Origin of the sequence: Actinacidiphila glaucinigra, from assembly GCF_035918135.1 — a bacterium.
Lineage (GTDB): Bacteria > Actinomycetota > Actinomycetes > Streptomycetales > Streptomycetaceae > Actinacidiphila > Actinacidiphila glaucinigra.
This window is the reverse complement of the sequence record NZ_CP109144.1, coordinates 9,362,197-9,418,224: the sequence shown is the minus strand read 5'-3', so window position 1 is coordinate 9,418,224 and position 56,028 is coordinate 9,362,197. Positions and strand designations below refer to the sequence as shown.

55 protein-coding genes and 6 pseudogenes are annotated in these 56,028 nt (G+C 67.8%); 27 read left to right on the top strand and 34 right to left on the bottom strand.

Annotated elements, in window-relative coordinates:
• Positions 1 to 351 precede the first annotated feature (351 nt).
• Positions 352 to 543 (bottom strand): helix-turn-helix domain-containing protein, encoded by a 192-nt coding sequence (locus OIE69_RS42800; protein WP_326580871.1) that lies wholly within the window; start codon positions 541 to 543, stop codon positions 352 to 354.
• Between the two features lie 342 nt (positions 544 to 885).
• Between OIE69_RS42800 and OIE69_RS42795 the strand changes: the two genes are divergently transcribed.
• Together OIE69_RS42795 and OIE69_RS42790 are read left to right on the top strand one after the other, a co-directional pair.
• On the top strand, positions 886 to 1,443 hold the full coding sequence (locus OIE69_RS42795) for a helix-turn-helix domain-containing protein (protein ID WP_326580869.1): 558 nt from the start codon (positions 886 to 888) through the stop codon (positions 1,441 to 1,443).
• Entirely contained in the window at positions 1,340 to 2,026 is a 687-nt protein-coding gene (locus OIE69_RS42790; protein ID WP_326580982.1) for an IS630 family transposase, read from the top strand. Before OIE69_RS42795 ends, OIE69_RS42790 begins: the two co-directional genes overlap by 104 nt.
• 479 nt (positions 2,027 to 2,505) lie before the next feature.
• Here the strand turns inward: OIE69_RS42790 and OIE69_RS42785 are convergent, their stop codons facing one another.
• Complete coding sequence (locus OIE69_RS42785; protein ID WP_326569940.1) at positions 2,506 to 3,990, bottom strand: replication-relaxation family protein; 1,485 nt, start codon at positions 3,988 to 3,990, stop codon at positions 2,506 to 2,508.
• A 512-nt stretch (positions 3,991 to 4,502) separates the two neighbouring features.
• Positions 4,503 to 5,063, bottom strand: a complete 561-nt coding sequence (locus tag OIE69_RS42780; RefSeq protein WP_326569941.1) for a Uma2 family endonuclease — start codon at positions 5,061 to 5,063, stop codon at positions 4,503 to 4,505.
• A 490-nt stretch (positions 5,064 to 5,553) separates the two neighbouring features.
• Between OIE69_RS42780 and OIE69_RS42775 the strand changes: the two genes are divergently transcribed.
• The 4 genes from OIE69_RS42775 to OIE69_RS42760 all read left to right on the top strand — a co-directional run bounded on the left by OIE69_RS42775 (position 5,554) and on the right by OIE69_RS42760 (position 9,214).
• The gene (locus OIE69_RS42775) at positions 5,554 to 5,808 is read left to right on the top strand and encodes a winged helix-turn-helix domain-containing protein (RefSeq protein ID WP_326569942.1); all 255 of its coding nucleotides are present in this window, start codon (positions 5,554 to 5,556) and stop codon (positions 5,806 to 5,808) included.
• A 274-nt stretch (positions 5,809 to 6,082) separates the two neighbouring features.
• Positions 6,083 to 6,433 carry a Pepco domain-containing protein gene (locus OIE69_RS42770; RefSeq protein ID WP_326569943.1) on the top strand — a complete coding sequence of 117 codons (351 nt, stop codon included), beginning with the start codon at positions 6,083 to 6,085 and terminating at the stop codon, positions 6,431 to 6,433.
• Between the two features lie 10 nt (positions 6,434 to 6,443).
• Positions 6,444 to 7,973, top strand: coding sequence for a caspase family protein (locus OIE69_RS42765; protein ID WP_326569944.1), 1,530 nt, complete (start codon positions 6,444 to 6,446; stop codon positions 7,971 to 7,973).
• A gap of 98 nt (positions 7,974 to 8,071) precedes the next feature.
• Entirely contained in the window at positions 8,072 to 9,214 is a 1,143-nt protein-coding gene (locus tag OIE69_RS42760) for a Fic family protein (protein WP_326569945.1), read from the top strand.
• A gap of 119 nt (positions 9,215 to 9,333) precedes the next feature.
• Here the strand turns inward: OIE69_RS42760 and OIE69_RS42755 are convergent, their stop codons facing one another.
• Entirely contained in the window at positions 9,334 to 9,465 is a 132-nt protein-coding gene (locus OIE69_RS42755) for a hypothetical protein (protein WP_326581578.1), read from the bottom strand.
• Positions 9,466 to 9,484: 19 nt separating this feature from the next.
• Positions 9,485 to 9,631: pseudogene (locus OIE69_RS42750) on the bottom strand (DUF6193 family natural product biosynthesis protein); the annotation flags it as partial.
• Between the two features lie 1,399 nt (positions 9,632 to 11,030).
• On the opposite strand from OIE69_RS42750, the gene OIE69_RS42745 reads away from it, so the two are divergent.
• The gene (locus tag OIE69_RS42745; RefSeq protein ID WP_326569946.1) at positions 11,031 to 12,332 is read left to right on the top strand and encodes a hypothetical protein; all 1,302 of its coding nucleotides are present in this window, start codon (positions 11,031 to 11,033) and stop codon (positions 12,330 to 12,332) included.
• A gap of 618 nt (positions 12,333 to 12,950) precedes the next feature.
• Here OIE69_RS42745 and OIE69_RS42740 read toward each other — a convergent pair.
• Positions 12,951 to 13,196 carry a hypothetical protein gene (locus OIE69_RS42740; RefSeq protein ID WP_326580868.1) on the bottom strand — a complete coding sequence of 82 codons (246 nt, stop codon included), beginning with the start codon at positions 13,194 to 13,196 and terminating at the stop codon, positions 12,951 to 12,953.
• 242 nt (positions 13,197 to 13,438) lie between these two features.
• On the opposite strand from OIE69_RS42740, the gene OIE69_RS42735 reads away from it, so the two are divergent.
• Both OIE69_RS42735 and OIE69_RS42730 read left to right on the top strand, forming a co-directional pair.
• Positions 13,439 to 17,740 (top strand): hypothetical protein, encoded by a 4,302-nt coding sequence (locus OIE69_RS42735; RefSeq protein WP_326580867.1) that lies wholly within the window; start codon positions 13,439 to 13,441, stop codon positions 17,738 to 17,740.
• A 295-nt stretch (positions 17,741 to 18,035) separates the two neighbouring features.
• Positions 18,036 to 18,746, top strand: a complete 711-nt coding sequence (locus OIE69_RS42730; RefSeq protein ID WP_326580866.1) for a hypothetical protein — start codon at positions 18,036 to 18,038, stop codon at positions 18,744 to 18,746.
• A gap of 429 nt (positions 18,747 to 19,175) precedes the next feature.
• Here OIE69_RS42730 and OIE69_RS42725 read toward each other — a convergent pair whose 3' ends face one another.
• Positions 19,176 to 19,565, bottom strand: a complete 390-nt coding sequence (locus OIE69_RS42725; RefSeq protein WP_326580865.1) for a hypothetical protein — start codon at positions 19,563 to 19,565, stop codon at positions 19,176 to 19,178.
• Between the two features lie 434 nt (positions 19,566 to 19,999).
• Here OIE69_RS42725 and OIE69_RS42720 point away from each other — a divergent pair, with 434 nt between their 5' ends.
• A complete protein-coding gene (locus OIE69_RS42720; protein WP_326580864.1) occupies positions 20,000 to 20,251 on the top strand; it encodes a winged helix-turn-helix domain-containing protein in 252 nt (83 codons plus the stop codon).
• A 175-nt stretch (positions 20,252 to 20,426) separates the two neighbouring features.
• On the opposite strand, the gene OIE69_RS42715 is transcribed toward OIE69_RS42720, so the two are convergent.
• Both OIE69_RS42715 and OIE69_RS42710 read right to left on the bottom strand, forming a co-directional pair.
• Positions 20,427 to 20,678 (bottom strand): hypothetical protein, encoded by a 252-nt coding sequence (locus OIE69_RS42715; RefSeq protein ID WP_326580863.1) that lies wholly within the window; start codon positions 20,676 to 20,678, stop codon positions 20,427 to 20,429.
• Positions 20,679 to 20,699: 21 nt separating this feature from the next.
• Positions 20,700 to 20,927, bottom strand: coding sequence for an NUDIX domain-containing protein (locus OIE69_RS42710; protein WP_326580862.1), 228 nt, complete (start codon positions 20,925 to 20,927; stop codon positions 20,700 to 20,702).
• Positions 20,928 to 21,015: 88 nt separating this feature from the next.
• Between OIE69_RS42710 and OIE69_RS42705 the strand changes: the two are divergent.
• Positions 21,016 to 21,390: pseudogene (locus OIE69_RS42705) on the top strand (IS630 family transposase); the annotation flags it as partial.
• A gap of 217 nt (positions 21,391 to 21,607) precedes the next feature.
• Here the strand turns inward: OIE69_RS42705 and OIE69_RS42700 are convergent.
• The 3 genes from OIE69_RS42700 to OIE69_RS42690 form a co-directional block, all read right to left on the bottom strand.
• Positions 21,608 to 22,792, bottom strand: a complete 1,185-nt coding sequence (locus tag OIE69_RS42700) for a hypothetical protein (protein WP_326580861.1) — start codon at positions 22,790 to 22,792, stop codon at positions 21,608 to 21,610.
• 162 nt (positions 22,793 to 22,954) lie between these two features.
• Positions 22,955 to 24,595: an ATP-dependent helicase gene (locus OIE69_RS42695; RefSeq protein WP_326580860.1), complete on the bottom strand. Its 1,641-nt coding sequence runs from the start codon at positions 24,593 to 24,595 to the stop codon at positions 22,955 to 22,957.
• A complete protein-coding gene (locus tag OIE69_RS42690; protein WP_326580859.1) occupies positions 24,577 to 26,601 on the bottom strand; it encodes an AAA family ATPase in 2,025 nt (674 codons plus the stop codon). Before OIE69_RS42690 ends, OIE69_RS42695 begins: the two co-directional genes overlap by 19 nt.
• A 290-nt stretch (positions 26,602 to 26,891) precedes the next feature.
• On the opposite strand from OIE69_RS42690, the gene OIE69_RS42685 reads away from it, so the two are divergent.
• The 4 genes from OIE69_RS42685 (at position 26,892) to OIE69_RS42670 (ending at position 30,526) form a co-directional block, all read left to right on the top strand.
• Positions 26,892 to 27,254 carry an effector-associated constant component EACC1 gene (locus OIE69_RS42685; RefSeq protein WP_326580858.1) on the top strand — a complete coding sequence of 121 codons (363 nt, stop codon included), beginning with the start codon at positions 26,892 to 26,894 and terminating at the stop codon, positions 27,252 to 27,254.
• An 8-nt stretch (positions 27,255 to 27,262) separates the two neighbouring features.
• Complete coding sequence (locus tag OIE69_RS42680; RefSeq protein WP_326580857.1) at positions 27,263 to 28,375, top strand: caspase family protein; 1,113 nt, start codon at positions 27,263 to 27,265, stop codon at positions 28,373 to 28,375.
• Between the two features lie 1,520 nt (positions 28,376 to 29,895).
• Entirely contained in the window at positions 29,896 to 30,180 is a 285-nt protein-coding gene (locus tag OIE69_RS42675; protein ID WP_326580856.1) for a hypothetical protein, read from the top strand.
• Positions 30,181 to 30,280: 100 nt separating this feature from the next.
• Entirely contained in the window at positions 30,281 to 30,526 is a 246-nt protein-coding gene (locus OIE69_RS42670; RefSeq protein ID WP_326580855.1) for a hypothetical protein, read from the top strand.
• Between the two features lie 376 nt (positions 30,527 to 30,902).
• Here the strand turns inward: OIE69_RS42670 and OIE69_RS42665 are convergent, their stop codons facing one another.
• From OIE69_RS42665 to OIE69_RS42635, 7 genes are all read right to left on the bottom strand, one after another.
• Positions 30,903 to 31,187 (bottom strand): hypothetical protein, encoded by a 285-nt coding sequence (locus OIE69_RS42665; protein ID WP_326580854.1) that lies wholly within the window; start codon positions 31,185 to 31,187, stop codon positions 30,903 to 30,905.
• 193 nt (positions 31,188 to 31,380) lie between these two features.
• A complete protein-coding gene (locus tag OIE69_RS42660) occupies positions 31,381 to 31,734 on the bottom strand; it encodes a glutamate ligase domain-containing protein (RefSeq protein WP_326580853.1) in 354 nt (117 codons plus the stop codon).
• Positions 31,731 to 32,264 carry a C39 family peptidase gene (locus OIE69_RS42655; protein ID WP_326581573.1) on the bottom strand — a complete coding sequence of 178 codons (534 nt, stop codon included), beginning with the start codon at positions 32,262 to 32,264 and terminating at the stop codon, positions 31,731 to 31,733. Before OIE69_RS42655 ends, OIE69_RS42660 begins: the two co-directional genes overlap by 4 nt.
• Before the next feature lie 43 nt (positions 32,265 to 32,307).
• Positions 32,308 to 33,393 (bottom strand): D-alanine--D-alanine ligase family protein, encoded by a 1,086-nt coding sequence (locus OIE69_RS42650; protein WP_326580852.1) that lies wholly within the window; start codon positions 33,391 to 33,393, stop codon positions 32,308 to 32,310.
• Entirely contained in the window at positions 33,390 to 34,190 is an 801-nt protein-coding gene (dapF, locus tag OIE69_RS42645; protein WP_326580851.1) for a diaminopimelate epimerase, read from the bottom strand. Before dapF ends, OIE69_RS42650 begins: the two co-directional genes overlap by 4 nt.
• 205 nt (positions 34,191 to 34,395) lie before the next feature.
• On the bottom strand, positions 34,396 to 34,869 hold the full coding sequence (locus OIE69_RS42640; RefSeq protein ID WP_326580850.1) for a hypothetical protein: 474 nt from the start codon (positions 34,867 to 34,869) through the stop codon (positions 34,396 to 34,398).
• Between the two features lie 5 nt (positions 34,870 to 34,874).
• Positions 34,875 to 35,378: a hypothetical protein gene (locus OIE69_RS42635; protein ID WP_326580849.1), complete on the bottom strand. Its 504-nt coding sequence runs from the start codon at positions 35,376 to 35,378 to the stop codon at positions 34,875 to 34,877.
• 133 nt (positions 35,379 to 35,511) lie between these two features.
• Between OIE69_RS42635 and OIE69_RS42630 the strand changes: the two genes are divergently transcribed.
• From OIE69_RS42630 to OIE69_RS42620, 3 genes are all read left to right on the top strand, one after another.
• Positions 35,512 to 36,861: a hypothetical protein gene (locus OIE69_RS42630; protein ID WP_326581572.1), complete on the top strand. Its 1,350-nt coding sequence runs from the start codon at positions 35,512 to 35,514 to the stop codon at positions 36,859 to 36,861.
• 361 nt (positions 36,862 to 37,222) lie between these two features.
• A complete protein-coding gene (locus OIE69_RS42625; RefSeq protein WP_326580848.1) occupies positions 37,223 to 37,774 on the top strand; it encodes an N-acetyltransferase in 552 nt (183 codons plus the stop codon).
• A gap of 136 nt (positions 37,775 to 37,910) precedes the next feature.
• Positions 37,911 to 38,591 (top strand): glycosyltransferase, encoded by a 681-nt coding sequence (locus OIE69_RS42620; RefSeq protein ID WP_326580847.1) that lies wholly within the window; start codon positions 37,911 to 37,913, stop codon positions 38,589 to 38,591.
• Between the two features lie 78 nt (positions 38,592 to 38,669).
• On the opposite strand, the gene OIE69_RS42615 is transcribed toward OIE69_RS42620, so the two are convergent.
• The 5 genes from OIE69_RS42615 to OIE69_RS42595 form a co-directional block, all read right to left on the bottom strand.
• Positions 38,670 to 39,386, bottom strand: a complete 717-nt coding sequence (locus OIE69_RS42615) for a hypothetical protein (RefSeq protein ID WP_326580846.1) — start codon at positions 39,384 to 39,386, stop codon at positions 38,670 to 38,672.
• Between the two features lie 357 nt (positions 39,387 to 39,743).
• A complete protein-coding gene (locus OIE69_RS42610; protein WP_326580845.1) occupies positions 39,744 to 39,935 on the bottom strand; it encodes a hypothetical protein in 192 nt (63 codons plus the stop codon).
• Between the two features lie 4 nt (positions 39,936 to 39,939).
• The gene (locus OIE69_RS42605) at positions 39,940 to 40,470 is read right to left on the bottom strand and encodes a hypothetical protein (RefSeq protein WP_326580844.1); all 531 of its coding nucleotides are present in this window, start codon (positions 40,468 to 40,470) and stop codon (positions 39,940 to 39,942) included.
• A 106-nt stretch (positions 40,471 to 40,576) separates the two neighbouring features.
• Positions 40,577 to 41,488, bottom strand: a complete 912-nt coding sequence (locus OIE69_RS42600) for an IS3 family transposase (protein ID WP_326580843.1) — start codon at positions 41,486 to 41,488, stop codon at positions 40,577 to 40,579.
• On the bottom strand, positions 41,485 to 41,817 hold the full coding sequence (locus OIE69_RS42595) for a transposase (protein ID WP_326580842.1): 333 nt from the start codon (positions 41,815 to 41,817) through the stop codon (positions 41,485 to 41,487). Before OIE69_RS42595 ends, OIE69_RS42600 begins: the two co-directional genes overlap by 4 nt.
• A gap of 302 nt (positions 41,818 to 42,119) precedes the next feature.
• On the opposite strand from OIE69_RS42595, the pseudogene OIE69_RS44890 reads away from it, so the two are divergent.
• From OIE69_RS44890 to OIE69_RS42585, 3 genes and pseudogenes are all read left to right on the top strand, one after another.
• Positions 42,120 to 42,329: pseudogene (locus tag OIE69_RS44890) on the top strand (transposase); the annotation flags it as partial.
• A gap of 76 nt (positions 42,330 to 42,405) precedes the next feature.
• Positions 42,406 to 42,711 (top strand): annotated as a pseudogene (locus OIE69_RS42590) (integrase core domain-containing protein); the annotation flags it as partial.
• A 90-nt stretch (positions 42,712 to 42,801) separates the two neighbouring features.
• Entirely contained in the window at positions 42,802 to 43,380 is a 579-nt protein-coding gene (locus tag OIE69_RS42585) for a GNAT family N-acetyltransferase (protein ID WP_326580841.1), read from the top strand.
• A 237-nt stretch (positions 43,381 to 43,617) separates the two neighbouring features.
• Here the strand turns inward: OIE69_RS42585 and OIE69_RS42580 are convergent, their stop codons facing one another.
• The 3 genes from OIE69_RS42580 to OIE69_RS42570 are packed head-to-tail and all read right to left on the bottom strand — an operon-like array spanning position 43,618 to position 44,789.
• On the bottom strand, positions 43,618 to 43,977 hold the full coding sequence (locus tag OIE69_RS42580) for a WhiB family transcriptional regulator (protein ID WP_326580840.1): 360 nt from the start codon (positions 43,975 to 43,977) through the stop codon (positions 43,618 to 43,620).
• 48 nt (positions 43,978 to 44,025) lie between these two features.
• Positions 44,026 to 44,556 carry a nucleotidyl cyclase domain-containing protein gene (locus OIE69_RS42575; RefSeq protein ID WP_326580839.1) on the bottom strand — a complete coding sequence of 177 codons (531 nt, stop codon included), beginning with the start codon at positions 44,554 to 44,556 and terminating at the stop codon, positions 44,026 to 44,028.
• Positions 44,553 to 44,789, bottom strand: a complete 237-nt coding sequence (locus tag OIE69_RS42570) for a diguanylate cyclase domain-containing protein (RefSeq protein WP_326580838.1) — start codon at positions 44,787 to 44,789, stop codon at positions 44,553 to 44,555. Before OIE69_RS42570 ends, OIE69_RS42575 begins: the two co-directional genes overlap by 4 nt.
• A gap of 52 nt (positions 44,790 to 44,841) precedes the next feature.
• Here OIE69_RS42570 and OIE69_RS42565 point away from each other — a divergent pair, with 52 nt between their 5' ends.
• Positions 44,842 to 45,108 carry a type II toxin-antitoxin system Phd/YefM family antitoxin gene (locus OIE69_RS42565; RefSeq protein WP_326580837.1) on the top strand — a complete coding sequence of 89 codons (267 nt, stop codon included), beginning with the start codon at positions 44,842 to 44,844 and terminating at the stop codon, positions 45,106 to 45,108.
• Positions 45,105 to 45,353 (top strand): type II toxin-antitoxin system RelE family toxin, encoded by a 249-nt coding sequence (locus OIE69_RS42560; protein ID WP_326580836.1) that lies wholly within the window; start codon positions 45,105 to 45,107, stop codon positions 45,351 to 45,353. Before OIE69_RS42565 ends, OIE69_RS42560 begins: the two co-directional genes overlap by 4 nt.
• Before the next feature lie 109 nt (positions 45,354 to 45,462).
• On the opposite strand, the gene OIE69_RS42555 is transcribed toward OIE69_RS42560, so the two are convergent.
• The gene (locus OIE69_RS42555; protein ID WP_326580835.1) at positions 45,463 to 48,108 is read right to left on the bottom strand and encodes a TOTE conflict system archaeo-eukaryotic primase domain-containing protein; all 2,646 of its coding nucleotides are present in this window, start codon (positions 48,106 to 48,108) and stop codon (positions 45,463 to 45,465) included.
• A 257-nt stretch (positions 48,109 to 48,365) separates the two neighbouring features.
• On the opposite strand from OIE69_RS42555, the gene OIE69_RS42550 reads away from it, so the two are divergent.
• The gene (locus tag OIE69_RS42550; protein WP_392567641.1) at positions 48,366 to 48,827 is read left to right on the top strand and encodes a helicase associated domain-containing protein; all 462 of its coding nucleotides are present in this window, start codon (positions 48,366 to 48,368) and stop codon (positions 48,825 to 48,827) included.
• Positions 48,828 to 49,002: 175 nt separating this feature from the next.
• Here the strand turns inward: OIE69_RS42550 and OIE69_RS42545 are convergent, their stop codons facing one another.
• The 3 genes from OIE69_RS42545 to OIE69_RS42535 all read right to left on the bottom strand — a co-directional run bounded on the left by OIE69_RS42545 (position 49,003) and on the right by OIE69_RS42535 (position 51,832).
• Positions 49,003 to 49,665, bottom strand: a complete 663-nt coding sequence (locus OIE69_RS42545; RefSeq protein ID WP_326580834.1) for a hypothetical protein — start codon at positions 49,663 to 49,665, stop codon at positions 49,003 to 49,005.
• Entirely contained in the window at positions 49,596 to 51,401 is a 1,806-nt protein-coding gene (locus tag OIE69_RS42540; protein WP_326580833.1) for a 2OG-Fe(II) oxygenase, read from the bottom strand. The genes OIE69_RS42545 and OIE69_RS42540 overlap by 70 nt, the downstream gene beginning before the upstream one ends.
• A 251-nt stretch (positions 51,402 to 51,652) precedes the next feature.
• Positions 51,653 to 51,832, bottom strand: coding sequence for a hypothetical protein (locus OIE69_RS42535; protein ID WP_326581571.1), 180 nt, complete (start codon positions 51,830 to 51,832; stop codon positions 51,653 to 51,655).
• A 144-nt stretch (positions 51,833 to 51,976) separates the two neighbouring features.
• Here OIE69_RS42535 and OIE69_RS42530 point away from each other — a divergent pair.
• From OIE69_RS42530 to OIE69_RS42520, 3 genes and pseudogenes are all read left to right on the top strand, one after another.
• A pseudogene (locus OIE69_RS42530) lies at positions 51,977 to 52,171 on the top strand (transposase); the annotation flags it as partial.
• A pseudogene (locus OIE69_RS42525) lies at positions 52,168 to 52,320 on the top strand (IS630 family transposase); the annotation flags it as partial. The pseudogenes OIE69_RS42530 and OIE69_RS42525, both read left to right, overlap by 4 nt.
• Positions 52,321 to 52,495: 175 nt before the next feature.
• Positions 52,496 to 53,305, top strand: a complete 810-nt coding sequence (locus OIE69_RS42520) for a transposase family protein (RefSeq protein WP_326569999.1) — start codon at positions 52,496 to 52,498, stop codon at positions 53,303 to 53,305.
• A 93-nt stretch (positions 53,306 to 53,398) separates the two neighbouring features.
• Here OIE69_RS42520 and OIE69_RS42515 read toward each other — a convergent pair whose 3' ends face one another.
• From OIE69_RS42515 to OIE69_RS42505, 3 genes are read right to left on the bottom strand one after another with little or no spacing between them, the layout of a single operon-like run.
• Positions 53,399 to 54,196 (bottom strand): ABC transporter permease, encoded by a 798-nt coding sequence (locus OIE69_RS42515; RefSeq protein ID WP_326580832.1) that lies wholly within the window; start codon positions 54,194 to 54,196, stop codon positions 53,399 to 53,401.
• Between the two features lie 14 nt (positions 54,197 to 54,210).
• Entirely contained in the window at positions 54,211 to 54,996 is a 786-nt protein-coding gene (locus OIE69_RS42510) for an ABC transporter permease (protein WP_326580831.1), read from the bottom strand.
• The gene (locus OIE69_RS42505; RefSeq protein ID WP_326580830.1) at positions 54,993 to 56,000 is read right to left on the bottom strand and encodes an ABC transporter ATP-binding protein; all 1,008 of its coding nucleotides are present in this window, start codon (positions 55,998 to 56,000) and stop codon (positions 54,993 to 54,995) included. The genes OIE69_RS42510 and OIE69_RS42505 overlap by 4 nt, the downstream gene beginning before the upstream one ends.
• Between the last annotated feature and the right edge of the window lie 28 nt (positions 56,001 to 56,028).

Below are 56,028 nucleotides of genomic sequence, written 5' to 3'. Positions count from 1 at the left end.
GCAGGGGCGGGGGCGGCGTCCAGGTTCGTCCCTCTTGCTCTATGTGACGCAGTATCCACGCCTGCCCCTTCGGACCAGCGGTGCTCCAGACCCCAGTCATCGGTCGTGCGGTCGTCGCCTGCTCCCATCTCCCAGAGCCCACGCCCAGGCGGGACGGCATGGCGGGGCGCGGACGCGCGACACCCGGCAGATCGTGGCCCAGGTTGGCCAGGAACCTGATTCGTTCCAGTGTCTCTTCGGGGCTGTCCCCCGACTCGAGCCGTGCGCTCCCGGCCAGATGACGGATCTCGATGAAGGCCCTGGCCGCCAGGAGCGCGGCTACGTCGCGGTCGACTTCGGACTCGCGGCGTCTCATGCCGCTCCTCCCGTACCGTGGCTGGCGCGTTCGAGGACGCGGTAGACGGTAGCGCGACCCACGGAGAACACCTCCATCAGTTCGGCGATGGTGTACTCGCCGGTGGCGTGCATGCGGACGAGTTCGGCCTGCTGGCGTGCTGACAGCTTGGGCTGGCGGCCCTTTGAGTTTGCCGCGGGTGCGGGCAACGGCCATGCCCTCGCGGGTGCGCATCCTCAGCAGGTCAGCCTCGAACTCGGCGAAGACGGCCAGCATGTTGAAGAATATCTTGGACATCGGGTCGGCCGGGTCGTAGACGCTGCCACCCGGGGGGAGCGGACGCCGCGGGCGACGAGGGTGTCGCCGATGCCACGGGCATCGGGGACGGAGCGCGCGAGCCGGTCGAGCTTGGGCCACAGGCGTGATCCGCCAGGCCGATCCCTGACCAGCACAAACCTAGTAGCGTGTCGTTGCTTAATCCTGGGTTATTTGGTTGGGATGGTGGTGTCCGGCAGATGTTCCTTCCCTTCTGCCGGACGGGAGTTGGTGTGATGGGTTCGCAGAAGAAGAGGCCGGTGGTGCTGACCGCGGCCGATCGTGAAGTGCTGGGTCGGGTGACCACGACGGGGGTCCATCCGGCCTCGGTGATCAGGCGGGCGCGGGTGCTGCTCGCGCTGGACACCTCTGCTGGTGAGATCGACTCCCAGGATGCGATCGCTGCCCGGGTCGGGGTCTCGGTCGAGACGCTGCGGCTGGTGGCCAAGCGGTTCGCCGAGAGCGGTGGTGACGTCGAGGCGACGATCCAGCGGAAACCGCGGGATCTCCCGCCGGTGCCCTCGCCGGTGACTGGTGAAGTCGAGGCCCGGCTGATCGCCCTGGCGTGCTCCCAGCCTCCTGCAGGCCGTGCCCGGTGGTCGCTGCGGCTGCTGGAGAAGCACGTCGCCCTGGTCGAGGGCATCCCCGATCTGGACCACTCAACCATCGGGCGGATCTTAAAAAACGAGGCTGCGTCCTCATCTGAGGAAGTGCTGGACCATCCCACCACGAGCAAACCCGCAGTTCGCGGCCCGGATGGAAGACGTGCTGGCCGTCTATGCCCGACCTTATGACCCGGCCCGCCCAGTGGTGTGCATGGACGAGAAGCCCTACCAACTCCTCGCCCATGCCCGCGACCCGCTCCCGGCCCGCCCCGGCCGCGACGCCCGCCAGGACAGCGAGTACATCCGCTGCGGCACGTGCTCGATCTTTGTGTGGGTTGAACCCCTGCGCGGGTGGCGCCGAGTAGACGCCCAGCCTCGTCGCACCCGGATCGACTGGGCCGGCCAGGTCAAGCGATTACTGACCGAGGACTACCCCGACGCCGAGACCGTGGTCCTGGTCATGGACAACCTCAACACCCACGACATCGCCTCACTGTACGAAGCATTCGAACCAGCCGAGGCCTTCGCCCTGGCCCAACGCCTCGAGATCCACCACACCCCCAAACACGGGTCATGGCTCAACATCGCCGAGATCGAACTCTCCGCACTGACCCGGCAATGCCTCGACCACCGCATCGCGGACCTCGACACCCTCAACACCGAACTCTCAGCCTGGCAGAACACCACCAACACCGACCAACGTCAGGTCAACTGGCAGTTCACCACCCACGACGCACGCACCAAACTCCGCCACCTATACCCCACACATTAGCTGCGACAGTCTACTAGCTACCTGGACCACGCAGCGATATCAAAATCCTGCGCCGGTCACTACATTCCGAGACGATCACTAAACCTGCAGCTCAGAGCCTCTCCAAATCCCAAAGCTCCCCGGAGACCCCAGCTCAGAGCCGCACCACACCACAGCAAAAGATCCTGAAACGATCACTAGATCCCCAGGCCATCGCATCATCCACCCGGTGATCGTTAGCAGATTTGTCAGACTTCGGCACCATCACCATCCCCAAGCCCGACCCCGACCTCGCAGCCAAACTCGTGGACCGTGCGGCTTCATCATGAGCGCCTGCGCCTTCAGAGCAGTGGCAGGAGGCCGCTCGCCTCCGGAGCCCGCCTGTGGTGAGCGGCGGGCCGGGCTCGCGGATCACCCGGGACGCCTTCCACCGCCGGGAGGCCTGCAAGGAAGCGGCCGAAGACGGGCGTTGGGCAAAGCGCATGGTCTGTCCGGCGGGTTCAGCCGCGAAGCCAGCCGAACAGTCCGTTGCCACGCCGCTCTCGTTCCCACTGCGCTTCCGCCTCGGCCCGTTCCCGGTCAAGGCGCTCACGCTGGCTGCGGCAGGACGGGCACTCGGCTCCGGGCGCCAAGGCGTCGCCCTGCCCGTCGTCGTAGTCGTCCGGATGGACGTCGGTGCCGCAGGACGGGCATGGCCACATTTCTGCCCGGCGGCGGCGCTGTTCTTCCTTGCGTCGCTGCCTGCGGGCCTCCTTGGCTGCGGCGCGGGCTTGTTCGGCAGCCTGCCGGGCGGCACGCCGCTGCTCGTCACGCTGCCGGTAGGCGCGGTGGTCGTCGGGGTTGGCCAGGGCGGCGATCAGCGCCTCGCGGATGTCGTGGCCAAAGCGCCGCCACACCGGGCCGTGCGGGCCGCCGGCGGCCAACTGGTCCAAGGTGGTAGTAAGCACGGGCACCGTGAAGTCGTAGGTGCGCCAGCCGTCTGGCGTGCCCGAAGCGTCGGTGTAGGGGCCGGTGTACCAGGTGCCCTGCCAGTACGGGGCCGAGAGGCGGGCCACTTCGCTGATGCGGTGCTGCAGCACCTGGGGGCTGACCCGTCTGGTGAAGACGATCGCCACCGGCGGGTAGCCCCCACGGCCGGAGTCGTCCCATCGTGTCGACCACAGCGGGACGTCGTCCCCTACGCGGTGGCCGTTCAGGCTGCGCTGGAAGAAGCGGTGATAGCGGGCGATCTTCCCCGCCAGCACAGCTGCCGGTTCGGTGTGATTGTCGACCTCCACGAACAGCACCGGCAGCTGGTCCTGCGGTGCAGTCAGCACCGCATCGGCCCGCAGACTGCCCCTGCCGGGCGTGGTGAAGGTTCCGGTGACCGGGAGGATCACTTCCGTCGTCCAGCCGCGCAGGGTGCCCAGGCCGCGAGGCCGGGCGGATACCGGCCGTGGCCCCGGCTGGACTGCAGGGGCGGGCTGGGTGCCGGCGGCAGGCCCGGCGCTTTGGGCGGGGGTTTCCGTTGGGGCGGGCCCGGGGCTTACGGGCCTGGCTTCGTCAGCACGGCGAGGGCTGCGGCGGGGGATGGGGTGGGTGGGTTGCGGCGGTGACTGACAGAACGCGTCGATGGTGTCGGTCACCTTCAGCGCGTGCGCGGCACCGGCCTTCGCCGCCTCCCGCGCCGTGCCGCCCATCTCCTTCGGCAGGCGGCCGAGTTCGCTGGCGGCCGCCGCCAGCCCCGCCGTAGTCAGGTTCCACACCTGCTCCGCCACCGGCCTGCCCGACCGGCCGGGCCGGTTGGCCGAGCCCACCGACTCCACCAGCCCTGCCGCCTTCAGGTCCTTGCATGCATTGCGGACCGTCTGCACATCCGCCGTCCCCGGCAGCACCAGCTGTCGCAGCTGCCCGGCCGTGGCGACCTTCACCACGCCCAGCGCCAGCAGCACCAAGCCCCGCACCCGGGCCGTCGACCCGTACGGCCACCGCCTGCTCCCCGTCACCCCACACCCGCCTCCCCCGCCGCCGCTCCATATCCCAACCGGCCCCCCGGGGGGCCGCACCGGCTCCCCGGCTGCGGGGCGCGGCCGGCGGCCGCGCACGCACACCCCCGGGGGCTGGGCGGGCACCCCGGGCCCCACCGCAAGCCCGACCACGACCACTCCACCACCCACCACTGACACACAAGCGCGGGAGTAAAGGGCTGTCGGCACCACCGCCACCCACGCACATGCCCGCTGAACTGCACGAATGCAATACCGGGCACGGGAGGTCACCGTAGGGGACCGCATAGGGGACACCGTAGGGAGCGCTACAGGGGCCACAGAGCTCCGGCACACCGCCCGGACACCACCCGGGCTCCCTCAACCGCGGCAAGCCCACGGGGCGGCGACACAGCAACGCCGGCCTTGAGGGTGCCGGCCCTGCTGTCGCGCGGGCGTGTGTCGGGCGTTCCTGCCGTGCGCGTGCGCCGATAGCGGCATGCCCTGCTCTACGGTCGGCCAGTGCTGGTTGCTTACCGCTTCACCAGATGGGCGGGGTCGATGTCCAGGGGGAACGGCTCTGTCACTGCCGTGGTCTGGCCGGCCTGGACCAGCCGGTCGCTGTAGGCGCCGTGCTCCAGGTGCCCGAGGTACAGCCGCGGAGCGGGCTCCAGTTCCAGGCGCCAGTAGTGCTCGATACCCGCTGCCGCATACAGAGCGGGCTTCATCTTCCGGTCCGCGACGCGGGTGGAGGGAGAGGCGATCTCCACGACGGCGATGACGTCCTGGGCATGCACGGTCACACCGGACAGGTCCACGCCCTCGTCCACGACGGCCAGGTCCGGGATCATCAGGCCGTCCGGTACGAGAACGTTGATGGCGTCGAAGACCAGCACCGGCGCTTTCGCGGTCTCAGCGGCCTGTTCCAGCAGCACGTGAAGGCGGTGGGAGGCCCACTGATGCGCAAGGCCTGGCGCGGGGCTCATCATCAGCGCGCCCCCGACCAGCTCGATCCGGTTCCGCGGGTCCTCGGGCAGGGCCAGGACATCGTCCACGGTCCACGGCCCGTAATGGTCAGCGGCGGCAACGCTCACGCTCCCCTTCACCTCCTCGGCTTGCTGTGCCCCCAGTGTGGCCCAGCACGAAGGCAGCGGTCGAGCCGCACGCGCGCAGGGAGCCCGGGCGGCTGAGCCGGGCAGGAGGCTCATGGGGCCGCCTGGCGAGCCGCTTGGTAGGCGTCCCACAACGGCCGCACGACCGTGCACTCGCGGGCGCCCCCATCCCGGCAGGTGGGGCATGAGGTGGCATGGTCCAGCCACGACCGGTACGCCGCCTGGACCGCCTGGTTCACCCGGGTCACACGGACCCGGACCACAGCACCGGGCCCCGAGCCGGTGTCCAGCCAGCGCTCGGTGAAGCCGGGCTCCCCCATGACCAGCCCCCTCCACCTCGCCGGGCCCCGCAGCCGGGCTGCCACAACGACAGACCATCGTTTGTTCAATCAACTGTAGCACTCTGGTATCGATACGTCTCGCAACGTATCTCAAACTGCCGCGTCATCTGGACATCTCTAGCGTCTTGACCATGGAGTTTGGTCCTGACGATGAGATCGACGCCGACGGCCCGGTAACCCCCTACCGGCAACTGGCCGGGATCCTCACGGCCCGCATCGCCCGCGGCGACTGGGAACCCAACCGCGCCATCCCCTCCGAGCAACGCCTGGTACAGGAGTACGGACTCGCCCGCTCCACCGTGCGCCGCGCCATCGCCGTCCTGGCAGCCGACGGACTGGTCTTCACCGTGCCCCAACGCGGCACCTTCGTCACCCCACCGCAATAACCACAGCGAAAAGCCCCCGGCCGGCTCTACGCCCTCACCGAGCCGATGCCCGCAAGCCCATGGCTCCGTCATGAGGTGGCGGACCCCAACGTGAGGCGCCCGAAGAACTGCAGCCATGAGCCACACCCACCCGGTCGCAAGGCGCGGTCTCGCTCCATGGTGAGCCGGGGCGGTCGGCGGCCCACCGGGCACTGGTTTGCGCACTGTGGACGCGAAGGACCCTCTGGCTACGTACAGTTGCTGTTGCTCTTCTGGCATTGACTGAGGGGGACCCGTGAGCTCTTCAACCGCAGAACCGCCGCACGTACCGGCGCTGCCGTTCTGGGTGTCGCAGGACGATCGGGACGGGGAGCTCGAGGACGAGGGCGACTCCATGGGGCTGTTCGGCGACGGGGATGCCCAGGTGCGGCTGAGGAGTGTACCTCTGGGGCCCCTGCGCAAGAATCTTGCAGAGGCCGTAGACGCGTTGCAGCAGGTGTTCAGCGAGGCCGCCGCGCGAGGTGGGCCACTGCCGTTGCGGGAGGCGCACCTGTCCTTTCAGGTGACCGCGAGCGGTGGTGTGCAGTTCATCGGCAGCGCACAGATCCAGCGCGGCCATGGCATCACGCTGGTGTTCAAGCAGTGACCGGTGTGTGATGGCACGTCATAGAGCTCTGCTCATCGGAGCGAGCGCCTACGAGATGCGCGGTGTCCCACCGCTGCCCTTCGTCCCTGGTGACCTCGCCCGCCTTGGTTCGGTGCTCGAGGACCGTGGCTTTGACGTTCTGGTCGTGGCCGGGCGTGAAGACGGCAAGCAAGTGTCACGGAACTTCGTGGACGGCCAGGTGGCGGGCTTCCTCAGACGCGCCGGCAGGGACGACACGCTGCTCATCCTGCTCAGTGGGCACGGCGTGCACGCCGCCGGGCGTGACTTCCTCGTCCCAGAAGACATTCACGAGGACACACATCCCTTCGAATCCGGGTGCGTGGCGATCGACTGGCGCGCACACCTCGACCAGACGCCCGCGGGTCGCATTGTCTTTCTGATCGACGCCTGCCGGGAGGGGATCGAGCAGGAGTCGATGGGCGTCGCGAGCGTCCGGCAGTGGGGCCGTCAGAAAGTCAGCGCGGCGCTGCGCCGCAAGGTGGCATACGTCTACGCATGCTCGGCAGGGCAGTTTGCGCTGTTCGTGCGCTCGCGGGACAAGCTCGTCGACGCTGTGGCCGATGTGCGCTCTGGCGAGTCGTTCAGCATCTTCTCGCGGTCGGTGTCGGACGTGATCGCCGCTCACACTGGTGCCGTCTCGCTCGGCATTGAGGAATTCCAACGCTCCGTCCAGGACCGGATCACGGAACTGCACCGGGCATACCGGAAAGCCGGGCAGCCCCAGGCCCTGCGGATCGTGACCGACATCCCGACCGACGACTTCTCCTTCCTGCCGCCACCAAGAGCGGCGACCATGCGGTCGGGCCGTTCCCCGGAACCGTCCGCTGTCGATTCGGACGCCGATGCGACGCCCGACATGAGCACCGCGATGGCCGCCCTGTCAGGCACGCCCCGATCCGCGCCTATTGCCCGCCGGTTCCGGCCGACAGGGCGGGCGCTGTCCGCGCTGGCCACCCTCGGCGTCCTCGGCGTCACGGCCTGGGCAATCGCCACCCACCACGGCAACACCGACGATCGTGGCGGGGCACCAGACAAGACGGGATCGAGCACCTCAGCCACTCCTGGCTCCTCCAGCCCAAAGACCTCGCGTGCGACCGGCAAGGGAAGCGATAGTGGTAAGGGACTGCCCCTCGGAACGTCTCTTCCCGCCTGCACTGCGAATGCTGTGGAGCTGACTGTACGCAGCCCCCACGACGCCTACACGCGCACCGAGCGCCCCACCGTGGAGATAACAGCGAAGAACTCCTCGGACAGTTCCTGCAAGGTCGACTTTGCACCGCAAACGGCGGTAGTGACCATCACGCCGGCCGACCGCGGCGTCCCCTACTGGTCTTCGGCCGACTGCCCCAAGACCGCCGGAAGTTATTTGCTCCAAGTTCCCGCCCACGGCATCACTACCTACACCGTGCATTGGAACCGCAAACCGAGCTCTCCCACGTGCACGACGCCTCCCGTGGGCACGGCGGAGCCGGGAACCTACCTGGTCGAACTGACGGCATCTCGATTCGGGAAAGCATAGACGTCATTTGTCCTGACGGCGGACTGAGGCCTCCCGGCGCGTTTCGAACAGACGAGCGCAGCGTTGACGTAATGATTACGTCACGGCATCTTCCTTTCATGCTGTACCCCACGCCTTCCCTCAGCCGTGACGACGAGCGTGTACTCGCCTCCATCGACGAGATGTACTCGGCCCTGCGTGACCAGGTGCGTGCCATGCCGTCCCGGCAGGTCCAGCGCCTGTGTACGTTTCTGACCGCCGACGCTGTGGCGGCGTCCACGTCCATCGAGGGTTTCAAGGTCGCCACCGTGGACGTGGAAGACCTGATAGAGGGCGAGCAGGACGTGGAGGTCTCCGAGGAGAACCGAGAGGAGACCCTCGCTCTGCACCGGATGATGACCTACATCCACACGCTGCACGACTCGGCCGACTTCACCTACAGCAAGAGCTTTCTCAACGCCCTGCACTGGATGCTCCAAGGGCACCGCCACCACCCGCGCAAACCTGCCGGACAGTGGCGTCGCGGTCCCGTCTACGTCACCGACGCCCGCGACCCGAGTATCGCCGCCTACACCGCCCCCGACGCCGAAGCAGTCCCCGCGCTCATGCACGAACTGGTCGACTGGCTGGGCACCGACGACCACGCCCACCCCCTGGTCCGGGCCGCCATGGCGCACCTGCATCTGGTGTCCATTCACCCGTGGGCCGACGGCAACGGCCGGATGTCCCGCTCGCTGCAAACCTTGTTGATCGCGCGGGAAGGGGTCCTGGCTCCGGAGTTCTCCTCCATCGAGGCATGGCTCGGACGGCCGGGCAATACCTGGGAGTACTACCGGGAACTCGCCCGCCGCGGCCCCCAGTACCTGCCCGACCAGGACGTCGCCGGCTGGATCCGCTTCAACCTGACCGCCTATCACCAGCAGGCCCAGACCGTACAGGGCCGGCTGACCCGGGCCGGAAAAGTCTGGGAAGCACTCGCCGACTTCGCCCAGCACGCCGGCCTCGACGAACGCACCATCACCGCCCTCCACGACGTCGCCATGGCGGGACGAGTACGCCGCTCCCGCTACGAAAGCGCCGAGGGCCTCAGCCTGCAGCAGGCCCAGCGCGACCTGCGCGACCTGGTCACCGCCCATGTCCTCACCCCCGTCGGCCGCACCCGGGCCCGCTACTACACCGCCGGCGACCGCTTCCCGCAACAGGCGCTGGACATCTCCGCCACCCCCATGACCCTCACCGACCCCTACACCCCCACCGGCTGAACCGCCGGTAACCCGCCCCACCGCTCACTTCCCTGCGTGTCGATGCGTGGAGGCTCTCGGCGACGCCTGCTGCGCAGTGGCTGCTCAGCAGGGGCGCACGGCTCAGGCGCTGGGCGGGTTCATCCGCCAAGGGCGACGGGAGCCAGACCGGGAGGCAGGTGGTGCACGTCCAGCGCCACAGCCTCCGCGGCGGTGGTGAAGACGCCCAGACCCTGGCTGATGATGCCCCCTGCCCACTCCGTACGTGCCATCGCCGTTCGCGCCCAGGCACGGTCCGACAACCGTCAGGTCCGGGCGGGTTGCGGTCGAAAAGCGCAGCGCCCAGTGGCTGGTGAAAGGGTAGAAGGCGCGCAGGGCCGGCTCGGCGTACGCCGCCTCGATCAGGGCCTGGTACCTCTGCTGCCAGTCGTACTCCATTTCGGCCGTCTGCTGGCCGCAGGCCCTGCCACTCGGATTCCGTCAACCGCGCGGGATCGTGGTCGGGCACCTCGAGCCGCCCGGTCACGTGCACAAAGGGTGCCGCCCGGCGGATGTCGTCCAGGGCCGCCCCCTCGTGCCATGCCCGGGCGGCACGGGCGATCTCCGCCAGGTCGTCCGTCGTGCCGTCGATGAGGGGCAGGCTCCGGAACGGTTCCGTGCCCTGGATCGACCACCGGCGCTCCCAGAACCAAGCGCTGATCGCCAGCGGTCCGCGGTGCGGCACGGTGCTCGGCACCACCGCATGGACCAGGTCCGAGGACCGGGCGGGAACAGCGTCGAGACAGCCTCCCGCCACGGCCCGGAGCGCTGCGGCAAGGCTGCCACAGACCGCAACGTCCGCGTACAGGACAGCGGGATCAGGAGGAGTCGGCACAGCCCTGATTGCCCCTGAGCCCCTGATTCCCTGGGCAAATGCACTGATGCATCCCTGGAGAGACGATCGCGCCGGCGGCGCGCGGCCGGATTCACAGCTGAAGACGAGCAGTCTGCGAAAAGACCGCACCCGTCACCTCGCCACGCTGGCTCGATGCCTCGGACCGGTGACGGCCAGTAGTCCAATCGGCCATCGGCAGCCGCGGCCCACCATGTCACGGCATCCGACTCAAGGTCAGAGGCAGCCTGTGGAGCGGTGACGTCGCACGGCCCAGTGACCTGCGGTGGTGAGCAGACCCGGGCTCCTCACCGGTGACATGCCGTCACTCACCAACTGCAGTCGTCACTCACCGGCTACAGGTGATGCCGGATTGTGATCTTTCAACCCCCTTTTCGGTGAGCAAATCGGTGAGTGCCACCGGGCTTCATGGATGACATCACCCACGTCCACCCATCCGGGAGCCCACATGACCACCGCTGCGCATCCGCCTATCACCGTCACCGAAGCCGGCACCACTGGGCCGGGCATGCCCGGCCCGTACCGAAGGCAGCCGGACCACGCCCTGCAGCCCGCGTTCAGCCCGGACGCCGGCCCCAGCCCCACCCGCGCCCCACGCCTCGGGCCACCGCGGGACAGACGCCCGTCGGCCGGCGGCTCGTGGGAGCCTGGCCCGTCCCCACTGCCGGACAGGCCCAAGCCGACTGGCGATGCCCGGCCGCAGGCCCCCACCGCCCGGCATACCGCGGCTCCCACCCGTCTCGAGCAGCGCGAGTGGACAGGCCCCGCAGCCACCACGGGTCACCACGTCGCAGGCATAGCCGCACCGGCACCAGACGCCGGCACAGCCGGCCGGACGGCCACACACCACCGCGCCCCTGGGCGTGCAGCACAGACGCTGCCCCCACCGGGTGCGAACGCCGCTGATACCGGCCCGGCCACACCCGCAAGGGCAGGTGACGGCCAGTGAGGAAGCTACCCACCCAGCCTCCACGGTTCGTCGCCGTGGACAACCGCGCCGTCGACGACCAGCGCCTGAGCGTCCTGGACATCGGACTGCTCACCATGGCGCTGCGCCTGCCCGACGGCGCGGACTTCACCATCGCCGCCCTCGCCCAGACCCGCAAACCCGGCCGCGAAGCTCTCACCAAAGCCATGCGGAACCTCGTCGCATACGGCTACATCGTCAAACTCAAAATCCAGGACGCCGCCGACGGCACCTGGCGCACCGAATTCTCCGTCGCCGGCCTGCCCCACCGCCAAGAAGACATCCACCACCTCCTGGCCCAAGTGACCGGGACACGCGCCGTCCGCATCGAGCCGGCCTGGCTCGACCCCCGCAACCACCACACCCCGGCCCCCACTTCACCCGAGCCGATCCCGCCAGAGGCGGCCGCCACAGACTCCCCGGCCGCGCAGTCCGCCCTCCGCCCGGTCACGACGGGCCTCCTGACCCGCGTGCCACCAGTGACAACTCCGAAGACGTGCGCCGGACCGAGTGACGGGTTCCCGGCAGTCGGCGACCCGGCGGTCGGCGACCCGGCGGTCGGTGAACCGGCCGCCGGTCAGCCGACCGCCGGAGACCCGTCGGCTAAAGAACTAAGACTGAACAAGCAAGACGGAAAGAACTCCTCTCTCTCCTCCCCGCCCACCACACCCCAACGTCCGACCGTCCCGGCATCGAAGAGAGAGACCACCACCCCATCCGGACAAACGCCCCCTCCCCACCCACCGCCCGCCACGCCATCGCCTTTGGGCCCCACCGGCGACGACCCAGGCAATGCCGGCACCAGTGCGCCCGCACCAGCACGATCGGCACCCGGCGTCCCGCAAGCAGCCGCACCCGCCCCACACGGTCACACCCCCGGCACCGCCGACCCCGGCGCGCCCGCACCAGCAGGACCAGCACCGGCCGGCCCGCGAGCAGTCGCTGCAGCCCGGATCGCCGACGCCTGGACCACCGCCCGCCACCACCACGGCCACCCCGTCCCCGCCCTGGCACCAGGCCGCATCGCCCACACCGCCGAAGCCCTCCTGGCCACCGGCATCCAAGAACAGCACCTGACCCAGGCAGCCACCGCCATGGCCCGCAAACCCACCTGGTACGACCTCAAACGCCACCTCGAACACTGGACACCCCCCACCACCCCACAACCCGCCACACGGCCCACACAGGCCGCCTACTGCGGACAATGCGACCACGGCTGGACCACCGACCCCGACGGCCGCGCCCGCAAATGCCCCTGCCGCACCCAACAACACCCATGACCCACCAACCCCCACACACCCCCGCCACCAGAAATCCCCCGCCAGCGCCGAACCCCACCCCTCACCACAGACCACCAACCGCCGCCCGGACACCCCCGGGTCCAGGCGCAGCACCCCGACCCCGAACCCCCACAACGCCCACAACGCCCACAACGCCCACAACCTGCCGACGCCGCCAAACCCCCGCCCATGCGCAATCAAGCCCAATGCGCAACAAGCCCAGCGCCCCCCTTTGCGCAGCAGGGCCCATGCACAGCGATCCCAACGCTCCCCTTGCGCACCCCCGACGGCCCCGCCCCATTGCGCATCGCAGGACCCGCCCCTACACCCCAATGCGCAACCCCAGCCCCACCCGCCCCCCGTGCGCAACCAAGCCCACCCTCACGGGACCAGACCACCCACACCCAGGCGGCCCTCCGCGGCACCACCCACCCATGACACCCGACCCCACGAGAGAACCCACCACCCCGCACTCCCCCCGTCGCCACGCCCCACGACACAAGGGCCGCCCACCGCTCCACTCACCGGAGAAGACCACTTGGCCTGTGCGGGCCCGGGCCGGGGAGTCCCCCGCCCCGGCCCGCACAGGCCCAAGAGGCAGTGCGTGCATCCGCTACATCAGCGACGCCGGTACCGGGTCAGTGCGGCAAGCAGCCGTACAAAACCAACCCGAACAACGCAGCGGACCCAAAGCCGAACCCCCTCATCGCCGACAAGATCAACAACAACGCGGATAGCGAGAGCCACCTCCGGTGAGGGGCTCGACGAGCAGAACTCCACAGCGAACCGCGCAGCGCCCATCAAGTCGAGGCTGTGCACGGCGATGGGATCGTGATGGACAAGGGACGAGAGGAACTGTTCCATGCGGACCTCACCAACGGTTGGTGAGGTGCGGGCCCGCACCCCGGGCTGTGCCGGCGTGAGACTCCAAGGTGCGTGACGGCCGCAAGGGGTCAGAACTATCCCGAGGTCGCGGCCTGCACTGGGAAAGAAACCGCAGATAGTCGAGACGATCAGGAAACTCGCGTGAGGTCTCGTTCAACCGCGGTCGCAGCGCACAGCGGTCCCCTACGCTGGTTCACCATCGCCGGAGCAGGAGTTGCAGGGTGACGGATCGGCAGAACCAGCGTGCCGCAGGACGCGGCGCCGACCAGCCAGGAACAGATACAAGTCCAGCTGAGCTGCTCTGCCGCTCGCTGGCACGCCTGTATGACGAGTTGAATGGCTCGTCTGCAACCGCACGGATGATGACCAAGCTTGCCGATCGAACGGACCGGCAGGTGTGGGAGCAGCTTCGCGTCGAAATCGCGATGCGCATGGAACACGATCGGGAACACGGGCACAGTGCCGCGCCGGACCGCATTCCTGTACTGACGGCGCAGACCTTCCGTACTCTGCGGTGGGACCTGGACGCCGATCGGCCGCTGACCCGGGATCGGCTGCGGGTTCTGCAAGCGGTGCTGGCGATTGGAAAACCCGGCAACCGGCTCCCCAGTCCCTGGATCGAACAGGCGCGCAAGCTCCTGGCGGCTGACCCGCCTGCGACCCGGCGGGCGGGCGACGGCGGGAAGAGGCACCACGAGTACCTGGAGTCCGTGAGCGACGACGCCCTCGATCATGTACGCCGTCTAACAGGCCCGGACGGTGTGTCACTGACCGACGTGTACGTGGTTCGCGGCCAGGAAGAGTTGCTGGCCCGGCTGCTGGAGGAGCAGGCCGCAACGGGCGCGCCTGGACAGCCGGTCCAGGTCGTCCTCGGCGAGCCGGGCACCGGCAAGACCAGCATGCTGTGGTACCTGGCAACGATCCTTCGGGGCCGTCGAGCGGCGACGGCACCCGTTGGCGAACGCACCGAGCCGCCGTCGGCCGAACGACGCGGCGGGGCGGTGCTCAGTCCCCGTTTCCTTCGGGGCGAGGACCTCCTGGACCCACTTGAGGGTCCGCGGCTACTCGAGGCGCTCGACGGCGACACCAGCAAGGCGCAGGTGCGGCGCGGACGTATCGTGCTGCTGGACAGTGCCGATCTGCTGCTGCATGCCGGGGACGGACGCAGCCGGCTGCAGCAGGTGGTCGTGCTCTGCCAGAACCGGGCAATACCGCTGGCCATGACATGCCGCACCCGCGACCGCTCGCAGCTGGAGGATGCGCTCGGTGCCGCACCGCTGGCGGTGTCCACGTACGTAGAGGACTTCCGTTTCGGCGGTGAGGTCGAGCGTGCCGTCACCACGTACTGCCGCTACTACTTGCCAGAAGAGATCCAGCGCTCCACCGCCGATGCCCTGCTGCAGGCAGCGGTGCGGGGCCTGCCCGTGCGGGAGGTCGTCGCACGTCCCCTGACACTGCGGATGCTGCTGCAGGTCTACGACAAGGGGATGGACACCAGGGAACTCGACGCTGGTCTGGTCTATGACACCTACTGGCAGCGCCGAGTGGTCCAGGACACGCGTCATGGAGCACGGGTGCTGGCCGACGTCACAGACATGTCGTGGCCGGCCCAGGCCACCGCACGGCTGATGCTCCACGACGGTGCGGTGGCCTTGCCCGTCGCCGAGCTGACGAGGGACCTGCCCGCCGCCGATGCCGGGCCGAAGCACGGCGACCCGGCCGAACAGGTGGCGATCCTGGAAGGGCGTGGCGTTTTCACTCGCACGTCGACCAGCCCCCTTGCAGCCGCAGAAGACCCGGGCGGTTCCGTGCAGTTCTTCCACCAGACGCTGTACGAGTACGCAGCCGGGCGCTGCATGGTCCGCCTGGCCGACGAGGCGGGCCTGTCGTACTACCGGCCGCTGGAACAGCACCTGTCGGACCATCCGGATGACTTCCTGCGCGCCTCGGTCGCGGAGCAGTCGATCGTGCAAGGCGTCCGCTCGAACAGCGCGGCACGCGAGGAAGCCCTCGGCTTGTTTCTTCGGCTGCTGCGCAGCACGGAGGTGGATCTGCAGGTCATCGCGGTGCGCTGCTACGCGCTCCTACCGGGCCTGTATCCCCACGAACGCAGGCAGGTCCAGGACTATCTGCGAGATGAGGCGCCGCAGGCCATGGCCGAGGAACTGCTGGCGATCCTGCCCACCCGCTGCCATCCAAAGCCGGAGACGGTCACTGCCGACCTGGCCATCATCCTTGTCCGCCACCCTCGGCTGCGCCAACGGGTGCTGGAGCTGCTCTGCCGCTTCAGCGGCGTTGGCCATGAAGCCTCCGGGGCTGTGTGGTCGCTGCTGCACGAGCTATGCCAGGACCACCGCGGATGCCTGATGCGGCCTGTCAGCGACAGCAGTTCTGCCCCGGCCGGGTGTGGTGGCGACCTATGCCTGTGGTCGTGGCTGGTCAGGCTGGACAGCAACGCGGCGACCAGTCACGGCAACCTCGCCGCGCGCCTGGTCGACGCCCTCACCGATCACCACGGCGCCTGGGCCCACGCACGGATGCGGGAACTGCTCGCCCTTGCCGAACGCGACCGGTCACGCGCGCAGGTGCTGCAGTGCGTCTCGCCGATTCACCGCCGGCGCCACATGGCCGGCTGGCCGGACCTTATGCGTATCGCGGCCGAGACCGCAGTGCGGCTCGGGCCCGGAAAAGACGGTGCCACGGGCCCGCAGGCCGACGAAGCCGACACCGCAAATGGACAGCAGATCCTGGAGGCCTACTGGTACGCAGCGGCCACCACCGACCGAAGTCCCCTCGACCTGCTGCGCTCCCTGGCCGGCGAAGGCAGCACGCCTTTCGACACCCCAGCGCCACACCTGCGCGGCGTGCTCACCCGGCTCGGCGAACAACTGCGCAGCACAAGTCCACACGTAGTACACCGCCTCCTCAACGAAGCCGTCACGCTGTGCAGGGGCTCCGACCGCATCGACCAAGTCGCCAGGGCCCTGCTGCCAGCCCTCCTGTCCGATCCCACTCGCCCACAGCCACGCCAGGGCACCCTCGCCGCCGAACAGTGGTGCCACGACCACCTCGCCGAATTCGAACAGACCGCCCGCCAGCGGCCACCCGACCCCGCCGTACGGTTCATTGCCGCCGGCCTGGCCCGGCTCGCACCCGACCACGCGGCACGCCTCATGCCATGGTCGCCCGCAGCAAGGCCATCGGGACATTCAGGCGGCAGGCCGTGGGGCCATGCCCGCTGCGATGCCATCTGGCTCGCCCCCAACGCAGCCACCCGCCTCCTCGTGCCACTCGCCGCAGCCCACGACCATCAGGCCGTGGCCGGACTCGACCGGTGGCGGAACCTGGAACAGGCGCGCCACGACCAACTCGTCCACGGCCGCAACACCTGGCCCATCTACCACGGCGACAACTCCTGGCACGGCCCGGCGCGAAACACCGCAAACAAGATCATCCAGCCCGTCCTCGCCGACCTCGCCCCAAGCAACCCCACTCTGATCACCCAAGCACTGCGTCACCGCATCCCGCCGGCTGACCTGCCCTGGCTGGCCGCTCTCGCCAAATCCACCGCCGACCAGCCCACCAGCGCCTCCGCTACCCACGCCAAAGCGGCCCTCACCCGCTACGGCGCCGACCTCGCCGCCTGGTGCTCCGACTTGTGGGACAAAACCCTCCCCTGCCCCGACGCCAACGCCAAGACCGCAGCGCTACGGCTATGGGGCGACCTGGTACGCCTCGGCGCAGCCGAACGACCCACCCTGAAACAGCAGACGGAACTCGCCAAGGCCCTGGGCGACAAGGGATGGGCCGGCGCAGTCGTGGTATTCCGGCACTGGAACCGCCCCGAGGCCATCGCCACCGTCGACAAGGACGGCGACCCCGGGTGGCCCGGCCTGGACACCGCCCTGGCGACGGCAGCCACCGCATTCCCCAGCCGCACAGCGACCATCACCGCACTGCGGTCCTATCTCCACTGCCGCTTCGCGCCACTGACCAGCACCGAGGCAATCACCGCGGCAGTGACCGCCGCACAAACCGAAGTACAACAAACCCGTACCACTGGCGACATCCATGACTCCGGCGCCGGATTCCTCGCCGAACGCCTATGCGCCGTCGATCCAGCCGCCGCAGTCTCCGTGACCGTCATGGTCGCCAAACGCGCAGCCGGCGCCTCGAACACGGCCCCCGACCCGCACCACGTCACACGCCTCGGCTGGATGTGGCAAAAGCCGCTCACCCGCCTCGCGGCCACCGCCAACCCGACGCAATGGCAGACCCTCCTGACCGGACTCGCCAACGGCCCCCTCGCCGTACTCCAAAAAGCCCTCGACCTCGCCGCCGCCCACCGTCGCCACGAGAACCTCCGCGCCACCGCCGAAACCGCGCTGGCCACCAGCCCCTACCGCGACGAAGCACTCGCAGGCCTACGCGACGCAGCAATCCGCCACCGCCACACCCCACCCGCCCAACGCCAATGGACCGCAATCCTCAACCCAGACAGCGCAGATCCCGTCCTGGTCTAACCACCCCGCCACCCGGCAGCGCGAGACCGCGCAATAGCACTGGGCCGGTCGCGGCCGCGGAGTTGACGCCCCACACCAAACAGAGCATCATTACACACGTAGATTGCTCGAGCCGCAGACACAATGATGGCCGGCGAGAACACCCCAAGAGGTGTCGGCCCGGGGCGGCAACCCCGACCGAACGTCCCACCGGCCACCGGTACTCCAACCCACCAAAGGAGGGAGTGCCGCCAGTCTACGGTCGCCGCGCGTATGCCGGCAGCCCGTCCCACCACACTCCGCGGAGGCACCCGGCATGGCCAAGCAGCCCACCCCCGAAATCCGCGTCTTCAACGGCCGTCCCGTGGTCAACCGCGACTGGATCGTCGAGCGGACCGGCGCCAGCCGCGCCACGATCACCCTCTGGTACACCAAACGCGCCGACCAGCCCGAGGACACCCGGCACCCCGAAAAGGCCGTGACGATCGAGCGCATCGACTTCTACGACCAGGAGGAGTTCGAGCGCTTCTACGCCGCCCACCAGGAACGCAAGAAGAAGAAGGTCCTCACCACCGACCCGGCCCTCTACGAAGGCCACATCGACGACGTCCTGTCCATCAACCAAGCCGCCGAGCTCCTCGGCTTCGCCGACGCCGGCGCCATCCGCAAATACCTCAGCATGAACACCGGCTACTTCCCCGAAGCCGTCGGCACGGTTGCCGGCCCCACCGGACGGCAAATCCCCGGCTTCCGCCGCGGCGACCTGCAGAACTTCGACCGCCGACGCACCGGCGACGGCACCGGACTCGCCGGCCGCCCCGCAGGCACACCACAGGAGAAGGGCCCCCGGCCCGAAACCGAGCAGCGCATCCAAACCGCCATCACCTACCTGCGCGAACACGGCCACCACCACGGCACCGGCGCGAAACTCGCCATCATCCACGACGAACCCGCCTTGAAATGGGAACGCATCGTCAAACGAGCACGCGAGCGCATGGAAGAACAGGACACCGCCCAGGAGTCGTGACAGACAGGCCCATCCTCCCCACAGCTTTGAAGACCATCCTCACGCTGCCGGCATGGCTGCAGCAGTCCCCGCACCCCTGGTCAGCACGGTCCCGCAGCGGACGGTCAGCGCGGCGCGGGACTGATACAGCCCGCGTCGAGCGAATGAGCCCCGCACGGGCAAGCCAGCGTGGCTGGCCGATGCGAGGCTCGTTGCGTTCAGCCCGCCTGCCGCCATCGGTTCCCAGGCACACACTCGACGCACGCGCACGGAGGCCACAACTGCGAGGCCATCGGCGGCAGGTGATCGTGGCGCGTCGTCTCCACCGCGCGGCCCCACGTCCGCCCGCCGTCGTACGAAACCCGCAGCGTCATCAACGGACGGGGGCCGGCCATCTCAACCAGCAGCGACGCAACGACTTCGGGCCACGGCGCATGCGTCCACGCGTCGTCACCCACTGCCGGACTCCGCAGGGCCGTCTCCCGAGGGCGACGAGCGGGGAGGCCATGTCCACTCGCTCTCCGGAATCTCGTCACGGTCATACCCCGGCAGCCGCATCCCGCGGGACACAGCGACGCGCAGCACATTCGCCAGCGCCTCGCACGCTGCGGTGAGCACAATGCGGGAGGGTTCGTTGATCAGGCGCGGCGCATCCTTGGTCGTGCGCAGCAGTTCGACCACGTCAGACAGCACAGCCGACGCGCGCGTGATCTGCTGGCGCTCCACGTCGTCGGCCATCTGCGCGATGAGGCCGGCCGGATTGCCGTCGGGGGTGTACGCGGGCTTGCCTGCGGGGTCCGTCCACGGAAGAAGTCGCAGCCCGGCGATCCCTTCACTCATGCCACACGCTCCGGCATGTCCTGGCCCAAAGCCGCCAACGCGAGAGCACGCCGCCGATCCCGCTGCCGCCGCACTTCCTCCGCGCGCTCATGGTGCACGAGATAGCGGGGCACCAACGGCAAGCTGTCCGCATCGAACACCTCCGCCACACGCCGGGAACGACAGACCGGCAACGCGCCCCGCCCGCCCCAGGCCTGCTCCGCCGACGGCGCGGGCGCCGCGCGACGACGACCACGAGCCGGCAGGAAGCGCGCACATACCGCGGCGAAAACGTCCGCCATAGCCGAAGCTCCAATCTCCGGTCAGCCCCCCAGGACGCAGCCCTCACCCGGCCACCCAGAGGGCGATTCACACCTGCCACACTCCACAGTACTCGCAGTTATCCACGGTTATCTACGGATGCACGGAAGACCGCAGGTACCCACGCTGAGATCATGGAGCTTGACCGCACACGCCCGCTGTGGCGACAGATCGCAGCGGAGATCATCCAGCGAATCCAGGACGGCACCTACCCGCCCGGCAGCCGCGTACCCTCCACCCTCGAAATCGCACAAGAGTTCGACGTAGTGAACGCGACCGCAGCCAAAGCCATGAAACACGTACGCGAACAAGGATGGACCCGCGGAGAAGTCGGACTCGGAACCTTCGTCACCGACACACCACCGCCAGCCAACCCGTCCGCGTAACCCCAGACCAGACCCCGACCTCGACGCAGAGGGTCGACCCAGTTACTCGGCCCGCTCACGTCGGGACGGGGCGCATCCCCGCAGGTACGGAGAGCTCAACGTGGCTGGGGGACCATGCCTACGATTTACGGAAGACAGATCGACGTTGGTCCGGTCGACGGGAACCCGGCGTCACTCAGCCGGGGCCAACCGCTCGACCCGCCGCCAGTCGTCCGGCGTGTGCGCGGATCCGGTCGCGGTCCTCGGGAAACACGCTCTCCCACTCTTGGTCCAGACGGAACCATGCAGCCGGCTGCCCCAACTCCCCGCCGAGCGGCACCTCGCGGCCGACAATCGCCGCATAGGACAGACCCAACGTCGGTGACCAACCGGACCGGTATGACCGCACCGCGACCGCCGCCGGCTCGGGCAACAGCTCGGCACGCAATCCGGTCTCCTCCAGCGACTCTCACACCGCAGCCGCACGCGGCGTCTCGCCCGGCTCCACCTTGCCACCAGGCGGCACCCATCCACGCACATGATGCTCAACCAGCAAGACGTACTCAAAGCCGGGATCGGTAAGCCACACCTCGGCCGCCAGCGGCTCCGTCAAATGCGAGCGCGCCTCATCCAGCCAGGCCAGAGCCCCGTCGAACTCCCACACCGCAAGACGCGCATCCGCAACAGCCTCGACCATGACAACTTGACTCACCCACCCCCCATAGGCAGAGCGACCCACCCTGCGATACGCAAACCCTGGAGCCCACAGACGAATTCACCCCCGAGAGCGGCTCACTAAGCGAACACTCCGGCATGCGCACCAGCAGACCTCCCGCTTCCCGGACCGCTGTTTCGCCTTCGATCAGTTCGGCCCGCTGTCGATCCGGCCCTGCCACGGCACCGGCTGGGCGCCAGAGAAGAAGCCGGACCGGTTGCCGACCACCTACCACCGCACCCACGGAATCCGGCACTTCCACGGCTGTTACTCCCCCGGCGACTACCATCTGTGGGGCGTGACCCGCCGCCGCAAGGGCGGCGACCACAGCCTGGCGGCGCTGAAGTCGATCCGTGCGGCCCGCCGCGACGGCGCCCCCATCTACGTGATCATGGGCAGCCTCTCGGCGAACAAGACCCCGGCAATCCGGGCCTGGGCGAAGAAGTCGTGGTCGACGGTGAAGCAGAGCCGGTGGCGGTCCGGCTCGGAGCGTGGATCTCCAACACCAAGCAGACGCGGCAAGCTCACACCCGACCTACGCACCGCACTGGTCGAACTCGGTGTGGAATGGGCGTAACGGCCCCCATCAGCCGCCCTGCTCCCGCCCGGGACGGCGGAGACCCTGGACCACGGCCGGGTCCGAGCCGCCTGGCACTGCAGCCCTATCGAGGGATAATCAAATCGGTGAGTTGCCCCGCAGTCGGTATCCGACCGCGGTTGAAAACGACCGCAACGCACAGCACCACTACTGGGAGCAAGGGGACGAGTGCAGCATCCGGCAGTCCGAGGACGGCCGCACCAGTCATGGCCAGCACGACCACGGCCCCTAGCCCCACCACGCGCAATCGCTCCCTCGGCGCGGCCGGAGTCACCTCAGCGAGTTGATCTACGTCGAGAAGGTCGTCGATACGGCCCTCGGCGTAACGTTCGGCAATTGTCAGCAGCATCACGATGAGGTCTTCAAGGGCGCGGCCCGGCTCGGAGTCCTGCCGTGCCTCGGCTTTTCGTAGCGCACCCACCACCAATGCTGCATGGGCCTTGAACTGCCGTTCGTTGTGTCGTCGCGCTCTGGCGCGGCGGGTACGGTGGGCCCGCCAGATGGCGCGTTCAACCGGTTGCATGGAGACGCGGGGGATCTGGCAGTCCGGCTGGGTTTCTTCCCAGCGACGGAGAACCGTGGCGCACTGAGCCGCAACCGTCAGCAGTGCAACAACTGGCCAGCAGCGCCGGTCCTCCATTCGCGCACTCTTCTTCTCTGGGTACCCGTCGAGGGCCTCCAGGTCAAAGGCCGCAAGCGCCGCGCCGTTGCCAGAACTGGTCAGGTGCATGCGTTTGAGGAGCCGTACTTCAGCGATCAGGATCAGGGCCCAGACGAGAAGCGCCGTTACCTTGCTGAACGTGGAAAAGCCCCAATGGCGCACCGACATGGGCACCGAAACGATGCTGCTGAGCAGTGCTTGCACAACGCCAGGCTGCGGTCCAGGATCCGCGCTCAGCCGCAGCTGCTCCCAGTCCGCTATGTCGTCAACGTGCCCCAAGATGAAGAGCAGCAGGAAGAACCGGAGTGTCTTGATTGGCGCGGCCAGGGGTCGAGCACGCCGCCACCGCACAACATACTGCGCGGCCAGTCCATGGCCGTCGACCCGATCGTGTATTCGAGGCGGCAACAGCAGCATCTGCATGAGAAGCGGAGCGGCACGACGCAATCCCGAGGCGGCGCGCAGTCGCTCGAAGCGCTCCAACGACCCCGACCACCAACGCTGAACCGGTCCAGGAATGAGGAGCAGAGCTATGCCAATCAAGATCAACCACGGGGAAACCGCGACGAGAAGACCGATCGTGGACACCTCGACAGTCTCACGCATCACGCGAAAGCCCCCGCACGGTCTCCGACGCAAAGTGCACGAGACGCACCAAGGCTTCAGCGCTGACTAGCGACGCGCCCCAAGGCACCCGCGGCCGCCAATCCGCACCGAACCTGACCTCCGGTTCCAGGCACTGTGGCAGCGTCATGGGTGTACGGTCCCCGCGGCGAACCAGTCACGAGCCACGGGTAGAGCCTCGTCGGGTAGGTCGGTGAGGAAGACGACGGCGAGGCCACGGCGGGCTCGGGAGCAGGAGACGTAGAACAGGTTCCGCGAGCGTTCGAGACGCTTTTCGATGTCCTGTCCGGTGAGCATCTTGCCCATGTTGTACATGGTCCACGAGGCGTCGTCGATGATCACGATGACGTTGTCGAACTCGTCGCCCTTGACTCCGTGCTGGGTGTGGAAGGGGGTGCGCTGATCCCGGTACTCGACGAAGCGCGCGACTTCCAAGTAGGAAATCTCGCGAAGAGCGTTCGAGAAGTCTGCGAGCTTCTGGTCGTAGCCTTCGAGGCCTTCTGCGTTGCGCCGGCGTTCGAGGTCTTTGAGCTGTCGGGGTACGGAGAGGAGATGACCGCGGGCCATGTGGTCGAGGACGTCGCCGATGGTGCCGGTCTCTCGTATGCCTACGAGTTCTTTGATGTCGGCCGCGATCCGCTGTTTGTGGCTGTGGCGTGTGATGGTGGTACGGCCCGCCCCTAGTAGGCCTGTGACTTCTGCGTAGTCGGGGGCTTGGTAGGCGTCGCAGAGGGCTTCGATGCGGCTGAGATATTGGATGTAAGGCTCGTCGTTTTCCAAGAGTCTGTCGCGGCCTCGGGTCCCGAGGATTTGGTACTGCTGCAGAAGTCCTTCGTAGGCGAGGGTGCCAGCGATGCCCCGGTGGGTGAGCATCAGGTAGTTGGTGGTGTCCTCGGACCAGCCCAGTCCGTGAAGGTGGTCGCGGGCCGCTTCAAAGCGCGCCTGACCTGCAGGAAGAGCGGCGTTGAGGAAGAGATGCACTTCTCCCTCTTTGTGATCGCTTACGGCCTCTTGCTGCAGTGCGGGGCGGATCTTATTCAGAACGGCGACGACCGGAGGCGAGCAGCGGTAATTCTCGTGCTTGGTGATGGGGGTCAGCTTGGGGTGGGCGACAGCGCCCTGGCCGGAGTTGTAGATCTTCTGCATCGAGTCGCCGAAGAGTCCTACGACGCAGGTGTGGCAGCCTGATCCTGCGAGGTGGTCGAGCAGCAGTTTGATTGTTTTGGGTGACGTGTCCTGATATTCGTCGACGAAGATGATCGGATAGCGGTCGGCGATGAGCCGCGTGAGTTTTGGGTGCTCGGTGGCCAGGCGCAGCGCCAGGTCGATGACCTCGTCGTGGGAGATCTCGCCTCGGTGCAGGCGTCGGCGGTCGAGGTACTGGATGGGCAGGGGCGGGACGCTGATCTCGCTGAGGTCTTCGGGTTTGGACAGGGTGCTGTTGTACTCGATGATCTGCTGCCACAGCTCGGGCCCGAAGCCCTTGATGATTTCCCAGAGGAAGTCGTGGATGGTCGCGACGGTCACGATGGAGTCGTCGTTGATCCGCTCGGTGATCTTCCGCTTGGCGACGTTGGTGAAGGTGATGCAGGCGATCCGCTGGCCTTTGTGTGCCAGCTCCGCCCCCTGGTCCGCGAGGACGTGCTGGAGGGCTTCCACCAGTGTCGTCGTCTTGCCCGCACCTGCGCCGGCTTCGACCAGGAAGCTGCGCCTCTCCTTGAGTGCGTCGACCACTTGCTCGATGGTTTTCACGGACGTGTCAGCCACTGCAGGCCTTCGTCGATGTAGCGGGGCACCTGCCAGTCGCTGAGCAGCATCGCGTCGAAGGCGAAGTCCGTCTTGTGGTCACTGAGATTCTTTGCGATGTCGTAGGCGCTGGCTTCGATGATGGGCCCGCTCGGGTTCTCGCCGACAGTGCGGACGAAGTGTCCCTTCAGCGCGAGGCTGCTGAGATTGCTGGCGAGAGTCGCAGCATTGGCGATGATGAAGGCGTCCTCGAAGCTGCGGCCGCAGGGGCCGTCCGGCTGTTCGGGAACCTGGTAGGCGACACGGACGCTGTTGCTGATCTTGTCGTCGGTCACCGTCTCAAGGAGCGAGGTGATGGTGTCCTTCCCCGGAAGCCACTTCTTCAACGTCGCGTTGGAGGTGAGCGCGTTTGGGGTGTCGGTCGGGCAGCCGGGGCGCTTCGGTTTAGCTGGGTCGACGGAGTCGATGTCCGTGATGATGAGGCACTTGACGTTCAGGAACTCAAGCAGTTTGCGGAAGCGGACCGCGTAGGCGTCGCCCACCTCGATGACCGACACGTACTGGCGCTGCAGTTCTTCGGCACAGCGGGCGATCATCTTGGGCAACAGGAGCCGCTCGGCGGTTCCCTCGATGAGGATGATCTTGTCGGCGAAGAACATGTCGCAGCGGTGCAGCTCCATGTACTGCTCGAGGAAGCGCAGGGTCTCCCTCCCGTCGCCTGTCTTCTTGACGTCGGCCTGGAAGGTAGACAGGTCCTTGATGGTGATGCCAGGACCCGTGGCGTCAAAGTAGCGGATCTTCGCGAAACCGCTCCTGGCAACCATGTGGGAAGAGTGGGTGGTGATGACCACCTGGACGTTCCGGGTGGTCTTGCTCTTGATGTAGTCCTCGATGTTCTTGATGAACGTCTCTTGCATCTGCGGATGCAGGTGAGCTTCGGGCTCCTCGATGAACAGGATCTGCAGTGCGGGCTGCGGGCTGGCCTGGTCGCAGCTCTCGAGGAAGCCACGTATCTGCAGGATGGTGAAGATGAGCTTGCTGTATCCGAGGCCGTTGTGCCCTTCGGGCAGCGGGTACTGGTCGTCGCCCGACGGGTACTGGATGCGTGTACTGCCCCGCAGGACAGCGGACCCCTCGATCAGCGAGACGATCCGGGGTGCGTGCAGCGGGGTGACCAGGCCCAGGCCGAATCTGTTCAGGTCATCAAGAAACGGCTCGAAGATCTCGTCGTAGTTGGCATCCAGCTCTCTCGACGCGGAAGCAAGGGCCTCTTCGATCTGGTCGACGTTCCTTCCACGCCTGTCGTCCGTGCTCGAGGCTCGGTAGTAGGCCTCGAACGTCTTCGACAGGGTGCGCGTCTTGTCCGCGGGTGTGTCGTCGAACTTGTTCTGTGCGTAGATGAACCGCACGGCAAGGATGGCCCTGGCGGCGCTCGGTTTGAGCTCGCGTGTGACCGAGTCGTCGACGGGGCTGACTGCCCGGTACGTCGCGGTGAAGTAGTCGCTGAACTTCCTGCGGAGCCATTTGTAGCTGTCGAAGCGTTCACCAGCGCGCTTGCCGGCCTCCCAGAAGTCCGTGAGAAACTTCGCGGGATCGGCAGCGGCGAGGGTAGCGACGATGCGTACCGTGTGGCAGTTCTCATCGAGGTCGAGGATGACTGCGCTGATGGGCGCGAGATCGTCGTCCTCGTCGTAGTCGATCGTGAGTGCGAGGCGGATAGCAGGCACCGATTCAACGGCCTTGCTCCGAAGGACCTCACTCGCTCCCTCGTCGCCGGCAGCTGCCTGCTGCTCGGCCTCGCCAGTGAGCCCGCGAGCGTGTACCAGGTCGGCGATACGGCTGGTCGTGAGGTCCTCGAGTACGAACTTCACGTCGTCGCCGGAGCCGAAGAATTTATCGAACAAATTAACGAACGAGGTCTTCGCGCTGTTGTTCCTGCCCACGATCAACGTCGTGGACGGGTCGATGTGGATGTCTGCCTGCTGCAAGGCGCGGAAATTGCTCACTTCGGCATGAACGACGTGCATGGTGCTCCTGGGATTAGCCTGCCAAGTCCGCGCCAGCACCAGCGGCTCACAGGTGCCGCGAGAGTGACGCTAAGAAGTATGTGACACAAATGGTGATGCAGAGTCACTTTTGCTCAAAGTGACAGCCCTGTGCGCGTGCTGTGCGACGGGGCGATCCAGGAGGGAGTCTGCCGAACCGCGTGCGCCGACATGCTCCGCGTGGTCTGGCGGAGGGTGCCCCAGAAACGGCACGATGCGGCAGGGCATCGTGGCCGGCTTGCCGGCCGCACAGGGCGGGAGGGGACTGTCTGATGCTGGTACAGGTACGAGTGCACGGGGACCAGCCGGAGCCGGAACTACGCGGACTACACGGATGGCTGGCGCAAGAGCCGGCGGTGCGGAGTACCGCGTCGGTGTCGCTGGTGGAGAGGCCCGCACGGCCGGGTGAGATGGGCGGGTGGCTGGACGCAGTCCAGCTGGTGACGGACAACGGGTGGAGTGCCGCGTCCTTCGTGCTGTCGGTGGTCACCTGGCGGCAAACGCGGCCACGGCCCCCGCGTGTCGTCATCCGCCGCGGCGACCTGGAGATCAGCCTGGCCGACGGGTCGGACGATGAGATCAGGCGTGTGACTGCGCTGCTGGAGGACCGTGGCGAGGCCGGGGGCGAGGCCTAGTGAGCGGTATGCCGGACCCCCAGGGGTCGCGGGCGGTGCTGGTCGGGGTCAGCCGCTATACGACGCTGGAGTCCCTGCCCGGCGTGACCAACAATCTCCCGGCACTGGCGACTGCCTTGAGCAGCGGTTCGTCCTGGGCACTGCCTCCTGGTCATTGCACGGTGGTGGCGGAGCCGTCGACCGCGGTGGAGATGCTCGACCCGATTGCCGAGGCTGCGGAGGCGGCGCGGGACACGCTGCTGGTGTATTTCTGCGGGCACGGCCTGACCGACAGCCGGGGCGAGTTGCTCTTCGGGCTGCCCGGCGCGCGGCCCGGATGGAGCCATACCGGTGTGGCGTACCAGGCGTTGCGGGATGTCATCGCCACCGGCAGGGCCCGCCGCTATGTGATCATCCTGGACTGCTGTCTGAGCGGTCGCGCCCTGGGGCTGATGAACAGTCCGGCGGATCTGCTGGCGGACCAGGCCGTCATCGAGGGCAGCTACCTGCTGGCGGCTGCGCCGGAGAACGGGGCTGCCCTGGCGCCGCCCGGCGAGACGTACACCGCTTTCACCGGGGAATTGCTGCACGTCCTTGAGAACGGCATCGACGGCGAGCCCGCGGAGCTGGATCTGGAGACCGTTTACCGGCACCTGCGCACCACGTTGCGGGCCAAAGGACGGCCCGAACCGCAAAAACGCGATCGCAACACCGCCGGTCGGCTTATGCTCGCCCGCAACCGGTCCCCCCGCCCCGGCCCCGGGGCCCACAGCAAGGGAGACGATGCCCGCTGGCCCAACCCGGAGACCTTCCTCACCCCGAGGATGTTCCTGGACGGTCTCACCCAGGCCCGGATCTTGAGCGGCAGAAAGTTCCGCGACCTCAGCGCCCGGTCCCAACCACACCTGGAACCAGGCGCCTTTAGCCGTCTGGTCAACCTCAACGAGCTGCCGAAGACCTGGAGGACCACCGGCATCTTCCTCGCCGCCTGCGGCCTGACCGAACAGCAGTGCGCGGCATGGAAGGCCTCCTGGACCCGGCTGAAGACCGAGGCCGCCGCACACCCCCAACCCGAACCCGGACCGCCTGCGGCACCCGCCCAAGCCCCGCGGCCACGCCGCAGATGGCGCCGCCCGACCTGACAGCCCGGCTCCGAACGATGCGTACACGGCGGCCCGCCTGCCTGGCCCCTGCTGTCAGCCCGGGTAGCCACCGTGCGACAACGTCACCGGTCCTGCGGGGCAGAATGCGACGGAGTGGGCTGGTGCGTCGGCGCATCGGCACCGGAAGAATCCGTGTCGAACAGGCCCAGCCACGCACCCAGCACCAGCAAGGCCACCACCACCGCCCCGGTCATCCCCGAGTTCTTCACCGCCGGCCGCGACCCCGACGAACCCCGCTTCACCCAGTGACCCATCCGGTAGTACTCGCCAGGACGACCCGACATCCCACACCCCCGATCACCAACGCGAACGGACCACCCGCCGCCGGTCACTCAGTGTCGCATCCCCGACCTAAACTATCCCTGTCATATGACGACTTGGCTAAGTATGCCCGTTACGTCGCGCGACAGATCCGGTACTCCCGCGCCAGCCGCCCAGGTCACAACCTGTAAAGACCCCAGGTCATGTGACACCCCTCACCACCCACCCACCCGACCGGACAGATCCCAGCGCGCAAAACCAGCCGCAAAGCCGACCACCCTCACCCGCACCGGCGGATCGCACTCGTTTCGCCCCTACCGCCGGCCACGGACGGCTTGACTGACTTGATGACCAACGCCACCGCACTCCCCCGTCCGCCGGCCACACCCGGGGAAGGCGACGGCCGGACCGTGCCCCGCCCACACGGAAGCGGGCTGGTGGCTGCTCAGTCGTAGGAGGGCCGCGCAAGGTAATGGCCTTCGGCGTCCCTCCCGCCACTGGACCAGTAGCTGCAGTCACCTGAGCGATACACCTCGTGCAGGTGCGGGGCTGTGTGGGACGTCACGAGACGGCCGTGCGCCGGGCCGCCCCACAGGCGGTACTTGTAGAGGAACGGGGACTGGCTATCGGTATCACTGCTACTCATGCGGCGCACCGTAGGAGGGCCGGTCCGCTTGTGTCGCGTCCTACTCTTCGCGGCTGGCGGCGTGCAGGTGCTGCCCTCTGTCGGCCAAGGACCTCCGCCCGTGTCCGCTACCGGCAGGTCCTCTTGGTCGATGACCACCAGCTGGCCATCCGCCGCCTCAAAGCAGCGAGCAACCTCGCTGGAAATCCACCTCCCGGCCGTCAGCCGAGCACACCCTGCGGTGCCACAGCCTCGCCCCGTCTGCGGCATGAACCTGATGCACCTCGACCGAGCCTCACGGGTTGCCGAGAACAACTGCACGGGCACGCTGGCCAGGCCGAACGACACAAACCCCGAGCACACAACGCGCAGCACTCAAGTCTCTGGAGCCTGGGCAGTGACGCCCGGCAGGCTAGGCCAGGGGGCGGCCAGTACGCCAAGGCGACGCCAACACGGATGGCCTAACCAGGCTAAGCATCCCCGCTAACCAGGCTGACGGTGAAGCCGCCGTACACCCGTAAAAATTAACCGCACTCAATGTCTCGCTGCGGTTAGCGCGATACGCTCATTAGCGCGTGGTATCACCGTGGTACTACGACGGGAGGCTGGCACAGTGAGCGAGCAGCAGTGGACGATCCAGTCCATCAGCGACGCCCTTGGAGACCCTGAGCTGTCGCAACGCTTCCTGTCTCAGATCAACCGAGCCCCCGCCCACGAGCTCCTTGACGTTTTTGCTCGCTGGGAGCGCATCGCCAAGAACACACTCGCCGCCGTCGAACGGGCGCGCGTCCTGGCGGCAGCTGAGGAGCGCGGCGAGGAGCCGCCCGGCGAGTGGATCGACGTCACGGACAAGATCCTCGCTGAGGCCGAGCGCATCCGCTCGCGCGGCGCCGCCTGATCTTCCCGAATCCAGTCACGCACCGTCCTCCGATCGCTACGCTGTATGCAAAGTGTTTCCGGGGGACGGACGGCAGGCTTTCGGAGAAGAAGGGTGAAAATTGAGCTACCGGCTCAAGTACGACCCGGGGGTCGAGGCCGTACACGACTCCTTGCCGCCGGACGTCTCCGATCAGGTGACCGAAGCTCTGGCCGACACGTGCGATGACCCGATTGCCAACTCGCATCCCTACGGGTTCGAAGACCACATCATGCGGAAGATCAACACCGCGGGCGTGAGCATCAGCGTCTTCGTCTCTCACCGAGACAAGACCGTCAGCGTTCTCGACATCAGCCGCCTCCCGTAGACGCCGAAGCGCCCGGCCAGAGTTGGGGGTGGGCCCTTCAACCTGCCCGGGCTACGCCACCAGCGCCAGTCGTTGTCCGGATCCGAGAAGTCGCCGGGGGTGCGGACGCGCCGAGGCTACGTTCATGCGCTGTCGGTGCCTGGGCGCTATTCCGTCTCTGCTCGCAGCCCCAACTGCCGCAGCATGTCGGTGGAGGACTCGTCGGTGCGGCCGGTGTTGTGATAGTGCGCCAGCTCGATGAAGGCGAGGCTGAAGGCGCCAACCACTTGGACGACTGCGTCTGCGATCTCGCGGCCTCCTACACGGCGAGCGTCAGTGCCATGCGCGCCAGTGTGGCGGGCTACTTAGACAGGGCGCTGCGGAACGCGGCATTTCGTCATCCTGTGGGCGGCTGCTGCTGCTCGCCTTGCTGGGGTTGTGGGTACCCGTAGGCGGGCGGCGGCCCGTACTGGCCCCGAGGCGGGTAGGAGGTCGGGGGGATTTGCGGTGACGCATAGGGCTGCGGCCCGCCCCCATAAGTGGTGACGGTCTTCTTGCGTCCCACCATGGCAGCGATCGCCCAGATCGGCAGCCACAGGCCACACGTGAAGATCGACAGAATGATGTGCAGCGTGTGGTTCGCGCCCTGCTCGATGACCTGACGCTGCGGCTGCTGGTACATGCGTCCCCCGGTGGGATGGTGCGGGTGAGTTGCCTTAGAGTGCCGGGGTACGGAATAGCTCGTGGGCGTTGTGACGGATTCGTGACGTGGTGTGCGAAGAGGGTGCGGCAGCCGGAATTCCAGGCTGAGACACATCAAGGAATCGGCTGTGCTGCGCGTGGCGATGCCCACCGTCTGGTAGCCCCGGGGCTGTTCAGTGCAGGATGCCGGTGATTTCCTGGCCGGTGAGGGCTTGAGCGATCTGCCAGCGCATGCCGCCCCGGGACCCTTTTGTCAGGACGATGTCGCCTGGCTGCAGGATCTTTTTCACGAGTTCTGTGGCGGTCTCGTTGTCCGCGACGATCGCAGCGTCTACGCCGGCGTTGGCCGCGCCCAACGCGATCTGCTTGGCGTCTTCTCCGCCCACGGCGATCACAAAGTCGATGCCCTCTTCGCCGGCCATGGCTCCCACCTGGAAGTGCGCGTTTGCCGACTGGTCGCCGAGCTCGTACATCTCGCCGAGCACGGCGATGGTACGGCGGGGCTTGGGCGTCTCTTGGTCGGTCATTGCCGTCCTTGGGTGGTGAGCGGGGGGAAGGTGATGGCGCGACCGGCGTAGGAGGAGGACAGGCGGCTGAGGGGGGCGTGGTCGTTGTGCTGGCCCCAGGACGACGGGTCGCGGATGAGGATGAGCGGATCGTCTTCGGTGGTGTCGGCGTCGTAGCCGCGGGCCACGATCAGGTGCCCGCCGGTGCGGCCGTCGGTGGGGAGCTGCTCCGTGACGGAGATGATGAGCGGCGCGTCGGCCAGGCGGCTGATGAGGTCAACGGCGTCGACGGGTTCGGCGTGGCCGGGGACCCCGAGCTCTGCGGCCATGTCGGCGATGCCCGCGTGGAGGGCTCCCTGTGGGGTCATGATCTCGTGCTTGACGGCCAGGTGCAGGAGTTCGGTGACGGTTGGGGCCTGCCCGGTGTAGGCGAGGAGGATCATGCGGAGCGATGCCATGCCGCACGCCCGGTTGGACCACTCCGTGCGGTCTCCGAGTGTCCATCCTCCGTGGGCTTCCCATTCGTCGAGCGGGATGAGCTGGCGGCACATGGGCACGTCGTGGGCGTGGGGCACAGCAGCGGACTCCGCAGGGTCAGGTGGCGTGCTCCGGCAGGGCTGTGGGCGTGCCGAATACCGGAGTCGGTAGGGGCACATCGTACGCGGGGCGGGTGAGCGCTTCGTGGAGGAACGCGCGTACGAGATCATCGCGAGTCAGGCCGCGCAGTCGGCCACCGACCACGAAATTGCTGTCGCGGGACATCCCGGGCGTGGTGTTCACCTCGAGCGCGTACAGGTCGCCGTCGGGGGCGACGATGAAGTCGACGCGGGCCGCGCCCCGGCACCCGAGGCCGTCCCACAGGGTGCGGGCGTGACCGATCAGGCAGTCCAGGACGGGCCGGGGGAAGTTGGCGGGCTCCACGGAGACGGCTTTCGCGGCTGCGGCGTCGAGTTTGGATGCGGCGTCGTAGAAGACGGCGTCGTCGACCAGCGTCACCAGGGGCGGGAACGCCAGGACTCCGCTGGGCAGCTCCAGGAGGCCGATGGTCACCGGGTGGCCGGCGATGTAGTCCTCGACCAGGACCGGGGAGGGGTCGGTCTCCCAGGCCCGCTGGAGGGCGGGCCCGAGTTCGGCGGCCTGGCTGACCAGGCTCATGCCTACGCTCGAGCCGCCCAGCGGGGGCTTCACCATCAGGGGGCGGCCGGCCCAGCCTGGCTCCTTGCCGTGGCTCCACACCCGCCATGGTGGGGTCGGGACGCCGAGTCCGGCCATGGCCTGTTTGCACAGCACCTTGTCCGCGGCGGTCGCCGAGGCGGCCACGCCGCTGCCGCAGAACGGGATGCGCAGGTAGTCCAGCAGGCCTTGGAGGCGGCCGTCCTCTCCGTAGGGGCCGTGCAGGTTCGACAGGGCGACGTCGTACTCGGTGATCTCCTGGATGAAGGTCTCGTCGCACGGGTTGAGGATGCTGAACGGGACGCCGATGCCGGCGAGGGTTTCCGCCAGGGCGGTGACCGAGAGCTGGTCGGTGGGGCTCTGCTCGATGTAGAGCCGGTCCTCGGCGGACAGGCCCCCGTAGACGAGGGCGACCTTGAACCCCCGGTTGTCCTCCAGCCAGGTTCTGAGGGTTTCCGCGTCGCGGGTCACGGTGGCGCGGTCGAGGTGAGTGATGTGCGTGGTCATGCGAGTTCCCCCCAGTAGGTGTGGGTGACGGGGCCGCCGATCCAGTAGGCCTTGCCCCGGCGGGCTTCGTGTGGGCGCACCATCAGCGGTGTACCGGAGCGGTTGTGGACGGTGACCTGCCGGTCGGCGACGAGACCGCGGCGGGTGGCGATCACCACTGCTGCGACCGCGCCACTGCCGCAGGACAGCGTCTCGGCCTCGACACCCCGCTCGTAGGTGCGGATCTTCAGGGCCTGGTCGCCGGCCGACTGGATGAAGTTGACGTTTGTACCGAGTGGGGCCAGGTCCTCGTGGTGGCGGATCAGGCGACCGCACACCACCGCGTCGACGGCGTCGACGTCATCGACGATGCCGACGACGTGCTCAGTGCCGGTGTGTGCCTCGTCGAACCAGAACGGCCGGCCGTTGAACACGGCTGAGACCCGGCGGAGCGTGACGTCACCGACCTCGGCCGTCACCCACACCCCGTCCGCGGCGATGCTGGCCTGGTGCTTCACCCCGGCCATGAGCAGGTTCATCTCGCGAATGCCGTGGTCCTGCTGCGCGCACCTCGCGGCGCAGCGCAGGGCGTTGCCGCACATGGTGGCCGTGGAGCCGTCCGCGTTGAAGCAGCGGATCTCCAAGGCGGGGGACGTGGTGTCGATGACGGTGCTCAGGACCAGGCCGTCAGCGCCGACGCTGGTGCTGCGGGCGCATAACTTTCTGGCCAAGGTGGGCCAGTCCTGGTCCACGGTGGCGGCGAGGCCGGACACGACGATGAAGTCGTTGCCGGCGCCATGCATTTTGCGGAAGTGCACGCGGGTCTCCTTTGTCAGGCAAGGGGGCAGCCAGACACGGGCAGGTGAGTGGGGGTGGGGCCGGTCCTGGCAGCGTCAGCGGGCGGCCAGATCGAGAAGTGCGCCGCCCCCGATCAGGAGGGCGATGAGCGCGAGGAAGCCGAAGCAACTGGGCGAGGCCAGCACGCTCAGGCAGCCCCGGGAGGCGTGTTTCACAGCGGTGCGATCAGGCGGGCGAGATGCCCAATAGGGCGGCGATCGACTCGTGCGGGGTCGGCAGCGGCCGGATGCGCTCGAGGAGGCTGCGCAGCGGAATCGGAGGTACGAGGCGGTCGCTCACGCACGGCCGCAGCCAGTACGGGCCCGGGGGCACGTCGCGCGCGAGAGGCGGCGAGGTCAGGATGTGCGGAGCACCCACGCACACCCCGAACGAGTGCGGCTCCCACCGGGCCGTCGTCCCGGGCGGAACGAGCCAGTACAGCCACCCGCGATCCGGCTCTACAATGACCGGCCCGCACGCGCCGACCTGGATCTCGTCCATGGCGGCGACCATTGCGTCCGCGTCACCGCTACCGCTGATCACCACATCGAAGAGGGTGCCGCCCAGGGGCATCCGCACCTCGCGCTGTTCGGCGAGGTCGATGTAGGCGCGGATGCGTTCGGCCAGGTCCCTCATGTCGCGCTGCACGTGCGCCGCCATGACCGTCATACCGGCGCCCCGGGCACGAGCGCCTGCACGACCTTGGACAGGCCGTCCTCGGCGACCGCGTACGACAGGCGAGCACCGAGCTGCCTCACCAACCACAGGCCACGGGGCAGCGCACCGTCAGTGGGCTCCCAGGTGACGGCCTCGACGAACCCGGGAAACTCCGGGAGCGGATCGGTCACCTCGATCAGGAGCTCACCGGTGGCGATGCCCGCCAGGCGAAACCCCAGCCGCGCCCGCGGCGGCGGCACGGAGTGCCGCTCGGCGTTGTCCATCACCCGCGCCGCGATCTGCGCCGCGTGATCAACCTCCCCGCGCCAGTGCGCCATGGCGAGTTGCGTGCGGGTGTGTACCCGGGCGTTACCAGCGGCCGACCCGTTCGCCTCGAACGTCGTGTGCCACTGCCAGACCGGTTCGTCGCGAACGGGCATCGGAATCTCGACCACGGCAACGGGCGGGCCGGACGCTCCGGTAGCGATCGCTTTTGGTTGCGTGATGGTCACCTTGACTCCCGAGGCTGAGATCATGCGTTGTGTTGTGATGAGGTAACCGCTCCATCACTCTCCGCGGGTACCGTGGAGAGCAGGTGGGACCGTGAACACCGTGAACGCCATGGAAGCTGCCGGAGGTTTGGACATGGCCGCTCGCAATCGCACGCCCAACCCCGCCCTCGCAGACCTGCTTGACCAGGCCCGATGGACGCGCACGCAGATGGCGCAACAGGTCAACAGGCTTGGCCCGCAGGCGGGGTTGCAACTGACGTACGACCGCACAGCCGTGGCTCACTGGATTGCCGGAACTCCTCCAAAGCCCGAGGTGAGGGCACTGATCGTGGAGGCGCTGTCCGCACGCCTGGGTCGGCCGGTCACCCACGCTGAAGCGGGCCTGGAGCCTGCTGTGTCCGCCGAAGGGTCCGATCGGGTCGACACTGTCGAGGAGTTGATAGACCTCGGAAGGGCGGACATGGACCCAACTCGCCGCGGCGTACTGACCGCATCCGTGTTCTCAGCTGCTCTCACCGTCCCCCTGTTCGCCCAGACCGCCCGAGCTGACGAACCGGTCTCACCCGGGAAGGCGACCACCCGGATCGGGGCGTCACAGGTCGCCTCGGTGCGCTCCATGACAGAGCGGATCGCGGACATCCTCGACGAGTTCGGCGCCGGCCACGCCCGCCCCATGGCCGCGGCATTCCTCGTCAACACCGTCGGCCCGTGGCTGCGGGCGCAAGCCTCCGAAGAGGTCCACGCCGACATGCTCGCCGCAGCCTCCGACCTGACCTACCTGACAGGTTGGATGGCCATGTACGAGAAGGCCCACGGGCTCGGCCAGCGCTACTACGTCAAGGCGCTCCGGCTCGCGGGAGAAGCCCAGGACCACGTCACGTTCTGCCGGACACTGCGCGGCATGTCCCTGCAGGCATCAAACCTCGGCCACGGCCGGAAAGCCCTCGAACTCGCCGACTCCGCCGCCGAAGCCGCCCCGTCAGCCGGGCCGCGCCTGGTGGCGTTCCTGCGGGGCCAGCAAGCCCACGCGGCCTCCATGGTCGGTGCCACAGCGCAGGCCCACACCCGGCTCCGGGAAGCCGAATCCGCTCTGTCCAAAGCCGACAGCCGACGCGACCACGTCGGCGGCTACGACCAGACCGCCTACCTCTTCCACGTAAGCCATGTCCTGATGGAAGAAGGCGACCTTTCGGGCAGCATCAAGGCACTGCGGCAGTCGATCCGCCTGCAGCCCGCCCAGGAGCGACAAGGCCGGGTCCACGCCTACGCCGTGCTCGCCCAGCGCCAACTCCGACACGGCCACCTCGACGCCTCAGTGGAGGCCTGGACCCGGTTCCTCGACGAATACGAGCACATCTCGTCGGTCCGCGGCGACGACCACTTCACCACCATGCGACAGGAACTCGCCCGGCACCGCACCGCACAATCCGTGCGGAACCTGGCGAGCCGCGTACAGGAAGTCGCAGCGCTCAAGGCCGCATGACAGTCCCCCAGGGAGCTGTCGGAACCCTGGGGGGCACCGTTCTCACGATCCAATCAACGCATCCCTACGCTTCGGCCGCCCTGAGGAGGCCGAGTCTCACGCGCACCAGGCCCTGGCCGGCATCCGCCCCGGATTTGAGAGAAAACCGCGCCTACTAGACTGCGCAACTCGCCATCGCCCAGGTCAAACAAGGGGACCTCGAACAGCTGCCCGCCTCCTCTATACCACGGCCTCCCCAACAGCAGACGCGTCCGCGACCTGCTGCGCATCTTCCGCAGCGAAGCTGCCGCCACCGGGTCAGCACGCGCCCGAACATGGCAGCACGACACCCAAGACCGCCACCGTGAAGGGACCGCACCCCATGGAACTCGAACTCCGGCGCGTAGGGCGGCACCAGCTCGACGAGGTACGGCCGACCCTGGTAGACGTTTTCGCCGAGGTCTACGCCAACCGCATGGACGACCCGTTCTTCTCCGTGGAGCGTTTCAACGAGCGCTTGACCAGGCACGCCGACCGCAATCAGTGGGAAGCGGTCATAGGCTACGTAAACCAAGAGCCCGTCAGCTATGCCTACGGCGCCGCACTCCAGCCCGGCGCCCGCTGGTGGATGCACCACCTTGATCCACTGCCGGAGGACTACACCGAGGAGACTGGCGCCCGCACTCTCGCACTGTTCGAAATCATGACCCGCGAGCAGTGGCGCGGCACTGGCGTCGCCCACCGCATCCACGAGGAGCTGCTCGCGGGCCGCGCCGAGGAGCGCGTGACTCTGCTGGTGGACCCTCGCAAGACCGACGTCAAGGCCATGTACGAGCGCTGGGGCTACGCAAGCGTCGGCGAGCAGAAGCCGTTCCCAGACTCCCCGCTCTACGCCACCATGGTCCGCCAACTCCGCACCCCTACGACCACGTAGACAGGCACGTAAGGGCCGATCGAGGCTCTGCCTGAACGGGCAATCCCACCGGTTCACTCTCGTTGAAGGGTGGTGGGACACGGCCGACGAGTTCGCCACACACCCCACCGTCCACTGAGTGCGGCGCGCCTACGGCATGGAGACGCTCTACCGTTCTCACGATCTGCTGCTGGTCCCCTCACAGGTCGAAGACGCATTCCCCCGGGTGATCGTGGAAGCCGGCCTCCATGGTGTCGCCACGCTCGGCTCGGACCAGGGCGGAATCCCCGAAGCCGTCTGCGACGGCGGACTCATCCTTTCCCCGGACGACGTACAAGCCTGGCTCGGCGCGATCAACTCCCCAGACCGGACGAGACTGGGAACCACGGCACGCGCCCAAGCCCTGCCGCTCACTCGCCCGTGCCTGCCCGAATTCCGCAGGACTGATCCCGACAGCCAGCCCCTAACGGCTCGCGTAGGCGGCCTGTACCTGATCGAAGCGATCGGTCCACCAGTGCAGCAGGTCTTCGTCCTTGAGGAACATCTGTCCGAAAGTGGGATCTTGGCGGTCGAGGTAAAACTCCAGCTGCCAGAAGTCGGCCATCCGCTTCCACCACAACCGCGTCACCGCATCGGCAAAGTTTTCCTCCGACAGGCTCATCACCGAACGGTACCCGGTAACAAACGCTGCAAGGCGCTCGAGGTCGAAGACGCCACCGACACCGAACTGCGCAAGGGACGCCTCGAGCCGGTGCGCGGCCTTGAGCTGAACTTTGATACGCCGCTTGACGCATGGCACCTGGCCTGGGCCCAGCAGCACGGCGCCACCCGGGACTGACCCGGGCGGTCCCGCACCCGGACGGTGCGTCCGGCCGGGCGCGCCCCGTCCGGGTCCCGGGTACCGACACCGGGTGCCTCAGCCCGACGACGCCTGGCTCAGCTTCTTGAGCTGGGCGTCGATGAGCTGCCGGGGCACCTCGGTGGGTTCGTCGTTCACGCCGAAGAGGTTCGAGGCGAACGTCGTGACGGTCGTTCCGCTCCGGACCACCACGTAGGAGAAGACGACGGAGTGCGCGGGGCCCGCGTCGTCCGCGGGCATGTCCAGCGTGATGCGGTACGAGAGCGCGTCGTCCCCCAGCGAGGGATCCGGCAGCTTGCGGATGTGCGAGTACGTCCAGCCGGTGGTCGAGGACCCGGGCGGCGTGAACTTCGTGCAGGTGTCCAGCGCACCGCGTAGTTCCGTCACCACCTTGACCGAGTCCTGCTGCCGGTAGGAGTTGAGCGCCACCGTCGTGGACGACATGTCGGACTCATCGGACGTGCGACCGACCGTCTTCGCGACCTGCCACACGGGCTGGTACCTGCCGACGAAGCCGGTCATGTCGTTGAGGGGCTTGCACCGCGAGGGCGCAGGAGGGACCTGACTCACCACAGGCTGCCCGGCCCCCGCGTCGCCCACCATGGGCCCGACGCTGAATCCGTCGACGTCCCCCGACTCCAGCGCGGTCCGCTCCAGTTCCCGATGACCCAGGACTTTCGTGGGTGCCGCAGCCTGCCTCTCGGGGTGCGAGGCCCTCGCACCGTCCCCGTCCTCGTGCCCGCAGCCGACAACGGCCACGGTCAGCACACACACCGTCGCGACTGTCCGCGACACTCCTGTACCCACGTTCCCCACCCGGTTCCGAAGTCCCACCGGTACGGAGCGGCAGTCGCGCCGCACCGGCGATGAACGGCGCATTTTCCCACGCGGGTAGCACCGCGGCAACAAGATCCACACCCGGAAGGAGAAATGACCGGGCGGCCGTCCGGCAGTGGACGGGGTGATCCAGCCCGCGCCGCCGAACGCGGGCACCGGCGGTGACAGCGGCGCCAGTGGTGGTGCCAGTGATCCCCTTACTGAGGGCCAGTCTGGCGGCAACGGATACGTCGTCATCTGGTGATAGAGCACGACGAGGCCCGGCGTACCTTGAAGTGCGCCGGGCCCGTCCGGTCAGGTCGGCGGCCACCGGCCGCCGGGCTCGAAGCTGCCGATGTCGGTGCGCAGCGGGGCTCCGGTGGCGCGTTCGGTCTCTATCCATCCGGTGATGTCCAGGAGCAGGCCGTCCAGCGGGCCGCCGCACAGTTCCCCGCAGACGCGCCCGGGCGCGGCCCCCGGGCGCAGCGTCGGCAACAGTGCCTTCACTGAACTACCGGTGCTTCGCTCCGCTCTGCCGTGCCGACCGGACTTGGCGAAGGAACCTGAAAAGACTCCGCTGGCGTGTAAAGAGAATCCGGGGCCTGTCCCTCTTCAGTCGCTCGAGTTGCTGTTCGGTACGCACGAGCCAACGCTTGTACCACTGAGCGAAATCAAGTCCGGTCGGCACAATCCCGCCGTCCGCCGGCCGCAGGTCCTCCCAGACAGCGCCTGCGTGCGGGCCTGTCATCACGAGCAGTGAGGAGTAGCCGCAGCCTTGCTCGCTCAGGAAGACGACGCCTGCTTCTTGCGCGTCGTACAGCTCCTCGTAGCGCGCGTCCCACGCAGTGAACGCCTGGCGGAAGGCCTCGTCGGTCTCATACGCCTCCGGCTTGGGCTCTTGCGCATCCAGGGCGTCGACTTCCTTTTGCAGGGCTTCCGCCACGAAAGGGCGGCCGGCAAGCTCGGCTGTGGTCCCCTGCCCCCGGTGGGCGAATCCGACGTCGCACCACTGCCATCCACTGTCGCCCAGGACGGGCGCCATCAGGCCGTAGTCGGGGCCGGCACCTCCGGCTCCGACCTGGTGCAGGAAGCTGCGGTATTGCGTGGGCAGGTCGACACTGTCAATCCCCTCGAACTGTGGAGATCTTCTAAGCGGCCGGCTCCAAGGCGGAGTTGGCCCGGTGGTCGTGCTCGTAGTCGATCGGACTCTGATATCCACACACGCTGTGTAGTCGGTGCGTGTTGTAGAAGCCGGTGATCCAGGTCGCGATCCGCAGCCGGGCCTCGGTGCGGGTGGCGAACGTGTGCCGGTAGACGTACTCGACCTTGAGCACGCTGTTGAACGCCTCGCTGACGGCGTTGTCGAAACACGACCCGACGCGGCCCATGGACTGGGTCACGCCCAAGCGGCGACTGGCCCGGCGAAAGCGCCGGGAGCCGTATTCGCTGCCGCGGTCGCTGTGGAAGATCACGCCCTTCACGTCACCGCCGCGGGTGGCCGCGGCCATGTTCAAGGACGCCACAACCAGTTCGGCGTCATGGCGTGCGCCCATCGCGTAACCGAGCAGCCGGCGCGAGAACAGGTCGATGACGGTGGCCCGGTAGAGCTTGCCCTCACCGGTGGTGATCTCAGTCATGTCGCCGCACCACACCTGGTCAGGAGCGTCCGCAGTGAAGTCCCGCCGCACGAAGTCCGGGGCCGCCAGCCGTTTGCCGGGCCGGGTCAGCCCGCGCCGTCGGCGGACCTTCCGTCCGGCCAGGCCGAGTTCGGCCATCAGACGGGCGACAGTGTTCACCGAGACCCGCCAGCCCGCGCGGACCAGGAGGAGCCAGACCTTCGGGGAGCCGTAGGTGCCGCCGGAGCCCTCGAAGACCTGCCGGATCACGTCCGCCAGCTGCCCGCGCCGGATCTCACGGGCGGTGGTGGGCTTGTCGCGCCACTTGTAGAACCAGGACTCCGACACCCCCAGGACCCGGCAGGCCAGACGGTGCGGGACGCAGTGCGCGGTCCTCTGGTTACCGATGAACGCGGCCAGGACGGCCGGGTCCGTCACGGTCACTTCACCCAGAGGACCATGCATCGCTTGAGGACATCACGCTCCATCTCCAGCTCGCGTATCCGCTTGTTCTTCTCCGACATCTCCCGCCGCAGCCGCTCCAGCTCGGCGCGCTCGGCCTCGCGCATCCGTCCACCCGGCGGCGCGGGCTCGGTCGGCCGGTCGGACGACGCCGACCCGATGCGCCTCCACCGCGACACCCAGCTGTGCAGCGTGCCGGAATGCACGCCGAGTTCCTCGGCGACCTCCGGGATCGGCCTGCCCGTCTCGATCACGATGCGTACAGCACCCTCACGAAACTCAGGCGTGTACGTCCGTTGCTTGGACCCCATGAACCCCAACTTCCCCTGCAATCACGGACTCCACGCTACGAGGGGAGGGACAATATACGAGGTGTCCAGAACGATGGAGAGCTCGCTTGCGTTCAGGTAGCGCCACGTGCGACGTGCGGGCAGCCGCTTGACCACGAACCAGCGCACCAGGGTGCCGATCCCTGTGAGCACGGCGGCCACCACTGCACTGAGAATCTGCGAGCCCACAGCCCCCGCAATAACATCCATCGCGATCTCCCCTTCCGCGCGCCCAGACCTCGCGTTCGCGGGTTGCCTGGGTCGCCCCTATTGGATCATGGGTTGTGCATCGTCATGAACTCACCGACCAGGAGTGGGAATTGCTCACTCCGCTGATACGCCGGGCTGGAACCGGCCGCCGCCCAGTAGACGATCGGCGGATCCTCAACGGCATGGTGTTCAAGATCCGTACCGGGATTACCTGGCGGGATCTGCCCGAACGCTACGGTCCACGGAAGACGGTCTACACGCGCTTCCGGCGCTACGCCCTGCGAGGCGTGTTCGCCTGCGTCCTACAGCAGCTCCAGGCACGGGCGGATGCGGCCGGGAACATCGACTGGCTGGTACAGGCAATACACCTCGTTCAAGCTGGCCGAACATCTCGACGTCGCCGGCATCGCGGCGAGCATCGGCTCCGTCGGGGACGCCCTGGACAACGCCCTGATGGAGTCGACCATCGGGCTCTACAAGACTGAGCTGATCAAGCCGCAGCGGCCCTGGAGGACGCTGTCCCAGGTCGAGCTGGCCACCGCCGAGTGGATCGACTGGTACAACCACACCCGACTCCACGGTGAGATAGGGCACATCCCGCCCGCCGAATACGAAGCCAACCACTACCTCAACACCACGAAAACCCAGGTCACAACCAACAACTGAGATCTCTACCGAACCCGGAACGGTTCAAAACCGCGCCAGGGAGCCTTCTGGCTCTGGAGTTCGGCTCCCTGGCAGGGCAAGATCGGGCACATGTCCAGCCAAGATGAGATCGTTCTGCCGCCTAGCATTCGGTTATCAGGAGACGGGATACTGCTGAGAGAGTGGGCCGAGGCCGACCTGTCCGCGTTGGTTGAGCTCTATGACGATCCCGAGATCGACCGCTGGACTCCGGTGCCCTCTCCGTTTGACTCCACGGCAGCGCGTGTGTACCTGACCAAGGCTCGCGAAGGCCGCGAGGAAGGGCGCAAGAAAGCGCAATTGGTGATCACTACCGACGGTGAGCAGCCGCGCGGTGAGGTCCTCCTCTTCCGCAGCGAGCTCGACGCTCGGGACGTCGAGCTCGCTTATGGCGTCGGCAGCCAACATCGGCGGCAGGGCCTGGCCTCACGAGCTGTCAAGTTGATGGCTGACTACGCCTGTCGCCAGCTGAACGCGAGGCGCGTGCTGCTGCGCATTGAAACGGGGAACTCCCCGAGTGTGGCTGTCGCTTGCGCGACTGGCTTTCAGCTCACCGACGACCAGCCCATCACGCGCGAGGCTAAGGGACGCCAGGTGACATTGCTTACCTGGTGTTATCAGAACGACGGAGCAGATTCTCTCTCGACTTGAGCGGCTGGGACGCCTTGTCTTCAGGATGCGCGGTGAGGTGTGCCAGGTGTGAGGTGCCGGGGCCCGGTGCACCATGACATGAGTTCGACGCCGAAGCCGGTGTGGTACCGGTGTCGTGGAGGTGGACGAGCTTGCTGGCAACGTGGAGGAGGTCGTCGGCGCGGACGGCACCGAGGTAGGACCGCAGGTGAATGATGCGATCAGGTCTCGGTGCGCCGACCACCGCTGCCGGTGCGCTTAGCTGCGGCGGCTGTCGTGATCGGCGACTACGCCGACCCAGTCCGGGCCGAGTCGGGCGACCAGACGCTGTCGGAGGGTACAGCGTTGGCGGGGTGTGGTGGCTGCCCAGATGCCGGTTTGGGTGAGGTCTGGGTTGGCCAGGGCCCATTTCAGGCAGTCGGAGGCCAGTGGGCACGCCGCGCAAGCGGCGGTGGCCGTGTCGACGCGGGCGGTGATGTCGGCGCTGGTGCTGTCGCCGTGCTCGTAGGCGAACAGCCCAGGTTCTGCCCGGCACGCGGTGGGGGTGGCGCTGTAGGGGAAGGGGATGCGCGGGTCGGCCTCATGGGCCAGGGGGCGCGGTGTACCGGTTCGACTCACGGAACGAATCCTCCCAAGTAGCAGTAGGGCAAGGTCAGCTGGGGGTGGTCAGGCGTGGATGTTGTTGCGCTTGCGCCGGGGAGCGTCGGAGATGAACCGGGCCTTGCCGGGGTGTTCGGCGTTCCAGGCTTCGGCGCAGACTTTGTGCGCGGGTTCACCGTTGTGGGAGCGCAGCGGGGTGAGGTTTCCGCACAGCATGCAGGGCGCGTCGAAGCGGAAGCGGCAGGCGTCGTGCCAGTCCAGGAGAGCGGGCTGCGCGGCCGGGGTAGCGGTGTCGGTGACGACCGTGAGGTGGCGGGCCCGGGGCCGACGACGTCCGGAGGGGGCGGTCACAGGACCCGTCCCGGGTGTGAGTGCCGCGCCGACCGGAGCGACGGCCGTTGACCGAGGCGACCGCGGCGTCCTGGACGGTGGCCAGGTGCGGGAATGCCTCGGCACCGGTCTCACCTGGTACATGGCGACGTCGGCGGCGTGCAGGAGAGCGCTGTAGTCGTGGTTGGGTAGGTCGGTGGTGTGGGCGGCGCCGATCGACACCGTGAACGGCAGCAGCAGGACCTGGTGCGGGACGGGACGGTTCATGTGCGCCCGCAGGGCCACCAGCTCGCGGTCGGCCGCGTGGCGGGGAGATGGACGAGGGCGGCGAATTCGTCGCCTCCCAGGCGTGCTGCCACGCCGCGGTGGTCGGTGGCCCACTGCCGGAGGCGGTGGGCCAGGGTGATGACGACCTGGCCGCCGGCGGTGTGCCCGTAGGTGTCATTGATGGCCTTGAAGCCGTTTTTCCGGACTACTGTAATCTCCGCGATCCCTCTCATTCATAGCCCCGGCGATCTACCGCCAAGTGTTATGTAGGTGTACTCTAGATTCATGTCAAGTACATATCCGATCGCTGAAGCCCGCGCCTGTCTAGGTGACCTCGCGCGTCGTGCCGCCCAGCACGAGCACATCACCCTCACCGACCGGGGGACACCCGCCGCCGTCCTGATCTCCCCGGCGGAGCTGGAAGACCTCGAAGACGCCCTGGCCGTTGCGCGCCTGGAGCGCGATAGGGCCCTGGGGATCACCCCAGCTCCCGTCCCGCACGCCGAAGCGCGTCTCGCACTCCTCGACGCGGCAGGCCGGAGCGGAGAGTGAGCTGGAGCGTCACGTGGGAGCCCACAGCGCTCAACGAGGCAGCCAGCCATCTGAAGGCCGACCCCACCGGCGTGGACGCACTGCTGCATGCCACGGACCGGCTCGCAGATGATCCGGCCCCCGAAGGCTCTCGCGCGTGGGGAAGCAGCCACCGGCGTCTACACAGCGGCCCGTGGAGGATCCTGTACCGCATCGACGCCCAGAACAGCACACTGCACATTGAGCATGTAGGACACACCTCCTGAGCGGGGGCCTGGCAAATCCCAAAGCCATCGAGCGGCTGGTCGGGCCGTGATGGCCGGAGTCTGTTTGATCACGCTGTCGGTGCCCGATGCATCTTCGTGGCGTGATAGATCAGCCGACCGCCTGGGCGTGGGCTGCGCGCCAGGCGTTCCAGATGTCGCTGCGGAGTCGGCCTCGATCAGGCACATCCATGCCCTGGTCCTTGGCCCACTGTCGTACCTGTGCCACCGGCGGGTTCGCCGCGGCTGGTGCGGGATCCGGTCGGCGGCGGGCGGTGACGACGGGGCGGGAGGGCGGCTGGGGCAGCTGGTCGGGAGAGGTGGCGGTGAAGCCGCGGCGTTCGAGGATCCGGCGGCGCTTGTGGTGCATGCGCTCCAGCCAGGGCACATCGGCGTCGAGGTAGTCGTGCGCCTCGACGTGGGATTTCTTAGTCTCGGTGTTCCGCATGATCCGCCCGACTTGCTGGATGACCCGGCCCCTGAAGGAGATCGGGCTGGTGAGCAACAGGGTGTCGAGTCTGGGTGCGTCGAAGCCCTCCCCGGCGAGCTTGTCGATGGCCAGCAGCACCAGCGGGGTGGTCCTCTCGTCGGTGAGTCGTGCGCGGACACGGGCGCGCTCGGCGGGCGGCATGCCTCCGTGCAGGAGCAGCGGTTCGATGCTGTGTGCGGCAAGAGCGGTGGCGAGCTGGTGGAGGTGCTCGACACGGTTGGTCAGGGCCAGGCTGCACCGTCCGCGCCGGGCGGCGTCAGCGATGTCGGTGGCGATCTGGGCGTTGCGGTCCTGGCTCGCGGCGAGTTCGGTGTAGATGGCCTGGAAGGAGGCGCCGTCCTTGCCCGGTTCGTCGGTGGTGAACAAGGTGGGGTGCACGACGAGGTGCTTGGCGAAGGCACTGGTCTCGGCGATCTCATGCCGGATCGGCCCGCACTGCATCGTGATCAGCGGATCCATCTGATCGGCCCGGTACGGCGTGGCCGACAGTCCGATCCACCGCTCGGCGCGGGCCTTGCGGATCGCGGCTCCGGCGCCCTGCGCCCCCACAGCGTGGCACTCGTCAACCACGACGAGTCCGTAGCCGTCCAGGAGACCGTCTGGGGCGTCGCGGTGGCTGAGCGTCTGTAGCATGATCAGGTCGACCACGTGGCCGCGGCGGTCCTTGCCCGCGCCGAGGGAGCCGACCTGGCCCTCGCCGAGCTCAAGGAACGTGTCCAGGCGGTCCTGCCACTGGGACAGCAGCTCCGAGCGGTTGACGATGATCGCGGTGGGCGTTTGGTGGTGGGCGATCAGCGCGCAGGCCATCACGGTCTTGCCCGAGCCTGGCGGCGCCACGAGCACACCGCTGGCGTGGCTCTTCACCGCCTGGACCGCGTGGCGCTGCACTTCGGTCAGCTCGCCGGTGAAGCGGGCACTGATCGGTGTGACGTCCGGGAGCTCGTTGCTGATCATGAGTGTGCCGCCGGCTGCGGCGATGAGCTGGGTGGCCTCGTCACGCAGACCGCGCGGCAGCTTCAGCCAGTCCGGGTCGGTGGCGTCGAAGGAGCAGACCAGGCGAGGGGTGTCCCAGGTGGAGTATCGCTGGCTCTGGCGGCGGTAGAACTCCGGGTTGTGGAACGACGCCGTGTGCTTGAGCGCGGCGAGCAACGCCGCCGGCAACCCCTTGGTGGAGATCGCGAGCATCGCCGACATCCGCGCCTCGACGAGTTCCAGGGCCTTGCCCAGGGCCCGCCGTCGGGGTTTGGGCGGCAGGACCGGAGCGGTCGCGGACGGGCCCGCCTTGACCTCGCCAAGCTTGTCGACGAGCGCCTCGACCTGCGCTGGGGAGAGCCGCTCAACCTGCGACAGGTGTGCGAACTGGTCCGGGTACGGCTCCCAGGTCTGCGGGTCGACGAAGACCGTGGTGCCCTTCAGCCGTGAGATTCCCTGCAGTGGCAGCGCGATCAGGTTGCCGAACCGAGCGTTGCCCTTGGCGTTCGTGGGCAGCAGGTCTTGGGCGGGGAAGAGCCGGTCGTAGCTGGACAGCGTCATCTGCCCACGAGCGTCGATTGCTTGGCGCAGCAGTGCCATCCCCAGCGTGCGCGCGGTGGCTGCGGCGACGGGGGCGGTGAAGAAGGTCCACACGTGGGTGCCAGCCCCGGAGCGGGAAATCTCCACCAAGGCGGGGACAGCGGCCTGGTGGCAGGCGGAAGCGTAGGCGGCTGCGTCGCCGCGCCAGTCGCTGCCGTCCTTGCCGTCGAAGTCGACCGCCAGGAGCCGGCAGGTGTCGTCGGCGAGCAGCGGGTACAGCCCAAGGTGTACTTCCCGGCTCCCGGGCTCGGGACGGGAGAGGTGGTTGTAGACGGTCTTATCGTTCAGCGGCCAGAACACACGCTCGGCGTCGTTCTTGTTCTTGGCGAAGGGGTTGTCCTCGGCGGGGCTCCAACCCTTCCGGCCCGTTCGCGTACTCACCCACCGCGTGGCGTAGACGTCCTCGCGGCCGGCGAACAGTGCCCGGAACAGTGCGATCTTCGCTTCCGTGCCGGAAGTAGCATCCACGTGCGGCAGGCCCTGCCCGTCTTCGACGACAGTCGGTGCGGGAAGCTCGGGGACCGGTGGTAGCTCCTGCGGGACGTCGTCGGTGGGCATTCCCAGCCGGGTGCGCAGGCGCAGGTTCTCGGTGCGCAGCGCGGCCAGTTTCGCGCGTAGCTCGGCGTTTTCCTCGAGCGCCACATCGAGCCTGATGCGCAGTTCGGCCGGGTCGTTGCAGACGTGCCAGTCCTCCACGTCTCCATGATCCGGATTCGCACCGTCGGAGGGGCCGATTTCGCCGAGATCCATTCCCGCCCGCCCGCGGAGGCGATCGAGGGAATGTGACGTCGCGTGGGAGGAAAGACTCACCGCGGCGCGTGGATGGACTGAGGAGAACGGGCACCTCCTGGCACCGCTCGACCCCGTCCACCGGGGCCACGAGGTCGGCATCTGACTGAAGAACGCGCGAGCCGCTGGAGGACATCGACCCCTCCTGGTGCCCTGCCTGGCCCGTGGAGTGGCAGCGTGCCTTCCACCTCGTCCGCCAGCATCTGGAGGTCCGCGGCGTGCTGCCGAGAACGCCGGGCCAGGTCGTGCACCAGGGCGAGGACCTCGGGCGGTGGGTCAGGGCACAACGCCTTGGATGGGACCGGCTCACCGGCGCCCAGCAGTGGATGTGCGAGAACGTCCTCGGGATCGACCCCGCGGCCCAGGACGAGAAGCCGAAACCACGCCGCACACACGCCGACAAGTGGGCGCTGAACTACACCGCCGCCTGCCAGTACTACGAACGAGAAGGACACCTCCAGGTACCCAGAGGACACGTCGAACGGATCGTCACCGGCGACGGGCACGGCCAGGAGGAACGAGACCTCAAACTGGGATCGTGGATCAGCAACCAGCGCAGCAGGGCCGCCACGCTGCCGCCGGAGCGGGTGCAGCAGCTCTCCGAGATCGGAATGCGCTGGCCGTAAGCGGCGTCGGACGGGCAGCGGGGCGGGGCAGGGAGGCTCAAACCGACCCGCCGCGTCCAACCGAAGGACATCACCCTCGTACCCAAACTGGTTTAGCCATTCAAGCAACGGCATTGCCCGCACCTTTCGCTCTTCTCGTCATCGCTGTCGGGTAGAGGTACGGATGTGTCACCTCTCAGCCGCACGCCCGGGGCCATTTGTCCCGCAGCCACGCCAGGTCGGTCTCGGCGCGGGTACGGGTCGCCTGTTCACGGGTGAAGACGGCGTCCGTCTTGGTCAGGACCAGAACGTAGGGGCGTCCCTGGCGCCGGGTGGTGTGGGAGACGGGCAGGCCGGCCTGGTCGATGCGGCTGTGGAGGTGGCGGCGTCCGTCCTTCGCGAGCGGCCACTCCATGACGTGGCGGGTACGGGAGGTGAGGAAGGCGTCCAAGTCGGGGCAGAGTCCGCAGCCAGTCCGGCATGTCCCGGCCGGGGTGAGGGACCAGTCGTCGGCCGCGCGTACGGGGCGGGTGAGGGCCGCGGCGAGCCGGTCCTCGCAGTGGTCGGCGAGGGTCTGGAAGGCGCGGGCGGCGGGTGCGCCGTCGCGTATGGTCGTCGGCTGGCGGGCGGCGGTGCGCAGGGCGGGGAGCAGGCATTCCAGGGCGGTGTCCGGCAGGCCGCGCAGCGTGGCGGCGATGGTGTCGGCGGTCTCGGGCCCTGCCGCCTGCAGGACGCGGGCCAGTGATGCGCCGAGCCCCTCCATGCCTGTGCGGCGCTCCGTCTCGCGGCCTACGTCGAGCCAGCTGGTGAGCTGCTGCTCGACTGCTTGCCAGGCACCCTCGGCCAGCGGCGAGGCCATCGCGTCCCCATCGCCGTCGGTGGCCCGCAGCGCGGTGCACAGGCCGGGCAGCGATTCGAGCCACGCCGCGCGGTCGGCCCCGGTGTACGCGCCAACCGTGCCGAACCAGCTGCTGACGGCCCCGCGGGCCCACGTCCGTCCGTACCGCGCGGCCGCTGCCGCGAGACCCGGGGCGTGCCGCTCGCCCAGGGTCTCCACCCCGAAAGGCGCGAGGAGCATCGTGGCAGTGTCCGCTTCCCGCAGTCCCACCGCGACGGGCAGGGCGGCGGCGAAGAGCGCCGCGGCCGCCTCGCCCGAACCGTGGTGCTCCAGAACGGGGCGAGCGACTGGGCGAGTGTGCGCGCCCGGTCGAGGTCCCCGGCATCCAGGTGGCCCTGAAGTTCCCGCAGTGCGCCCTCGGAGCCGGCCTCGGCGCGGGCCGTGAACGAGCGCTGCCGGGGCCACAGGACTACGGCGGCCCGCCGGTACCAGCGGTCGAGGGTGTTGCCGTAGTTGCCCATGTAGCCCTCGTACTCGGACTGGTAGGGCGTCAGGTCCTTGTTCTCGGTGGTGGCGCACACCTCGGCGTACGCGACGGGCAGGTTGATCTGCTCGCCGCCGGTGCCGTCCGGGCGGGTCCACCAGCTTAGCGTGATCTCGTCGTCGATCAGCTCGTTCAGTTCGTAGCTGGAGAAGTCGCCGCTGCGGCGGCGCTCGGCACCGGGTTCCCCGTCGGGGTCCAGGAGACATTCACCCTCGCACTCCTCGTCCTCGCAGTCGTCGTAGTGCTCGACCTCGCCGTAGTAGTCGTAGCGGTCGTACGGCGCATGCGCGTCCCAGGTCTCCTTCACCTCGGCCAACGCAAGGACCGCTTCGCAGTCCGTCTCTGCGGCGGCCTGGCGGAGCAGGGCGGTGCGGGCGGCGTCGGCTCCCTTGAGGCGGTCCCAGTCCAGGCCGCGCTGGGTGTACTCGTGGTCGAGGAGGTACACGAGGCGGTTCGGGGGCGCGGCCTTCTGGCGGCCGTAGGCGTAGCGCTCTTCGGCCGGCTCGGTGAAGTGTTCGGTCAAGCAGTGGGCCAGGTCGGCGACCGAGTCCCCGTCGTCCTCGCCAGCCGGGCGGATGCGTTCGGCGAGGAGGTTCATGGTGAGGGTGACGCGGTAGCCGGATTTGACGGGCTTGACCTCGTGCAGGCAGTCCGCGTAGAAGGCGGCGAAGGTCAGCTTCTCCCGGGACGCCTGGTGGACGACGCTGCGGCCGGCGTGCGAGACGACGAGTTCGCCGCCGGTGTGGTGCGAGGGCAGCGAGACGACCAGGGTGCCCACCATGGAGTCGTCCTTCTCGGAGTCCTGGTGCGGCAGGAAGAACTGGCCCTTGCCGTAGACGAGCAGTGCGTGCGGCTCGGCACGTAGGACGACGGTGGGCGGCAGACCGAGCGCGGTGCGGACACCGTCGAGGACGCCGTCCAGGGTGCGGTCCCAGTCGGTGCCGCCGAGCGTGATGCGGTCCGGGGTGATCTCCCAGGTGTCGCGGACGCTGGTGTCGGACAGGGTCTGCTCGCCGCGGCCGAAGGATGCCTGCCGGGCCTGCGCGATCAGTTTCTTGGTGACCGGGGCACGCAGCGGCAGCGGCAGTTCCCCCACCCCGTCGACCTCGATGCTCAGCGCGCGGGCCGACATTTCGATACGGGTGCTGAAGTCCCCGCGCCGCTGTGCGTCGCCGAGCAGCTCCGCCAGCTGCTTCCGCGCTCCGTGTCCCATACTGTTTCGTCCCCAGGGGTCCAGCGTGCCGTATGGCCTGTCCCGGAAACCCTAACGCCGCGGGCAGTCCTTGTTCCCGGGCTGTTGGTCATGCGGCGAGGGTGAGTATGTCGCGGTAGCGGATGGTGTGAACCGTAGGTGATCGCGTTGCTAGTGGTAGTAGCGCCAGTAGGCGTCGAAGTCGCTGTCCACGGACAGTGGGACGTCCGGGCGAGCCGTTGTTTCGCTGGGCGCGAGCCAGGCGATCAGTGTCACCACACGTCGGGGCCTCCGCCACGCCACTCGATGAAGTCCTCGTCTACGACGTTGACCATGTCGGGATCAAGGCCAGCGCGCCGTACGAATTCCAGGAAGTCACGAAGGTTGTACGCCACGCCAAGGATCTCGCCGTCGACCCGGACACGCCGGCCACCGCCCAGCGATGGCGGCATCACGATCACGCGGCTCTCGTCCACGCCACCAGCATGCCCCCGGGCCCGGCACGGGCGCGCCCCTGAGCAGGTCCCTGCCGAAGCCCTCGCGCCTGACAGGGCCCCGCCGCGGCAAAGCGACGGGGCCCTGTCTCTTACCTGGCCAGCGCGCAGCTGGCCATGCCCAAACTCCGCAGCGGCAGCTACTTCCCGCACTGGCTCCTGGAACGACGCCGCAGGGCCGAACAGGCCCTGATCTCGGTGGTCGCCACCGCCTACCTGCTCGGGGTCTCCACCCGCCGGATCGAGAAACTCGCCGAGTCCCTCGGAGTCACGCAACTGTCGAAGTCCCAGGTCAGCGCAGCCTGGCCAACCTCACCGTCGTCGCCCTCGACCGACTCGAGACCCTCGTCCGCAACCGGCTCAAGCGCCTGCAGTACCGGCCCGACACCCTCAACGGCTTCATAGCCGGCACCGGCCTGACCCTCAACGACCCAGCCTCACCCTGACAAGCCAAAGTCAGTAGCCACTGACGTTTTCTCAGCGAAATGATCTTCACGAAGCCGCGTGAACCACGCTGATCGTAAGCAGGTAGGACGAACTCGCCCCGGAGTCGGGCAGACGTGAAGCCCCTGGTAGGACGGTTCTCACCACAAGATCGTCCGCGTAACCAGAGGCCTCACGTTGATCACCTATGTTGCCATGCTCGATGTCCCGCGCCATGTCGTGGACCAGTTGTCCCGGCTGCTGGCCGCGCACCGGCGCCGGATCGGCACGCCGAGGGGCTCGCGGGCACTGGGGCCGTTCCGTCAGGCGGTGTTGGTGCTGCGCTGGTTCCGCGAGCGCGGCTGCGTGCACTGCCTGGCCCGGGACGCCGGCGTCTCCCAGGCCACCGGCTACCGCTACCTCCACGAAGGCATCGACGTCCTCGCCGGCCAGGCCCCCGACCTGCACGAGGTCCTGGACCGCTGCCGGCGCGAGGGCATGACCCACGTGGTCCTGGACGGCACCCTGATCAAGTCCGACCGTGTCGCCGGGGTCCGCGAGAACGGCAACGACCTGTGGTTCAGCCAGAAACACAAGGCGTTCGGCGGGAACGTGCAGTTCCTATCCGCCCCGGACGGCACCCCGCTGTGGGTCTCCGACGTCGAGCCCGGCTCCACTCCCGACATCACCGCCGCACGCATCCACGCACTTCCCGCGCTCTACAAGGCCGCGGCCGACGGCCTGCCCACCCTGGCCGACAAGGGCTACATCGGCGCCGGCATCGGCATCCACGTCCCCGTCCGACGCCCCAAGGGCCGCTCCGAACGGGCGCTGCACGCGGACACGCAAACCACGAATGCCCTGATCAGAGGCATTCGTGCGCTCGGCGAACGCGCCGCCGCCGAACTCAAGCAGCGCTGGCGGACCCTGCAGCACGTCACCCTCAGCCCCAGGAGGATCGGCGACATCGCCCGCGCCGCCCTCGTCCTCAACGAAAATTGGAAATGATCACCGTTGAGAAAACGTCACTCATGACCTCGAGTCGACAGTTGGTCGGCATGGGGGGTGTGCCCCCCGCAGAATTTTCAAGTGCTGGTGGATTCACATCAGTTCCAGTGCCGCATTGGCCCGGCTGCGTTTTTCGAAGAACCGGAGCAATGTCATGGCCAGCATTGCGTAGCCCAGGGCGACAGCCACTTCCCACCTGAGATGGCTCCACACCGCAGCGGCGGAAGCACCGCTGAACAGCGCGCGCAGTGCCTCGATGGAGTGGGACAGTGGAAGGCAGGCACCGACCGTGCGCATCCACGTTGGCATCGCTTCTTCAGGCAAATTGGCACCGCTTAGGAGGATGAGCAGCGTGAACGCGATGTTGGACAGTACGAAGACATCCCGGAGCCGCACCGCCAACGCCCCCAGAGCCAGTCCGAAGAATGTGCATGACGTCGCGGCCATAAGGAAGATCCCTGTTACGCCAGTCAGGGAGGTCACCCGCAGGTCGAGGCCCAGGAACAGGGAGCCGGTGAGCAGCATGAACGCCATCACCAAAATTCCGTTCAGAACATAGGGAAGCGTTCGGCCTCCCCAGAGCAGGGTCCGGGCCCGTGGACTGAGCAGGACGGCCCCGAGTGTCCCGTATCTGCGCTCGTTGGCCACAGCCATGACGCCGCCGTAGACACAAGCCACGCTCGCTGCGAGGACAGTGTTGCCAATGAGGTAGAAGCGATCGTCGGCCACCCCGAGCTGCCGTCCGATGAACACGAAGAAGAATATCTGGAAGAGCGGGCTCACCAGCAGCGTGCCTACGAACATGGGCGGCGTCGTCCAATTGAACAACGCCCGGTAGGAGATGCCGCCGCCGAGCACCACAAGACGCAGGGATCGGACCAGATAGGCCATGGGGACTCCGATGCTCATGTCAGTGCCAACGTGCCAGCGTCACGCGCCCGTCTCTCGACCCACACCAGTGCCGCCAGCGCGAGCACCACGTACAGGGCGCCCGTGACGAGTGCCATGGCAGCTGGCCAGAGCACATCGCCTCCGCCGGTCGCCGCTTGCACGGCCCGGGCACCCCAGCTCGTTGGGAGGATCCAGGTGATCGGGTGGGTCCACGCTGGCAGGACGGTGGTGGAGACGAGCATGCCGGAAAGCATCCATACCGGGTAGTCCAGGGCGTTCGCCAGGGCATTGGCGTTCCGCAGAAGCACGAAGGTGGCGGCCATGAGCAGGCCAGTCATACCCAACGACACGACCACAACCACCACGGCCGGCACGAATAGCGCTGGGGCGGCGGGAGCCAGCGGGACGTCGAAGAGCACGACGCCCCACAGCACGGTCGCCAGCATCGAGTACATCCCGACCACGGCGGTGGCGAAGGTAATCGGTAGCAGGACGAGCGGCAGTGGTGCCGGGGCGGCCACTAGCGACTCCAGGGTGCCCAGCCATCTCTGGTCTTGAATGGCCCCACCCGAACCGAACAGCACAGAGGACCAGACCCCCATCAGGCCGGCTCCGACGGCGGCCTGCAGCAGCCGGTCGGAGTGCTCGCCAGCACGGAAGAGGTACACCGCGAGTGTGGCGTAGACGAGGGGCGAGACGAGTGTCGTCACTTGTTCGAAGCCCGACCTGGACATGTGCAGCACGTGGGTACGCAGTCCCACGCCCATGAGACGCAGATACCATCCGATGCGACCGCTCACTCGGCATCAGCCCCATCACGCCGCGCGTCGGCGACGATGGACACATAGGCGTCTTCGAGGGTCGGTTCCCTGGTGAGGATACGGCCGATGCGCAGTTCCCCGAGGGCCGACATCACCTCGCCATGGATGTCGTCCGATGGAGCCGTCTGAACTTGGATGATGTCGGCGACCTCGCGCCTCTCGATCGTGACCTGGCGGACGCCGGCCAGGGATCGCACCTGGACCAGGTCCTCGTCGCTCACGCCATTGAGTACCTCAATCTCCGTCACATCGAGCTTGCGGACCCGGTCCTTCAGTTCAGCCGGGGTGCCTTCGGCCCGAATACGGCCGCCACTAATGACGGCAATGCGGTCACACAGCTCGTCGGCCTCGGCCATGTAATGGGTGGTCAGGAGCACAGTAGTGCCGTTGGCAGCGAGCTCGGCGACCATGCGACGGAGTTCACGGGCGGCCACGGGGTCCACGCCGATGGTGGGTTCGTCAAGGAACAGCACATCGGGTTTGTGCAGCAGGCCGCGGGCGATGTGCAGCTTCTGCCGCATCCCGCGGGAGTACCCTTCGACTCGCTCCCGTTCACGGCCTGTGAGTCCTACCGCTTCGAGGAGCTCAGCGATGCGTGACATCTGGTGCTGGGGGTCGACGCCATATAGTTCCGCGAAGTATCGCAGATTGTCCAAAGCGGAGAGTCGGTCGTACAGGCCTCGGTCGCCTCCGAAGACATAACCGATCCGGCGCCGTACGGCCGTTGCATCCCTCGCCACGTCGTGCCCGAGCACGCGCGCCGAACCTGAGGTCGGCAGCAGCAGGGTGTTGAGCATCTTGATGGTGGTTGTCTTGCCGGCACCATTGGGGCCCAGCAGGCCGAACAACTCACCTCGGCCAACGGAAAACGTCACATCCCGAACCGCTTCCACCACCGAGCGCTGGGGCCTGAGCCAGCCCGTACGCGTCCGGTACGACCGGGACAGCCTCGACGCTTCGATGGCCGGGCTACTTGAGTACATGGTAGCGCCACACCTTCCTATTCCACTC

Excerpts from the sequence above, each read along its gene's own strand:
- OIE69_RS42795 (WP_326580869.1), top strand. The coding sequence starts at position 886 with ATGGGTTCGCAGAAGAAGAGGCCGGTGGTGCTGACCGCGGCCGATCGT.
- OIE69_RS42775 (WP_326569942.1), top strand. The coding sequence starts at position 5,554 with ATGGAGTTTGGTCCTGACGATGAGATCGACGCCGACGGCCCGGTAACC.
- OIE69_RS42765 (WP_326569944.1), top strand. The coding sequence starts at position 6,444 with ATGGCACGTCATAGAGCTCTGCTCATCGGAGCGAGCGCCTACGAGATG.
- OIE69_RS42760 (WP_326569945.1), top strand. The coding sequence starts at position 8,072 with ATGCTGTACCCCACGCCTTCCCTCAGCCGTGACGACGAGCGTGTACTC.
- OIE69_RS42755 (WP_326581578.1), bottom strand. The coding sequence starts at position 9,465 with ATGGCACGTACGGAGTGGGCAGGGGGCATCATCAGCCAGGGTCTGGGC.
- OIE69_RS42740 (WP_326580868.1), bottom strand. The coding sequence starts at position 13,196 with ATGGAACAGTTCCTCTCGTCCCTTGTCCATCACGATCCCATCGCCGTG.
- OIE69_RS42730 (WP_326580866.1), top strand. The coding sequence starts at position 18,036 with ATGGCCAAGCAGCCCACCCCCGAAATCCGCGTCTTCAACGGCCGTCCC.
- OIE69_RS42725 (WP_326580865.1), bottom strand. The coding sequence starts at position 19,565 with ATGAGTGAAGGGATCGCCGGGCTGCGACTTCTTCCGTGGACGGACCCC.
- OIE69_RS42720 (WP_326580864.1), top strand. The coding sequence starts at position 20,000 with ATGGAGCTTGACCGCACACGCCCGCTGTGGCGACAGATCGCAGCGGAG.
- OIE69_RS42710 (WP_326580862.1), bottom strand. The coding sequence starts at position 20,927 with ATGGTCGAGGCTGTTGCGGATGCGCGTCTTGCGGTGTGGGAGTTCGAC.
- OIE69_RS42690 (WP_326580859.1), bottom strand. The coding sequence starts at position 26,601 with ATGCACGTCGTTCATGCCGAAGTGAGCAATTTCCGCGCCTTGCAGCAG.
- OIE69_RS42685 (WP_326580858.1), top strand. The coding sequence starts at position 26,892 with ATGCTGGTACAGGTACGAGTGCACGGGGACCAGCCGGAGCCGGAACTA.
- OIE69_RS42680 (WP_326580857.1), top strand. The coding sequence starts at position 27,263 with ATGCCGGACCCCCAGGGGTCGCGGGCGGTGCTGGTCGGGGTCAGCCGC.
- OIE69_RS42665 (WP_326580854.1), bottom strand. The coding sequence starts at position 31,187 with ATGTACCAGCAGCCGCAGCGTCAGGTCATCGAGCAGGGCGCGAACCAC.
- OIE69_RS42660 (WP_326580853.1), bottom strand. The coding sequence starts at position 31,734 with ATGACCGACCAAGAGACGCCCAAGCCCCGCCGTACCATCGCCGTGCTC.
- OIE69_RS42655 (WP_326581573.1), bottom strand. The coding sequence starts at position 32,264 with ATGTGCCGCCAGCTCATCCCGCTCGACGAATGGGAAGCCCACGGAGGA.
- OIE69_RS42650 (WP_326580852.1), bottom strand. The coding sequence starts at position 33,393 with ATGACCACGCACATCACTCACCTCGACCGCGCCACCGTGACCCGCGAC.
- OIE69_RS42640 (WP_326580850.1), bottom strand. The coding sequence starts at position 34,869 with ATGGCGGCGCACGTGCAGCGCGACATGAGGGACCTGGCCGAACGCATC.
- OIE69_RS42630 (WP_326581572.1), top strand. The coding sequence starts at position 35,512 with ATGGCCGCTCGCAATCGCACGCCCAACCCCGCCCTCGCAGACCTGCTT.
- OIE69_RS42625 (WP_326580848.1), top strand. The coding sequence starts at position 37,223 with ATGGAACTCGAACTCCGGCGCGTAGGGCGGCACCAGCTCGACGAGGTA.
- OIE69_RS42620 (WP_326580847.1), top strand. The coding sequence starts at position 37,911 with ATGGAGACGCTCTACCGTTCTCACGATCTGCTGCTGGTCCCCTCACAG.
- OIE69_RS42605 (WP_326580844.1), bottom strand. The coding sequence starts at position 40,470 with ATGGCGCCCGTCCTGGGCGACAGTGGATGGCAGTGGTGCGACGTCGGA.
- OIE69_RS42595 (WP_326580842.1), bottom strand. The coding sequence starts at position 41,817 with ATGGGGTCCAAGCAACGGACGTACACGCCTGAGTTTCGTGAGGGTGCT.
- OIE69_RS42585 (WP_326580841.1), top strand. The coding sequence starts at position 42,802 with ATGTCCAGCCAAGATGAGATCGTTCTGCCGCCTAGCATTCGGTTATCA.
- OIE69_RS42575 (WP_326580839.1), bottom strand. The coding sequence starts at position 44,556 with ATGAACCGTCCCGTCCCGCACCAGGTCCTGCTGCTGCCGTTCACGGTG.
- OIE69_RS42570 (WP_326580838.1), bottom strand. The coding sequence starts at position 44,789 with ATGAGAGGGATCGCGGAGATTACAGTAGTCCGGAAAAACGGCTTCAAG.
- OIE69_RS42565 (WP_326580837.1), top strand. The coding sequence starts at position 44,842 with ATGTCAAGTACATATCCGATCGCTGAAGCCCGCGCCTGTCTAGGTGAC.
- OIE69_RS42545 (WP_326580834.1), bottom strand. The coding sequence starts at position 49,665 with ATGGCCTCGCCGCTGGCCGAGGGTGCCTGGCAAGCAGTCGAGCAGCAG.
- OIE69_RS42540 (WP_326580833.1), bottom strand. The coding sequence starts at position 51,401 with ATGGGACACGGAGCGCGGAAGCAGCTGGCGGAGCTGCTCGGCGACGCA.
- OIE69_RS42535 (WP_326581571.1), bottom strand. The coding sequence starts at position 51,832 with ATGCCGCCATCGCTGGGCGGTGGCCGGCGTGTCCGGGTCGACGGCGAG.
- OIE69_RS42515 (WP_326580832.1), bottom strand. The coding sequence starts at position 54,196 with ATGGCCTATCTGGTCCGATCCCTGCGTCTTGTGGTGCTCGGCGGCGGC.
- OIE69_RS42505 (WP_326580830.1), bottom strand. The coding sequence starts at position 56,000 with ATGTACTCAAGTAGCCCGGCCATCGAAGCGTCGAGGCTGTCCCGGTCG.